We start from the raw sequence: 57,671 nt of genomic DNA, 5'->3' as shown, positions 1-57,671 counted from the left end.
TAAAATAAGCCGGTACTCCTTCATTCCCGACAAAAATATAGCGCCAAGCCATTGGTTACATAAGCTTACAAACGCCCCTAATATTATTATTTTAGTCACAACAGGTAGCGGTAGTATTGGCCATACAGCTAAGCCAATCAGTAATGCGGCAAGGGTGGTAACAAGCTGCGCGCCAAGTAAATTAGGCAGTACCTGCTCGTCCTTTTTTTGAAAAAACAGATCGGCAACAAAACGCGTTAATAATAGCTGCAGACCGCCGGTTAATATAAGGGACGCTGCCATCATATACGTAATAAGCGTTAAAAACTGAATAATTAATACTTTTGGCAGCACGACACCTAGGCTTAAAATACCAATTAGCATGAGCGCAATGATAGAAAGCAGCCAAGGGCCTGAGCCTATTAATCCCGCATAACCGTATGCTTCAAAAACAGAGAGTAGGGTGTTTTTTTTGAGAATTTTACGTATCTCAAAACCTATTCCGGCCATGCGATTGTATCCTTGTAAAGTTTATCGTAGCGGGCAAACATATGGCTCTCGTCGTAGTATGTTTTAACGCGATTAAGGCCGTTTTGTTGGTACTGATACCATGTTTTCTCATTTTCCAATAGGGTAATTATTTGCTGTGCGGTTTCGCTGGGTGAGGCAATAGAAACTACTTCGCCAGCTTTACCAAGGGCCCTATCTTCCTCGCTTGCCCCTTCTATTATTTCTCGGCACGAGCCCACGTCACTTGCAAGTACAGGTACGCCTGCTGCCATTGCTTCAAGCAGCACTAATGGTTGAGCTTCAGAAATTGAAGTCAACGCAACAATACCTAGCTTAGGGAGTATTTCGACGATGTTTTTCATGCCGGTAAACGTAATGTTTTTGTCTAAATCTAGGCTGCTTACTAGTAGCTGGCACTCTTTATAATACTGTGGGTCTTCCTCAAAAGGGCCTATGATCCAGCCTTCTATCTCTGGCAGCTCGGCTTGGACCTCTTTAATGGCACGAATAAAGGTTTTAATATCTTTAATTGGCACTACACGGCCAATTAACCCAACCACCATAGGGACCGATTTAGGTCTTGCGTTAAGCGCATCAGCAAAGCGTTTTGTTTTTATACCATTAGGCACTACCGAGGCTTTACTTTCGCAGGCGCCATCTTTAATTTGCCTTTGTCTATTCCCTTCATAAAGCGAGATGATTTTGTCGGCTTGATGATAAGTAGTGCGGCCAATTTGCTCAAAAAAGCTGATCCACATTCGGCGAATAAAGCCCATTTCAGTATTTAGGTTTTTACCTAGGCTTTGTTCAGACTCTTTTATCCAGCTGGCCTGTATTAAATCTATTTTACGCTCTTTAGTGTAAATACCGTGCTCGGTAAGCAAAAATGGCGTGTTGTGTATAACGCTTGCACCTGCGCCCAATATGCCAGCATAGCCTGTCGAAATAGAATGAATAAGTTTAACATCGGGGAGTGAACGGGCTATTTCGGCTATTTTAAACAGTGGTTTATACAAATTTCTGTACGACCAAAAAAAGTCGATAAATGACGATTCATCGCAATAGGTTAAATAATAGTTTGCCAGCACCTGCCACGACGACTCGCTGTATAAAAAATCGGCTTCGTTGATGCCGTCTTTTTTAGCTAGATTTTCAAAGGCAAACTTTACCAACTCCGTCGGTATTGGGTCTTTACAGTCACGGAAATACCCTTGTAATTGCTGCCAAAAATCAAACAGTTCTTTTTTATATTTAACGCCATGTTTCGCTTTTATTTTTGTACTGTGTTGCGTAACTAAATAATGCACATGCAGCTTAGTTACATTACTCGGTAGCGTGTACTGAATGTCGCCGTAGTGTTCGGGTGCGCCACCGACAAACACTAATTCAAAGTTATAGTGAGGCAGGCCTTCTATAATTTGGTGTACCCAACTCGATACGCCGCCCCGTACATAAGGGTAAGTGCCTTCAAGTAAGAGTAAAATATCGGCTTTTTTTTCACTCATGCCAATACTCCTGTAAATGGCGTAACTCAGAGCCTTTAGGCTGTAGTGCTAGCTCTTCAAGATAGCGCTGACAGTCTGTGTAATTGTGTAATCCAAAGGCGACTTCGGCTTTATAAGGTAGTACGTGGCGCCTAGCCATGCCTAATTGCGTGGCTAAATTTAAGCTTTGCTGCGCCTCATTTAATTTACCGAGCGCAAGTTGAATTCGCCCTAAAAACACATAGCTAGCTGGCTGAGGGTTAAACTTTATACTTGTTAAGGTTAGTGCTTCTGCTTTTTCTAGTACGTACTTTTTTAGTGCGCCTTGTGCTAAGCCTAAGTAACTAAGCTCCCAATAAAGCTCGGCTTGTTGGCGTTGCAGATTGCTCAATTTAGGTTGTTGCGTGGTATTGGCTATAGCGTGCTGGCATTGGCTTATTTTTTCGTTCAGTTTAGTTTCTTTGCTATCAAGAGTTGAATAGGCAAGTAAGCGAATATCATCTTCTAAGTCTTTTAAAGCCAGTTTGAGTATAGGAATAGCTTGGGCATCGCTCATGTGCCGTGCAGCCATTACTGCACTTAGGCGTTTATTTGGCTCACTGGCGTGTTTTAAAATAGCTTTTAGTCCACCCATTGAGTAAATAGGCGTTGCTGAGACACTTCTTGCTTCAAAGGGCAGGGCAGGAACCTTGTGCTCTACAATATCAATGTCGTTGTTTTTAAGCGGTTTACTAAGGGCAAAAGTAATGGCAAATACCACCCCTAAAATACCAAATACAGGCAAGGTAAATAGCAGTAAAAATAACAGCGCTGAGCCACTTTTTAAGGTGGTTTTGTATTTGTTAGGAATAAAAGCATGGCTTACAAAGGTAAAGCACAGGCTAGCAATGCCATGTAATAAAACAATTAACAGCCAGTTAGGCGCATCTAAAATATGCGCAAAAGCAAAGTATTCACATAAACAGCCAATAAAAGCGGCAACGATAATTTTAATCATGGGATGCAACTAACTTAGCGATGTGTTCGCTGCTTATAGGCAATGCCATTTGTTCTTCTATTTTAATTTGCAGTTGCTCAACGGTTTTACCAAAGTGCTCGATACACCAAGTATTAATTCGCGATATAAAGCCACTTTTGTCCAGTTCACTTGCCATTGGCATAAGCAGTAAAAGTGTGTGGTTTTGACTATCGTAAAGATAAATATCTAAACCTCTGCGAGCTTCACTTAAATACTCTAATAATTGGCGCGACTCTTCACTTGTTTGCATTGCTTTGAGTTTAAGCAGCTGCGAGGGAATATTATAGCGTTTAGCTTCTTTATTCGCCCTGCGTAGTTGCCTTACAAAATAAGGGGTTTCTTGTGGGGTCATTACCGGGTTGGTAATTTCATGACGCAGCAAATCGCCAATGTTACCGGCCATAACGGCTAGCAAAGTAAGTGTGGTGTTTTTAAGGGCAAAAAATTGAATGCTTTGTACTAAAATCACCCCGTAAATAGTGTTATTAATATCAACTAATGGGATAGCAATATGGTATTGGCTAAATTTATTTTTAACCTCTTTAACAGAAACCAGCTCGCGCTCTTCAAACATGGCTTTAATAAGGGGGTCTTCTATATTTAGCTCGCCCATAGCACCTATGCTTGCTAATGGCTGCTCTATTATGGTGTTGTTTTCTACTTTATAAAGCGCTGCTTTTTCAAGTGAGCCATATTCAACAAATAAGTTTAAAATGCTATTTGCCGCACTGTCTAAGCGTCTTTGTGTTAGTTGCCCTATAACGGCCCGTACCGCTTGGAGCGATTCGCGCAGGCTAAGAGTATGACCTGCTAACATTTGCTCAATCCGGTCGTGGGATGAGTTTATTAAATGGTATTGGCGGGTAAAGGTTTCTAATCGGTTAGTTACATATTCAAGCTCAATACTTTGCTGCTGATTAGTGCGCTCCCATACATCTCTGAATTCGCCAGCAATCATAATTACAATTAAATAACCAATCATGGCGTTAATATTAAATTCGTTAGGTTGCGCTAATACTTCGCTTTTGCTTAACAGCAATTGCCCGGCTAATAAACATAATATGCTTATAAAGCCTTTTGAAAAACCATAGCGCAAAGCCACTAACAGCGGCCCAAGTACCGGCCACGAAAACCCATTTTCCGTCCAAAAGGGGTCTTCGGCGTTAAATATAACCGGCAGCACAATTGCAAGCGCGGTAAATACAATTACCTCAGCCCAAATTTGTAGCTCAGGGACCTCTCTTGGTCGAAAAAAATGTGTTTTCACTCACTAACCTCAATGTACGAAATTAAATCGGCGATGACATCTTGTGCTGTCGCGGCAATACTGTCGCGACCCCAACCACTTTTTGCGATAGTGCCTGTCCAAAGTGGGGTTGTTTGACCTTTAGCCGTTAAGCTAAGTGTAAGTGCGACTACCGGCTCGCCATCTAGGCCCGCTTTATAACGCCATTCTTCTATGCTACCTGATAACACATAGTCTGTTTGCTGTGTGCTTAACCACTGCATGGCGTTATCAAGACGGTATTGATCGTCAAGTGGCGGAAGGTCTTTAGAGTTACTGCGCGGTGCACGTAATAACGTAGGAAGCTTATTTTGCTGCCAAATACTTGCAAGTATATCTTCTGCACGTTCACCGGCTAAGGGGGTTTGCGCATGATTTACCAAAGGCATTAAAGCCACGGTAGTTGATGGACCTAGCTCTACATCATCAGCCACACGGCTGGTGGTACATGCACTGAGCACTAATACCAAACACGGTATGATTAAACGAAACATATTCTCTCCTAACATTAAAAATGTACGTAATAGCCTAATTGTAATTGTGTATCTGAGTTACCCACTTTATTGCTACTTTGATAACCCAGCTGTAATTTAAATAAATCATCCCCTAGCACTGACCAGCCCGCACCACTTGATACTGAAATGTCGAGGGTGTCGTTTAACGTTTGATAACCCGTACTGATGTCGAATAACCACGAGGGGCTTTCGCCTAAATAAGGGGGAGCTAAGTTTGAGTTTGACGAAAGCGAAGTGCCCAGAGCAAAGCGCCTAAAAGGTTGTATATCAATAAGCAGCGGTCGCGCTCTTTGATCTATGCCTAAAGGGGCTAATGTGCGTTCAAAGTCTTGCCATTGAGCACTAAAATAAGTACTCCAAATAGGGCGGTCTTTTAAAATAGTGTATTGATAGCGGGCGTTATATTCTTGCCCGCTGACAAGCGTTGAGCTATCACTGCGGCGCTTAAATGCCATGGCGGCTGCCGAGAACTGCATGTTTTGACGCCCATCAATAGCGTAATTTATATAAGCCGTGGTTTTATTTAATTTGGCAAAGCTAAGTAAGGTTTCTGATTGGCGGTTTTCAACGTTGTGCTCAAGTTTTACGCCTACCTGCGTGCGCGAGTCCCACTGGTAACGCGCATCTATGCTCAAGCCTTGGCGGCTCATTAAATTGCCCTGATGAGAGTCTACTTTTGCATCAAAGTACCAACGACCCCACGTCATTTTATCTTCTACGGCAAACAGTAACCCATTGTTATTTAAGTTTTGTTGATTGCTAATGCTAAGTTTCCATTGCCCTTTAGCATACGGAAAATAAACATTTATATCGTGCTGGCTGGTATTTAAACCGGCCTCGGGGGATAGGTTAATCTCTAATGCTCTAAAGTAGCTGGTGCGGGCATTACGTAATAAAGACGTTTCGGCTTGTGTTGGCTCGTGTGTTAACTCCTCATACCAACGCTGCATAGTTGCATAAGGCTGCCTTAAATAGAGTAAAGCACTTAGCTCATCTATTTTGCCTAACGTTTGCGTATTTACCAGTGCCTTTACTTTATTAAACTCGCCGTTGCTCATAGCCAATTGTAGCTTTTGCCATGGCTCAAGTTTTTGTGCTGCGCGTCTGGCTAACCACCAGTTGGCGGTTGCGTTGTTTATAGCCTCAGGCGCTATGTCATCTAAACTGCTAAATTGGCGTAAGTGGGGCACGGCCATTGCGCCGGCCCATTGGATCATTAAACCTCGGTATGCGTATTTGTCTTTTGGTAAATGGTTTAATAAATAATGTTTAAGTTCGCTGGCATTAGCGTAGTAGCCTAACTGGTTCATAACATCGGCTAAATTTACTAAAGTAGTTAAATCTCGAGGGTTACTAATGGCTAATTGGCGCAGATAAAAATAAGCACTATTAAAGGCTTTTTGATGAATAGATAAACTCGCCAGTAATTGTGCCCACTCTCGGCTGGGTTCATTGCTTGAGTAGTTAGCTAAAATACGCTTAATCATAATGGTGTCGTGCATTTGCAATGCAAGCCAGCCTTGCGCTAGTACCACATCGGGATTGTATTCACTTAGTTTTGCTGCGCGGTTAAGTGTTGTGTATGCGTAATTTAAGTCACTTTGATTTTGGTACCAGTTTGATAATATTAACCATGCAGGGTAAAGCGCTTTATTATAACGTTGTTTTTCAAGAGCCTGATGAGCACGAGTAACGTGTTCTTCATCGCCAATTTGCGTGCTTAATAAGGTAATTTGGATTAACTGTCTATCAGTGAGTGCGGTTTGTTGCCATAGGTAATTTAATAACCCTTGTGGGTTGTCGGCAAATTTTAGCTGCTGATAATGCAGCATATCACCTACACTCAGTGGGCTAATGTTTTTTAATTGCTCTAAAGCATACAGCTCTTCTTTTTTATCATTTACACGCAAAGCCATATCAACGCGGGCACCCCAAAACTCATCATCGTTACTATGTGCTTTTTGCTTTAAAATGGCCAAAGCGGTTGTAAAGTCATCGTTTAACCAATGCGCTCTTGCAAGCCAGAGTAAGTCTTCTTCGTTTTTTGGCCCTGCGTAGTGAGGCCACAAGGCTCTCAGCCCAGCTAAATTACCGGTATCGTGTAACACCTTGGCTTTCCAATATTGTGAAAGAGGTGTTTTTCCATTTATTTGCTCATAGCGCTCAATATGATTAAGCTCTTGTTTTGCGTTACCAATAAATTCGTTGGTTTGCATCCAATTTGCAAATCCGTTGCCTTTAAGCTGTCGGTTTTGCGCTTTATATTCGTAAATGTCGTTGGCATCTTGATATAAGTACAAGGCATTCGCATCATTAATGCTGTCGGTCAGCATAGCTACATCAACGGCTTTATGGGCCATTAACCATTTAAATTCTTTAAGCGCCTGTTTAGGCTTATTTTGCCAGCGCATAATTTTCCAATTTAAAAGCCTCAGCGCTTTATCATTGGGTGTTTTAAGTAATAACTTTGCGATTAATTGTTCAGCTGCGTTTGCATTGCCATTGGCTAAATTTAAATGCATGGCTTTGGTTAAATATTCGCTGTTATTAGGCTGAGTTTTTAATAATTTTTCTACTGCTTTTAAGGCTTCTTTATTATCACCCGCTAAGCTTGCAAAATATAATGTACGCTCGGTATTAGCGGTATCACCGTATTTTTTCCACCATGTGTAAGCTTGTTTTGGATTGTTAGCACCCAGTGCGGTTTCAATGGCTTTTTGGGCTACATCGGCATTAATGTGGGTTTTATAAATAGCGAGCGCTTTACCAGGCTCACCTGCGCCTAACCAAAAATCAGCGGCTAATAATGGCTGTGCGTGTTGCTCATAATATTGCGCTACGTTTGCATTGAGCCCCGTGGCTTTAGCTATATTTAATAACTGGTTATCCCAGTGTTTAAATGCCGCAAGTTTAAGTGTTAGTTCTTCAAAACGGTCATCTTTATTTGCGCCACTATCAACCCACAATGCGTATAAAAGTTTTATTTCTAATTCAGTTTTTGTATCGCTCTTAGGGAGTTTTTCAAGCTCGTTAGTCGCTTGCGAATACTCATTTAAGCCCAGGTGAATGGCTATTTTTTTGGCGCGTAGTTTTTCATTATTAGGGTCGCTACTTAATGCGGCATTTAAGTAGGTTTTTTCAAAGGTATAATCTTGCGATAGCGAGTCGTCTTCAAAAAATAAGGTGTGCGGAAACAGCGCGTAAAGTGAAAAACAACTAACCGCTAATATAATTAAAATGGTTTTAACTGATACTAAGTGAGGGCGCTTTTTGTTATTCATTATTGAGCCCTTGTTGCGCAGTTTAAATAGCCATAAAATTCGCCAGCAGGTAATGTAAACTGCGTTGTATTGCCAAAGGTTTTTCCGCTAAAGCGCTTTCCCATATGCGAAATGAATTGACAATTGCGAGCATTTTTAAGCTCAATTTTAGCCTCAATCCACGCTTTAAAGCTGACAGGGCCGTTTACCTGCCAATTACTAAACGCGACATTAGCAGAGAGCAAATAAGGTTGGTTATCTGGCGTTGTATGATCAAAGTTAATTGTGGCTATTTCATCGCGTACGTGAATATAGTTTCCTTGCGCGGTTACCCCTAAAATACCGTGGCTGTTAGTCATATTGGGCACATCAAAAATAGCAGGCAAGCGCAGCGTTTTTATATATTTAGAACTAAATAGCCATTCGCCACGCGTATTTTTAGCAAGCGCAGAAAAATAAAAGTCTTTGGCAATGCGTGCATATTGACTTAAATGCACCGGGGTATTTTCTCTGGCTAATACGTAATCAATATTGTAATGCAGCGCATCAAGCCCTGCTGGCACTTCGCCAGAGTAAAAGTGAAAGTAAATTGTGTAAGGCTTTAACCTGTATGGTTTTTCGGTTATTTCAAATGTTTCTACTAAGCGTTTAAAACCATAGTAAGGGCCGTGCCATAAATTGGTGTAAACATTTTCGTTTAAAATGGGCGCGTATATTTGATACAGCAAATCTCGCTCAGGACGGCCAATAGGTGATATATGCGACAAGCTTGGATTGTCGGCATTTACGTCGGTATTTCCTCCATTAACGTTAATTACACCGGCATCTCGCGCAATTTCGAGGGCTTTTGGGCCTGGGGTTGCATCACCCGACCATAGCATCATCACTGTTTTTTTATTTTTTGGTGCGAGTCGCTCATTAATGTAATTTATTGAGCCCGTTATTTCTTTATTTAAATCGATGGCGTCATATCCGGGTACATCTAAATGAAACCCGTAGTCGGTGTCGTCTTTATTTATTTCTTTTCTACCTGATAAGGCTGTCCAAAAATAGGGGTGGCTGTAAGTGTGTGATGCCACTTCGACATAAGGAAGCGCAAAAATTTCTTTGGCTATTTTTTCAAGCTTTGGGCTGTCAGCGCCATGCAATCCGTTAGGCTCAATATCTGCTTGGATAATTGAGGAGGTAAGTGGTAGCTTGTATTTTTTTATAACTTCATCGCGCACAACTTCTGCTGCGTAAGGTTTACCTGCAAAGTGCGCAATGCTCGTAAAGCCGTCGCCATCAAGATGAAGGGTTAGCATACGCCGACCGCTTAATGTAGTTGTATCTGGGGCAAGTATAGGCGCAAGCCCCATTGCCTTAGTTAACACGGCTTTGGGGTCTACAACCCAGTTACTGCCCTCCATAGGCAATGTATCTATAAGCCAAGGTGCAGCGATAAGTGCGCCGTACTTAGTTTTACTTCCTTGGGTTAGGGTGGTGCCATCTTCAGCGTGTATTGATATTAATGATTGCGCATTCTCTGCAAGTGTTAATAAATAGGGCTTTACAATAGCGGGCGCAGTGGTTGACTCACCTTTGAGCCAAGATGCCATAGCCGCGAGTTTATAAGGCCCATTTGAAGGCAAATTAAAAGGCTCGACTCCTAAGCTTTTAAGTAACTTATTAGAAGGAGGGAGCTCGCCAAGTACCAGTTGCGGTACCACGCCTAAGTTACTTTCGAGCCACTCAATAACCTGTGCATTATAAAATTGATCGCTCGTCGTCCAAGAGATAATGCCAGCATGGAGGCTGGTATCTACTTTAGGTAAAGGCGTGTTAGCCATGTCTATGTAATCAGGTATGTAGCCTAAATACTCAATCATTGTGGCAAGCTTTAAGTGAACCGTGGTGTATATAAGTGGCTTTACATTACTGTTGTATGGAATAAGTATGCGCCTAGGCACTGGCTGTATATTTGATGTCCCCCAAGTTTGAAGGTGCCCATCAGTAACCCAAGGAGCATAACCTTGGGCAATAATTTGTTTAGCCATCGCAAGGCGCTGCTGTGGTTTAGCGTAATCAATTACCTGTACGTTAAAGCCCAGTGATTGTGCTTTATGGAGCTTTTCATTTAACCAAGCTTGATCGTTCTCAGTGGTAAGCTTGTAGCTGTTATCTACTGGATTAAAGTGGCTAAATAGCCCCTCGGCAACTAAATCAGAGGCGTAATCGTTAAGCTGTGGCAGTAGCTCAAACCCTCTATTTAAAATTAAATGTTTATTAAATGTACTCGACAAACCTTTAATTATATTCACAAGCCCCACTTGTTGAGCCGCTTTATCGTAATCGGGTTTTAATAATTGGTAGCTGTCGAGCGTATCTAAAAATAAACCGTTAAAGCCTCGTTGTTGTAATTCACGTGCTTGTTTTTGCAGGTGTTGTTGCCAGTGCTCAGCGGTTAAATCAGCAATATGGCTATTCCAGTGTGGATTTTTTGCTACTGAGGATTCATTTTCAGTAAACGATTCTCCCACACTTAAATAAGCGTATACGCTAATGTTGCGCTCTTTAAGCCAATTAAGTTCGTGTTGAGTGATGCTTTGCGGCTGCACAACAACCCGTGAGTAAAAGGTCATTTCAGCCAGCGGCATGGGGGATGAGTAATAAAAGGCAATGCTCTTGTTAGCAGGTTGAGCGCACACGTTTAAACAAATCAACAACGTTAGATATAAGAAGTACTTCATTATTATTTTTAAAAACCACAGCCTAAGTTAACGTTGAACATTGTCCCGCTTTTTGTATAAGTATTTATTATTAGAATTGTGATGATTATATGTTAAATAAAAATGCCTGGCTACCTTAATGTGAGATGAATAGTGGTGGAATTGCTTGAGTGACAACTAAGTAAAAGGTAATGAAAACGCCTTACTGCACAGTGTTTTCGATAAAAAATTGCGACTAATGTCGAGTAATAATGTATATCTAAAGCGCTGTAATCTAATTATAATGCGCCCACCTTGCCAGCCCTTGGCAACCCCCTGCGCTATTTATAAATTGATATAAATAGTGACATATTAAATGCTTACTTTATTGCGTTGATTACTGCAAAGCAGACAGTGATAACGTGCATACCCTATTTGTGGAGATTTAATGAGTAACTTAAGCTTGAGAAATAAACTTTTACTACTGGCTATTTTACCGTTGAGCTTGTTATTAATTAGCTTAATGGCCAGCTCGTACTATTTAGAATCACAAAACCAGCAACAAAATTTTGAAACAATTAAATCTAAACTCATTAAAGACAAACACACGCTACTTGCCACTGAAGTGGAAATAGCAAGCAAGATGGTACGCCATCAGTTAGATAACGGATCAACACAAAGTGTTAAAAATGTTCTTAGGGAGCTTACTTTTGGTGACGACGGTTACTTTTTTATTTACGACACACGTGGCGTTAGCGTGTTCCATGCCCTGTTAGGAAGTGCTATTGAGGGGCAAAATAAAATAGGGATGACAGACCCAAATGGTAAAAGAATAATTGTTGGATTATTAGAGCAAGCACGTAAAGGTGGCGGGGCATTTAATTACCATTTTCAAAAGCCAAATACCAACGGGTTAGTAGAGAAAATAGGCTATGCCGTAATGATACCAGGTACCGATTGGATGATTGGTACGGGTGCCTATATGGATGATATACAAACAGAGCTTGCAAATTATAAACAAACTATGCAATCGCATACTCGCGAAAAAATAACTACCTTGTTATTGATTGCCTTATTTTGGGTTGTGGTTAGCGTAGTGGGCGCACTTTTAGCGGCTAACGCTATGGTTAAACCTATCCAAATAATGGGCCAAAGCTTAGATGATATTGCTAAAGGTGAAGGCGACTTAACAAAACGCCTAGCTATACATACGCACGATGAAATAGGGCAGTTGGGCGAATCGTTTAATGTGTTTGTTAGCAAGCTGCAAAGCATTATAAGTAATGTGGCTGATGTTACTCACGATGTAAAAAACGCCTCAAGCGATATTAATTCGCAAACAAAACTGTTTGAAAATAAACTGCTTAATCATAACCACGAAACAGATTTAGTTGCCACAGCGATTACCGAAATGTCGGCTACTTCTCACGAAGTGGCTAAAAATACCACGCAAGTTGCTGAGTCTACTCATACGGCAACGCTAGAAGTGGCAAAAGCGCAAGAGTGCGTAGATATTTCACTAAGTGAAGTTTCCAACCTTATGGGCGAAATTAACCTAGCTGCTGATCAGGTAAACTCTTTAAGTGAGCAATCTAAAAAAATAGACAGTGTACTTAGTGTAATAGGTGGCATTGCCGAGCAAACTAACTTGCTTGCACTTAACGCCGCCATAGAAGCCGCACGTGCCGGCGAGCAGGGTAGGGGTTTTGCCGTGGTGGCTGATGAAGTAAGGAGCTTAGCGAGTCGTACACAACTTAGTACCCATGAAATTAGTGAAATGCTAAGTGAATTACATAACTTAGTGGGCGCCGCGGTAAATGCCATGCAGGCGAGCCAAGCAAGTTGTAATCGCTCAGTTGAGTCATCGCGCGATATATCGCAAAGTTTAGGTGCTGTGACTACGTCGGTTACCACCATTAACGACATGAGTACGCAAATTGCAACCGCTGCAACAGAGCAAAGCTCAGTGACAGAAGAGATAAACCGTAATGTGTTTGCCATTCAAGAAATTGTTAATGAACTAACCCAAGCAAGTAAGGCCACCTCTGAGGTTAGCCAGCATTTAGCAGGACGCGGCGAGAACTTAGGACAATTAATAGGGCAGTTTAAGGTTTAAAATTTAAAACTGCATTGTATAAACCACTACTAGCCGCAACTTATGTTGCGGCTTTTTATTTTAAATACAAAATGGTTTAGGGGCTGTTTGCTTTTTAAGGTTGAATTTTTAGTAAGGTACTTTTATTTGGTAAAGCTGTGCTTATATTTTAAGGTTGCTGCAAAGGCATAGGCGATAACGCAGTATTAACGCCAAACATGCCAGACCCTAGCTAGAACAAATTTTTATTTTTGAAAGTACGCTAACCCTAGGGAATTTTATTAATTATGTGTAGTCTATTACACGCATTTTGAATAAACAGAGTAACCCTTATATGCAACAAAGTATGCCTTCAGTACAAAACGCCGACCCCGAAACGCTCGTAGCAGAGCAAGACCTAGGCCGGTTGATATCGTTTTTACGTTCAAAAATTGCCACACACATTGATGCCCAACTCGATTGTATGGACTTAACCTCTGCGCAATATATTGTGGTAGTGCTATTAGCGCGTGGCTCAGTAAACACATTAGCGGGGCTGAGCGATCATATGGTGTACGATAAAGGGGCGATGAGCCGTTTGTTAAAGCGTTTAGAAGAAAAAGACTTAATTGAAAAAACACAATGTGAGTTTGATAAACGCTCTACACTTTTAAGTTTAAGTGATAAAGGCAAAGCGCTTTATCCGCAAATAATGCCCTTAGTAAATCAAGTGTACGAAAAAGCACTTAGCGGCTTTTCTGAAAATGAAAAACACAGCGTTATGGACTTACTAAACCGAGCAATAAACAACCTAGATACACCCTCATAAATCTCTAAAAAAGATTATCAACATTTTAGCGATACTGTTTCAATAAAAACTTAGCCTGCTAAGTACTAGATCTAATTGTGCGGCAAATCCAACTTTGCTAATATAGTTGCCTAGGCAATTAAGGTTATCATCTTGTTAGGTTTGTTATGATTGAAAATAAGTTGTTATCACAATTACAGCAGCAGTTTCCTGAACATGTATTTATGCAACAGTATTTAAGTGTTGTTCATAAAGGGCGTTTTGCGAACGCAATTGTATACAGGTACAAAGATGATACGTTTGACTTAATAGTAAAAGACTTTAGCCAAAGCCCGTGGTTTATTCGTAAAACCTTTGCCAAGCTTTCTGTAAATCAAGAATTTAAAGGGTTGAGCCGCTTAGCACAGCTTGATGCAGTTGCTAATCGGTTTAGCCGTTTATCGCCGATAGCGGTGGCGTATGACTACATAGAAGGCACGCCGCTTAGAAGCTTAATACACCAGGGTGAGACGTTGCCTGTTGAATTTTTTATTGAGCTTGAACGCCAAGTTGCAAAAATGCACCGCCTAGGCATTGTGCATTTAGATTTACGTAATATGGGCAATATATTATGTGGTAGCGATGGCAAGCCTTATATCATTGATTTTCAGTCAACCATTAGCTTTTCGCGCTTTTCGCGCTTTGCGCGTTGGTTGCAACGTTTTATGCGCGGCTCTGACATGTCGGGCGTATATAAAGCGTGGGATAAGCTAAGTAGTACACCTTTGCCGCGTGCTAAGCAGCAGTATTTGCAGCGTTTTAACCATGTTCGTAAACGCTGGATATTTAAAGGCTACCCAATACAACGTGCATATGCATGGGGTACTGCAATGGTCACGCAGTTTGTAGACTCTGACCTAATACGTAACTTAACCGATAGATTTTAATCCCCCTTTTTCATTGTGTGACTTTGCCCATAACAGCTTAGCGTTATGGGCTTTTTTTTGGCTAAAAATAAGGCCAAAAATTTCTTTTTTAATTTTTAAAATAAACAGTAGTATCGCTGGTGTTTTTACCCCTACAATGCGCAAAAATAATGAGCGCAGTTTCAACCATCAAAGCTTAAAGCGTCTTAATAAGTTTAGGTTTTTTCTGCAATTTTTTATTGTTCAAGTAAACTATAAGCAATGTGCATTTTTAAATTTAAGGTTTCAAGATGATTGAGTATCCAGTCGACCAACTACCGCAGCTAATAAACGATTTATTACAATGCGAAACACACACGCAAAAAAGCCAGCTTTTAGCCGATGCACAGCTTAATTTATCTACTGAGCACCTATCGCTACTTTTTGAAGCCATCCCAAAAGAACAGCGTCTAGAAATTTGGCAGCTATTAGATAAAGACACGCAGCATGAAATATTCGTCACCCTGAGCGATGACAGCTGCTTATGGTTACTACAAACCTTAGATGATAGCGAGGCATACGCGCTATTAGATGAAGTGAATGTTGAAGAATTACTTGAGCTTGAAGAGGTTATTCCTGAGCGCTTTGTTGATTATGCTAAAAAGCAACTCGATGAAGCACAAACGAAACAATACGATCTTGCTCAGCAGTATCCGCCTGAGCAATTAGGTCACTGGGTTGGTTTCGACTTTCTAAAAATAACTGAAAAAGCAACAATTGCAGGCGTTAAAAAATTACTGCACAAAGGTTTGCCGCAATACAGCGAAGTTGTGTATTTAGTTAGCCGCCAAGGCAGCCTAATAGGTGAACTTGCAGTAAATGATTTAATAAAAGCCGATGAAGGCGATAACCTATTGGCGCTGGCAAACTATGATTTTTCATCATTGCATGCTGATGATGATTTATACGAAGCGGCAGAAGTGGTTATTCACAGTGAAAAAATGGCCATGCCGGTGGTTAATACCGATAATAAATTAGTCGGGCGTTTAACCATTAGCTCGGCCTACGAACTACGCCAAGAAATTGCCGACGAAGCTGCGGCCAAAGCTGGTGGTTTACGCGAAGACGAAGACCTGTTTGCCAGTGTAAGAAAAAGTGCTAAAAACCGGGGAATTTGGCTGGGTATAAATTTAGCCACTGCGTTTTTAGCATCTTGGTTTATTGGCTTATTTGGCGCAACAATAGAGCAGGTTGTGGCACTGGCGGTACTTATGCCTGTGGTGGCCTCTATGGGCGGAATCGCCGGGAGTCAAACTTTAACGGTAATAGTGCGCGGTTTAGCGCTTGGCCAGGTAACCGACTCTAACCGCAATGCACTTTTAAAAAAGGAGCTACGGGTGGGGGCGGTGAACGGCTTAGTGTGGGCATTAGTGATTGGCGCGCTCACCTTTGTTTGGTTTAGCGACATAATGCTAAGCATTACAATTACCGTTGCTATATTGCTTAATTTAGTTGCTGCGTCGTTAGCTGGGGTTGTTATACCGTCTATTTTAGACAAAATGAAAATAGACCCTGCGCTTTCTGGCTCGGTAATATTAACCACGGTTACTGATATAGTTGGGTTTGTGACCTTTTTAGGGTTAGGCAGTTTATTACTGCTTTAAGCTAAAAAACAACAAAGCCGCATTAAGCGGCTTTGTTTTTTATTAAGAAAGGTCGCGCTCTTTAATAGTTACCACCCGCTGCGGAAAGGGTATTTCTATCTCAGCGCTATTAATGGCTTTATAAACGCCTGCGTTAATAGCAAGTTTGGTTTCTATTATTTTGGTTGTTGGCACCCAATAGCGATAACTAATGGTTACGCCGCTATCGGCAAAGCGCTCTATGCCTACTTGAAAAATAGGGTTTTGAGCCACCTGATCATGAGCCTTTAACACTTCTTCAATAAGGCTAACAGCGGTATCAGCGCAGGCAGTATAGGCTATGTCTATTTCTCCTTTAACTAACGAGTAGCTAAATGAGTTGTGAATAATTTCACCCACTATGTGCTTGTTAGGAATAGTGATTTCTACTTTTTCTTCATCAATTAAAATGGTGTAACCCAGCTCAATTGTTTTTACTTGGCCGCTGACCCCTTTTACTTCAATGGTATCGCCTACCACAAAAGGGCGCGTGGCAATAATAGCAAGGCCAGCGCCATAGTTTGAAAGCATCCCTTGTAAGGCCAAACCCGCACCTAGAGAGGCTGCACCTATAGCCGCTACAAAGGGGGTAACACTAATGCCTATTTTGCCAAGCGCTATCACTACAACCATCACAATAAGCAATACTTTTACCACGTTACTGACAAAGCTGGTAAGCGTGATATCGACATTATGACGAGCCATCAATTTAGCGACTAAATTTGAGAGTTTTTTAGCCACCCACAAACCCAGTATAAGAATAAAAACGGCACCCACAATTTGCATGCTGTAGGTAACTAAATACTCAGTGAGCATGGTGTAGTATTTTTCAAATTGTTCTATTTCAGAACTGATCATAGTGGGCTCTTTATATTGCGTAATTATTTTTTGCTAACTATAGCAAAGTGTTGACTAAAAAAGGATATAGCACGGGGACTATTATGGCGGTTAATAATGCGCTTAAAGCCATAGCAACCGAGGAAAACGCGCCTATTTTTGGGTGCTCGTCTAGTGCTGCTGCGGTGCCTATAGCATGGCACGCAGTTCCCATTGCTATTCCTTGAGCTTGGTGGTTATTAACACCTACCCACTTAATGAGCATTAACCCAAAGAGTGCACCTAGTAAGCCAATAAATATAACTAATGCTGCGGCAAGAGAGCTAATCCCCCCTAAGGACTCAGTAACTATTAACGAAATAGGCGTAGTTACACTTAACGCAGCTACGGAGGCGCTTAAATTGGCGGGTACATCAAATAAAATACTTAAAATAAAAGCCACCACAGTGGCGTTAATAATACCTAAGCTACACGTGCTTACTATTAACAGTAGATTTTTTCTGACATGTATAAACTGCTGATACAAAGGTAAGGCCAGTGCCACTATAGCAGGCTCTAATAGCCAACTAAGTAGTTGGCTATGCGTGGAAAAATCAGCATAAGGTAATTTTAAATTAACAAGCACTAAGGCAATAATCGCAATACTTAAAAACACCGGGTTGGTGAGCGACTTTACTATGCTGTGCTGCCAGTGTTTATTAAACGCTCTTAATAGTAAAAACAGCAAAATAATAGCGGGAGTTGTTAAGTACCATAGTGTAAGGTGCAGCTCAGTCATTGTTATTTTTACCTTTAACATAGCCAACAACGCTGCTTACCAGTAAAAGCGTACTGGCAGGGACGAGCAAAATAACCAAAACCAAATAGGGCCAATGCAGCTTAATAAGTGCAATGTGCTCGATAAATCCTACCCCCGCGGGTATAAAAAATATTGGCATAATATTTAAAATAGGGGAGGCCGAGGGCTTAATATGTTGCTCTTTCACTACACCTAACAGTAATAAACTCAGTAAAATAACCATGCCAAGGAGCGGTGCAGGGAAGCTGCCACCAATTAAGTGCATTATTAATTTAGCACACCCTAAGCACAGTAAAATAATTGCACTGCTAAGCAAGTACTTCATGATAATGGCTCATTAATATAGAAAGAAATTAACGTTAGCAAATACACACTATTATTAAATGCTAATTTAGTCTTACCAGCGCTTTGAATTTGCATAGCTTATATCTGTTTTCCCTTTTGCTTTGGCAATTGCTTTTTTAGTATTAGGATTGAGTAACAAGCGAATTTGGCTAAACGTTTCTTTAGCTAAAATTTGTCGTTGGTTTGTTGTGTAGCTTTGCTGAGTAACGCGCTTTATCGCTGCCAGTGTATCGGGGGAGCGTTCACGTAATATATTTAACATGCGCTGCGTGGCCTGTTCGGTATTGTCTGTAAGCTCTGTGACTAACCCCAGCTCGTAGGCCGTGTGTGCACTAATAGGGTTGGCGTGGCTTGCCAGCCAAAGCGCTTGGTCGCGCTTTAATAAACCAGCAAGCACTACATTAGCGCCCATATCGGGGCATAGCCCCCAACGCGCTTCCATAATGGCCAGTTTTGCTTGGGTATCAACAATTCTGTAGTCGGCGCCCAATGCTATTTGTAGCCCACCCCCTAAACAATTTCCGTTTATTTGCGCAATCACAGGTACGCTTAACGATTGCCAGCCCAGTACCACTTTTTGCGCTAGGTTTTGATTGCCAGGTAGCCATTTTAGCAACAGCCGAACAATGTTTAATGGTGAGGCCATCACTGCAGCCACATCAAGCCCAGAGCAAAAATGCTCACCATCACCTTTTATCACTACGGCGCGAACACTTTTATCTTTTTTTATACGTTTAATAGTGCTGTTTAATTGCATGAACATATCAAAGCTAAGTGCATTTTGTTTTTCTGCGCGGCTTAAAATAACGTTAGCAATGCCTTGTTGTATTTCTAGTTTTATCATTGCGCTCTCCTATTATTATGTGTTTGAGCTTATGATGTACGCCTTACTAAGTAAAGTAACGGTTTGTTTTATAATAAAAAATAAATTGAATTATTTTTAACTTTTTTAGTCAAAGCACTTTGAATCTTATTTAAGCTTAACTGCGCATGAGCTGGTAACAAAAAAGTCATTATTTTTAGCTGTTTTTTCTCAAAACACAGATGAGTTTTGATATTATGTGTGCACTTAAAATGCATTGAGGTTTTACCCATGTCAGGCCCACGTTTATATAGCGAAGAAGAAGTTACCCATCAAGCGTACGATATTTTTTTAGAGCTGGCGCCAAATAATCTTAGCGAACAAGATGTTGAAGACTTTAACGAATACCGAGAAGAACTTGGGTTTATTGAAGAGGGCGAGCCTGATGAGCAATGGCAAGACTTTGTAGCACTTGAAATAGAGTCGGAGTTATTTGTGCAAGTGCTAGTGGGGTTAGAGTTTGAAAACGAAGATGTGTTATTTGCAAAAATTTTAATTAGCCGTGATAAAGACGCGCCGTTTTGTCATATTTTGTGGAAAGAAACAGAGCACGCTGAGTAAGCAGTTTTGTTTGTATGTGCAAGAGAGTTTACCGTGCATAAGTATTTACTATTCGTGTTTTTAATAATGAGCAGCCGCTGTTGGGCTGTTGATCCATTTGAAGACTTTCATGAATATGGACAACTCTCTGATGAAGAAATTCACGAGCTACATAAAGGCGAAATGCTCTATGGCGATACTGAATTTGGCTTGATTTTAAGTAAGGGTAATACTAACTCTACCAGCTTTAAGTTTAGAGGGAATTTATACCAAGACTTCGAAAATTGGCGTAACCAATTTAAATTAGACACCTTGTATAAACGAGATCAAAACGAAGATACAGGGCAAACCGATGTAACGGCAGACCGTATTTTTGTCTCTGCACAGGGCAACTACAAAGTGGGCGTTAAAAACTCTTCATTTTTTATTTACGGTGACTACGAAGAAGATAAATTTAGCGGCCTAGATTACAAAAGCACGGTGGCTACAGGCTATGGTGCCAGAGTTTACCAAGGTGTAAAAAATAAAGTAGATATTGATATTGGCCCAGGTTTATATCGCTCTGTCGCTGATGATGAGTCAGAGGTAAGCGAAGAAGATGAAAATAAAACTGGTTATTTAGTACGTATTGCAATGCAGTGGGAGCGTTTGGTATCTAAGCGCACGCGCTTTAATCAAGATGTGAGTATTGAGCAGTCTTTGTCGGGGTTAAATTCGCGTTTGAAGTCAGAAACCGCTTTGATTAGCCAAGTTATAGGTGCGGTATCGTTAAAGTTTGCCTATATGTATCGTTATAATTCAAAACCTGAAGACGATAACCTTAAATACGACTCAGAATTAAGCGCCACGTTGGTGTACAGTTTTTAATAATAAAGAGAGCGTTATGTATCAGCATAAACAATATGCGATGTTTATATTTTTTGTTTTAGCATGGATAGGCGGCTTTGTAGTCCTAGCCTGGAACTTAATGGGCGCTGATGTGCCATTAATGGTATTTGCCGGTGTATTGGTTTTAGTCGGTTTTTTGTTTCATGGTTTAACCGTAAAAGTTGACGAGCAAACAATTAGTTGGGCTTTTGGCCCTGGCGTTGCGGGGCAACGTTTAGCACTTGCGGACATAGTAGAGGCTAAAGCGGTGCAAAACTCTTACCGCCATGGTATTGGTATTCGTATTACGCATGATGGGTGGGTGTATTCTGTATCCGGGTTTAGTGCGCTACAGTTAACCTTAAAAGACGGTACTAAGTACCGAGTGGGGACAAACGATCAGCAAGGCTTATTACGTGCGCTTGAGGGTAAAATAACACCCAGTGAAACCCCTTTAGAGGAACCGGCGCCAATAAAAACCGCAACCTACAACAATATGTTATAAAAAAAGCGCCTTAGGCGCTTTTTTTATAAACGGCGGTATGATTAGTGATCGTGACCACAACCGCCTTCACCGTGCACGTGGCCGTGCGCAAGCTCTTCTTCGGTTGCTTCGCGCACCTCTAAAATTTCTACATCAAAATTAAGGGTAATACCCGAAAGCGGGTGGTTGCCATCAACTATAACGTCTTCATCTTGAATCTCGATAATCATCACAGATTGATCACCATCATCAGTTGACGCTCTAAATTGCATACCCACTTCAATCTCCATGCCATCAAACATCGACTTAGGCACCGCTTGCATTAGGTTATCGTGACGTTCGCCGTAGCCTTCTTCAGGTTCTACTTTTACATTTAATGTATCACCGGCTTGCTTGCCTTGGAGTGCATTTTCAAGCCCTGGGATTAAGTAGCCTGTGCCAATAATAAAAACCAGTGGCTCGCCATCAAAAGAGTTATCAATGGTATTGCCATCGTTATCCAGTACTGAATAATGCATTTTTACTACTGTGTTTGGTGCAACGATCATAGTCATTCCTATTTATTCATCTTCAAGAGAGTAAGGTAGAGGCAGAATGCTTAGCTCTACCTGAGGGGTGTGCTTTGCACGAAGTACGTGTGTACTTGGTGTATCGTTTGGCAGCACAACAAGGCCAAATATGGTTTGGCTATTTTCGTTATAGCTTTGGGCAATTAGTTTACCAGCACGGCGCCAGTTTTCGCCCACTTGGGTTTCAAGCTCAGGCTCTTCAAGTAGGCCATCGCTTTTACCTGTAACAATATACATAGCGCGTTTGTTTTTACCTAGGTACTTCATACGGGCAACCGTTTCTTGGCCGGTGTAACAGCCTTTTTTAAAACTAATGCCGTTAATCGCTTGAAGGTTTACCATTTGTGGTACGTATTCGCCAATGGCGTCACTATTTAATTGTGGCTCGCCCGCTTTTATAGCGGCTTCTTGCCATAGTGCGCAGTTATCTAATGTAGAGACATCATCTGGCATACTAAATTGGCTATCAACCATTACTAAAACGCGATTTGGCGCTAACTTAAGGGCTTTACCACTTGGGAAATCACAGGCCGTTTGGTCATCAGAAAAACGAATATCAAGTTTTTCTAGTACTGGGGTTAAATCGTCACTGATCAACCCGATTAATCTGTTCGTAGAAACATCAATATCTACTTTGGCAAACACAGCGTATTTTTTTAGCTCACTGAGCGACTTCTCTACCTCAGGCTGTGAACCTGCTAAGTAGTAGCTATCTTGGTGAGAAAATAATTTAAACACACCCCACAACTTGCCTTTGGCACTGCAGTGACCAGCCCATAAATAATTGCTGTTAGATAGTTTATTGAGATCTTGAGTGATTTGTCCGTGAAGATAAGACAATTTATCCGCACCGGTTAGGCTAATAAGTTGGTGAGATAACGGACATGCATAAACGCTCGACATAAAAACCTTCTGTGCAATACAAATGAGTAGACATAATAACGCAGTTATAACCTAGGGTACAGCAACGAAGGCGGGCAGTTTTTTATTATTTGAACACAGATTAATAGCTGCTAATTAGGCGGGTATTTGTTAAACTCGGGACAATTAAGTATGAGGTTTAAAATGACTGAAATTCATAGTAAAGCACGTATACGCTGGGCTTGTCGCCGCGGCATGTTAGAGTTAGATGTTTTGTTTATGCCATTTGTAGAGCAGGCGTATGATTCGTTAAATGCACAGCAACAGGCTGTATTTCAGCGTTTGCTAACCCAAGAAGACCCTGATTTATTTGCATGGTTTATGGGCCATGAAGAATGTAAAGATGCTGAGCTTAATACCATGGTATCGCTAATTTTAGACCGAGTTCGTGTATAGGTTTACAGTAGTAAATAATAAAGCAGAACAGCGGCCAGTGGTGCTGTTTTTCTGCTTATTAAGTGTGGTATTAGGGCTTTATTTAAGCTCTTTTTTTAGCATTGTTGTTTGTATAACTGTAAATACAATTGCGTTTTACTGGGTATGGCAAAAAATAGTGGCTATTCACCCTGAAAGTGGCGTTATTATTTTAGAGCCTAAGCAAATACGCTTCGAAAACGAAAATTTAAAGGTTCAGGGGCAAATAACCCCTAAAACAAAAATATTAAATACTACTGTTTGGTTACACATTAAAGGTTTTAATAAACGCCAATGGCTTATTATTTCAGCTAATGGCGTAAATAAGCAAAGCTACGCACGTTTAAAGCGCGCAGCATTGATTGCCATTAATGGCGAGGTGGAATCAAAATAGTGGGTGTTGGGTTTTCATTTTGCTCAGGGTAGTCAATCGTATAGTGAAGGCCGCGGCTTTCTTTACGCTGCATTGCACTTCTAATTATCAGCTCGGCTACTTGCACTAAATTACGAAGCTCCAATAAGTTATTACTTACTCTAAAGTTTGCGTAATAATCATGTATTTCTTGTTGTAATAACTCAACACGGTGCAGTGCTCGTTCTAGGCGTTTAGTTGAGCGCACAATGCCTACATAATCCCACATAAATAACCGCAGTTCGTGCCAGTTATGGGTAATAACAATTTCTTCATCAGAATTACTGACTCGGCTTTCATCCCAACTTGGCAGCGCAAGTGGTGCTGGCGCATGCTCAAGTTTACTTAAAATATCTTTAGCGGCAGCGTGAGCAAATACAATGCACTCTAATAATGAATTGCTCGCCATACGGTTAGCGCCGTGCAAACCTGTGTAGGCTACTTCGCCTACAGCGTATAAGTTATCTAAATCGGTTTTACCGTTAAAGTCGCTCATTACACCGCCACACGTATAATGCGCGGCAGGAACAACCGGGATGGCTTCTTTGGTTATATCAAGCCCTACACTTAAACACTTTGCGTAAATAGTAGGGAAGTGCTCAATAATAAAGTCTTTATCTTTGTGGCTAATATCTAGGTATACACAATTTGCACCTAAACGCTTCATTTCAAAGTCGATAGCACGGGCTACTATGTCGCGCGGTGCCAGCTCTTCTCTATCGTCAAAGTCTTTCATAAAGCGAGTGCCGTCGGGGCGCTTTAAATACGCTCCTTCACCGCGCATAGCTTCGGTAATTAAGAAGTTTTGTAGCTCGGGATGATAAAGGCTAGTGGGGTGAAATTGGTTAAACTCCATATTGGCTACCCTACAGCCTGCACGCCACGCCATGGCAATACCGTCACCGCTAGATACATCAGGGTTTGAAGTGTACAAATACACCTTGCTTGCCCCCCCTGTTGCGAGCGCTACAAATTTAGCTGAAATAGTTTCTACTTTTTTTGCTTTTTTATTCCACACGTACATGCCATGAATATGCGAACCCGGCTTACCTAAGCTTTTATCACTAATCAAATCGATGGCATTGTATTGCTCGAGCAAGGTAATGTTTTTATGCGCTTTAACTTGGCTAATTAACGTGGTTTGTACGGCCTTACCAGTGGCATCGGCTGCATGTAAAATACGGCGATGGCTGTGTCCGCCTTCGCGGGTTAAATGAAAGCGCTCTTTTCCTTTGCTATCAAACTCCATATCAAAAGGAACGCCTTGCTCAATGAGCCATTGTAAACACTGATGCGCATTACTTGCAGTATAATGCACAGCTTCTCGGTCACATAAACCACCGCCGGCATCAAGGGTATCTTCAACATGTGATTCTATGCTGTCGTTTTTTTTATCAAATACTGCGGCAATCCCGCCTTGTGCATACAGTGTAGAGCCTTCGGTGAGGGCACCTTTACTGATCACAGTAACATTACAATAGTTAGCTAAAGACAATGCAAGAGATAAGCCCGCCGCGCCGCTACCGATAATAGCGACATCAGCAATATGATGTTTATTTTGGTTCATGTCAGAGGTACTTTGCGGTTACAATGCTCAAATTAGAGCAATATTTGTTTTTAATAGTGTAGTTGTATCATATTTGTCATATTACTACGTAGTGATTTTAATGGCTTAGCGCCGTTATTTACGACTATTTTATAAAAAAATAATATTAAGCAGAACTTTTTATTCATAAAGAGGTCAGAGTATTTGTGAACAATGGCGACACTATGAATAACCAGCAAGAATCAAACAGAGGAGTACCGGCTCGAATGAGCGAGCAGGAATTAGATTTAGCGCTTGTAAAAAGGGTCCAGCAAGGAGATAAAAACGCCTTCAACCTATTAGTAAAGAAGTATCAGAACAAAATTGCAGGGTTAATTTCACGTTATGTGTCTAACCAAGGCGATATTGCAGATGTAGCACAAGAGGCATTTATTAAGGCCTACCGTGCACTTCCAAACTTTAGAGGTGATAGTGCCTTTTATACGTGGTTATACCGTATTGCCGTTAATTGTGCTAAAAATTATTTAGTAGCTCAGGGCCGTAAACCGCCAGCAAACGATATAGACGCTGAAGATGCCGAGTTTTATGACGGTGCGGATTCGATGCGTTCAAACGCATCGCCTGAAAACTTACTGTTAAGCGACGAAGTACGCGCTGTTATTTTTAATACGATTGATAGTTTGCCTGAAGACCTTAAAACCGCGATTACCCTAAGAGAAATCGAAGGGATGAGCTATGAAGAAATAGCCGTGGTAATGGATTGCCCTGTTGGGACAGTACGTTCGCGTATTTTTAGAGCCCGAGAAGCAATAGATAATAAATTAAACCCATTAATAGGCGAGTCTTAGTATGACAAAAGCACACGTTAACAAGTTGGATAGCGAAACGTTATCAGCATTACTTGACGGCGAACAACACCTTGCAGAGGGTAAAATTTCTGATCAGGATGTTGCTACGTTTGGTCGATATGCGCTAATTGGTGATGCGATGCGTGCTCAAAAAAATAACAACGACATACACATCGATATAAGCGATAACATCGCCTTAGCACTTGAAAGTGAGCCTGTGTATGCCGATTTCACCCAATCGACAGCAAACAAAGCTCCAGATACCGAGCACAGTGAAGCGCAGCAAGACAACAAAGTAGTGGCGTTTAATTGGCGTAAGCCGGTTGCACAACTTGCTATTGCTGCAAGCGTAGCTATGTTTGCCATTGTTGGCGTAAATACCTTGCCGCAAGGTGCGGGCGAGCAAGAAAGCGAAATTCCGCTTTTACAAACTACCCCATTAACAGGTATGGCGTCGCCGGTGAGTTATTCATCAGAACCTGCTCTTGAAAACGCTGAGCAAGGTTTACGCGAATTACAGCAACAACGCATTGGCGCGTTAGTTTTAGAGCATCAACGTCAAGCACGTGTTGCACACTCTTTGCAAACAGCGCAAAATAGTGACAAAGCGCAAGAGGAAAAAAACTAATTAAATGAAAGTAATCACTTTTGTTCTGTCGTTGGTATTAAGCTTTAATGTTTTTGCTAACGACACAAATCCCGCCAAAGATTTATTACTAAACATGGCGAACGCAGTGCATACCCGTAATTTTGACGCCTCTTTTGTGGTGGTAAAGGGTAAAGCCATGGAACCTTACCGTTGGGTTCATGCAAAGCAAGGTGAAACAGAGCTTGAGCATTTAAGTTTACTTAATGGCGCGGGCTTAGAAATGGTGAGAATTAACGACCAAGTAACCTACTTTGAACCGCAATCGCAGCCATATTCTATAAATACAGACTCCATTGCTGGGCCAATACCTGAAGTATTATTTAAAGATATTGAAGCATTAAGCAGCCAATATGATTTTGTGCTAGGTGGTAAAGGCCGTATTGCAGGGCGAGCGGCGCAACTGGTGAGAATAGAATCAAAAGATGAATACAAATATAACTATTGGATTTGGCTTGATACAGAGTCATCGCTGTTATTAAAAGCCGCTTATGTTAACCACCAAGGTGAAGCATTAGAGCAGCTACAGTTAACCCATATTAGCGTAACAGAGCAACCAGCACCGATGATTTTAGAAGTGCTCAACCGTAATTTTCCAACGCCGTTACCAGGTAACGCACTGGAAGGTGAAAAAAGCAATGCCACAAACTGGCGCATTGGTTGGTTACCTAATGGCTTTAAATTACTAAAATCAGACCGCCATAAACTCGATTTAAACAACGAACTTACTGACTATTATTTATATTCTGATGGGTTTGTGGAAATTTCAGTTTTTGTACAGCGCCCCTTACCAGGTCGCCGCTTAAGCGGATCATTAACTTCTGGCGCAACGACAATTTATGTGCATAATGGCGGAAACTTTGATGTATCCGTTGTTGGTAATGTGCCAAGCCAAACCGCAAAGGCAATTGCTGAGTCAGTGACTCGCGCATTATAAACAATTCGTAAGGGTTGTTATGATTGAACAAACACTTACAGTGGTTGCCCTAGATGGCACCACTGCCCACTTAGAAGCCCAGCAAAAAAAAGCCTGCGAAGGGTGTAATGGTCGCTGTGGCTCGCAAGTCTTTGCCAAACTCTTTGGTAGCGATAAAAAAACCTTTCCCTATCAATTTGATACTCCTGTAGAAGTGGGCCAAAAAGTAACGCTTTCATTAGATGATTCGCATTTAGTCAAACATGCTTTTGCTGTATACATGCTGCCTTTATTTTTAGGATTAACGCTTGCATTTATTAGTGCCGAATTACTACTTTTAGCGCAGGGATGGCAAATATTATTCGCCGCTTTGGGCGGTGTAGGTGGTTACTTTTTAGCTAAAAGCAAAGTAAAAACACTCAGGCATGATGTAAAAGTGATAAAAATTCATCCAATTAGCCTTCCTTTAACGCAAATAGATGGTGATTAAGGCCAATTAAATGTAAAATTGCCGTTTTATACCAGAGTAACTTGGAAATACAGGGTAAAAAGGCAATCAAAAATTTGATTATCTAAAGCGCATTTAGCCACTTATATAGCACTTATACCCAATAAGTATTTTCAAGTCACTCAGGTGTTCGTACTTAGCCTATTAAAATAGAAGTTTAGAATCCAGTTTATGAAGCATATCCGTAATTTTTCGATCATCGCCCATATTGACCATGGTAAATCGACCCTTTCAGATCGTTTGATCCAGGTTTGTGGTGGCTTAACAGACCGCGAAATGCAAAAGCAAGTGTTAGATTCAATGGACATCGAGCGTGAGCGCGGTATTACCATTAAAGCGCAAAGTGTAACGCTTAACTACACTGCTAACGATGGCGAAACCTACCAACTTAACTTTATCGATACACCAGGGCACGTTGACTTTACTTATGAAGTTTCTCGCTCTTTAGCGGCATGTGAAGGTGCGCTTTTAGTTGTTGATGCCGGACAAGGTGTTGAAGCACAAACGCTGGCAAACTGTTATACCGCCATTGAAATGGATTTAGAAGTAATCCCTGTTTTAAATAAAATAGATTTACCGCAAGCCGATCCGCTTCGTGTAGCAGAAGAAATTGAAGACATTATTGGTATTGATGCCCTAGACGCTGTGCAATGTAGTGCAAAAACAGGTGTTGGTATTGCTGAAGTACTTGAAATGATTGTAAAGGATATCCCACCACCGGTAGGTGAAAAAGATCAACCTTTACAGGCGCTTATTATTGACTCGTGGTTTGACCCATACCAAGGTGTTGTATCACTAGTGCGTATTAAGCACGGTGAACTACGTGCCGGCGACAAAATAAAAATAATGTCGAACGAGCAAGTACATACAGCTGATCACGTGGGTATTTTTACCCCTAAACAAACCAACACGGGTATTTTACGTACCGGCGAAGTAGGGTTTGTTATTGCCGGTATTAAAGAAATACACGGCGCCCCAGTGGGCGATACGATTACGCATCAAAAAAATGCGGCACCAGTGCGTTTACCAGGCTTTCAAAAAATTAAGCCGCAAGTATATGCAGGTATGTTCCCAATTGCCTCTGATGATTATGAATCGTTCCGCGATGCACTTAATAAACTAAGCTTAAATGATGCGTCGTTATTTTTTGAACCTGAAAATTCAACAGCACTGGGTTTTGGTTTCCGCTGTGGCTTTTTAGGTATGCTACACATGGAAATTATTCAAGAACGTTTAGAGCGTGAATACGATATTGATTTAATTACCACGGCACCTACTGTAATCTACGAAGTAGTAACCAAAGAAGGTACGAGTCAAATTGATAACCCGTCTGACTTACCGGCGGTAAATGATATTGTTGAAATACGCGAACCAGTAGTAGAGGCAAACATACTTGTACCGCAAGAGTTTTTAGGTAGCGTTATTACTCTGTGTGTAGAAAAGCGTGGTATGCAAACTAAAATGAGTTATCACGGCAAGCAAGTCGCTGTAACTTATGAGCTACCTATGGCTGAAGTGGTTATGGACTTTTTTGATAAATTAAAGTCAACCAGTCGTGGTTTTGCATCGCTTGATTACAACTTTAAGCACTTTCAAACATCAGACATGGTACGTGTTGATATACTTATCAATGGTGAACGTGTTGATGCGCTCGCTATAATTGTTCACCGCGACAGTGCACAATCACGCGGCCGCCAACTTGCTGATGCGTTAAAAGAGCTTATTCCGCGTCAAATGTTTGATATTGCGATTCAAGCTGCAATAGGACAACATGTTATTGCCCGCACCACAGTTAAGCAATTACGTAAAAATGTAATCGCTAAGTGTTACGGTGGTGACGTGAGTCGTAAGAAAAAGCTATTGCAAAAGCAAAAAGATGGTAAAAAACGAATGAAGCAATTGGGTAACGTAGAAGTACCGCAAGAAGCGTTTCTAGCTATTTTGAAAGTTGGTAAATAAAAACAAAGGATTATAGATGGCTGGTTATTTCTCAGTTTTATTGGTGTTATTAACGTTAGGCTCAGGTTTAATATGGTTAATTGACCACCTAATGTATGCGCCAAAAAGGCAAGAGCGTTTGGCGCTTGCCCAAACATCTGCCGGTGGCCAGCTTGATGAGGAAACAGCGGCGTTAATAGCACCTGAGCCGGCAATTACAGAAACTGCAAAATCGATTTTTCCGATGATTGCAGCTATTACTATTTTTAGGTCGTTTATTTTTGAGCCTTTTCAAATACCGTCAGGTTCAATGATGCCAACCCTGTTGGTGGGCGACTTTATTTTAGTACAAAAGTACTCGTACGGGATTAAAGACCCAGTATGGCGTAGCCAGCTTGTAGATGTAGGCGAGCCTGAACGCGGCGATATTGTTGTTTTTAAATACCCGTTAGATGAGCGAGTAGATTATATAAAACGTGCTATTGGTTTACCGGGCGATAAAATTGTTTATCGTGATAAACGTTTATATATTCAACCTAATTGTAAAGAAGGCGAGACCCAGCAGGGTGACCTACTTTGTAATGAGTTTAATAAAATTGATTTTAAATTAATTAACGATAATGAGTTTAAACAAGGCCAAATGTCGCTTGCCCGAGTAAATGAAGATTTAACGACACTCAAGCACGACATTTTAATCAACCCACGCGCACCTGAACGTAAAGGGCGTTACTATCAGCAACCAGGTACTCCTTCGGATGAATGGACTGTACCAGCTGATCATTATTTTATGATGGGTGATAACCGCGACAACAGCCAAGATAGTCGCTTTTGGGGCTTTGTACCAAAAGAAAACTTGGTGGGTAAAGCTGTCTTTATATGGATGAGTTTTGAATTTGAGAATGGCCCAGATGATGTTTTACCAGGATGGGTTCCAACTGGTGTTCGTTTTGAACGCCTAGGTAATATTCAGTAACAATGAAAAAAAATGTAACAGAATTATATAAACGAATTGGCTACGAATTTGCTGATCAAGGTTTACTTGAACAGGCAATGACGCACCGCAGTCATAAAGGTCAACACAACGAACGCTTAGAGTTTTTAGGCGATTCAATTTTGAGCTTTGTTATTGCCAATGCTTTGTACGACAAATTTCCAAAAGCGCGTGAAGGCGATTTAAGCCGTATGCGCTCTACGCTTGTGCGTGGCCAAACACTTGCTGAATTTGGGCTAGAGTTTGGTTTAGGTGACTACTTGCGCCTTGGGCCGGGTGAGTTAAAAAGCGGTGGTTTTCGTCGTGAATCAACATTAGCTGATGCTGTAGAAGCCATTATAGGGGCTGTGTTTTTAGACTCAAACATAGACCGCTGTGGCGAGCTGATTTTAGCGTGGTACGAATCTCGACTTGATGCTATTTCACCAGGGCTTAATCAAAAAGATCCTAAGACCTTGCTGCAAGAGTATCTACAAGCGCGTAAGTTATCTTTACCGGGCTACACCGTTGTTGATACCAAAGGTCAAGCGCACAATCAAACGTTCACGGTTGAATGTATAGTTGAAGGTATGGATAGCATTATTTCTGTTGGTAGCTCGCGTCGTAAAGCCGAACAAAAAGCTGCCGAAAAAGCATTGAAGATACTAAAAAATGAATCTTGATACCTTAATACAGCCTCATGAAGGTGATATTGATACGTTTTGTGGCATGGTTGCCATTGTTGGCCGCCCTAATGTAGGTAAATCAACATTGCTTAATGAAATCATTGAGCAAAAAGTAAGTATTACCTCGCGCAAGCCACAAACAACTCGCCACCGTATTATGGGTATTCATACCGAAGGGCAACACCAAGCTGTTTATATTGATACGCCGGGCTTACACGTTGAAGAAAAGCGCGCTATTAACCGCTTGATGAACCGTGCTGCATCGAGTTCAATTGGTGATGTCGAGCTTATTATTTTTGTTGTTGAGGGCACTCACTGGAATGCCGATGACGAAATGGTACTTAATAAAGTATCGCAAAGTGGTAAGCCTGTTTTACTTGTTATTAATAAAATTGACCAAGTAAAAGACCGCGATTTAGTATTACCGCATATGAAGATGCTTGGCGACAAATTTGATTTTGTGGGCATAATGCCGGTATCGGCAACACAAGGTAAAAACGTTGATTTAATTAAAGCCGAAGTAACTAAACGCTTACCACCGTGCGAATTTTACTTTCCTGATGACTATGTAACCGACCGCTCAATGCGTTTTATGGCGGCAGAAGTTATTCGTGAAAAGCTAATGCGCTTTATGGGCGAAGAGCTGCCGTATTCTGTTACTGTAGAAATTGAGCAGTTTAAATGGCAAGAAAACGGTGTGTGGCATATCAATGGGTTAATTCTTGTTGAGCGTGAAACCCAAAAACGCATGGTAATAGGTAACAAAGGCGAAAAGCTTAAAGTGATTGGCCGTGAAGCCCGTAAAGACCTTGAAGAAATGCTCGATAACAAAGTGTTTTTAGAGCTTTGGGTTAAAGTTAAATCGGGTTGGGCAGATGATGAACGTGCCTTAAGAAGTTTAGGCTATGGCGAAGATTAACCTGCATTTAACCAACTAATATGGATAGCGACTTCTACACAGCGTACCTATTACATCGGCGTCCTTATAGCGACTCCCAAGTAATGCTCGATATGCTGGTAGAAGGCGTAGGCCAGCTAAGAATGCTAGCCAGAGTGAGTGGTCGCCAGGCCACTAAACACAAAGCACAATTGCAGCCTTTTCAGGCACTGCTTGTTCATTACAGTGGCAAGTACGATTTAAAATACATTAATAAATTTGAGCTACATGGTAATCCTTTATATTTAACAAAGGATAAGCTTTACTGTGGCTTTTATTTAAATGAGCTGACTAACCGCATTGTGCCGGTAAACGAGCCACTTGAACAAGTGTTTGAGCTCTACAAAACTCACCTAGAGAACTTAAATAGCGATGTCGATTTACAATCGGTGCTGCGCTCATACGAATTTCAACTATTAGAGTTGTTGGGTTATGGCGTCGACTTTAGCTTTGATGCCAGTGGTGAGCCAATTGATGAAAGGCAAACGTATAGTTACTTTCCTGAGTTGGGTTTTTTGATGCAACAAGATACGCGCTCAGGGTTTAGCGGCGCGCAGCTCAAAGCGATTGCTAATCATGATTTTAGCCAAAGCGATGTACTCTATATGGCAAAACAATTAAGCCGTTATTTACTAAAACCTTTACTGGGTAATAAACCATTAAAAAGCCGTGAATTATTTATGGCCTCTCAATAAACATATTTTACAGGTAACAAAATGAAAGACATTCTTTTAGGCGTAAACGTTGATCATATTGCAACGCTTCGCCAAGCGCGTGGTACATCATACCCAGACCCAGCACATGCGGCCAGTGTGGCAGAGCACGCCGGTGCAGATGGTATTACTATTCACTTGCGTGAAGACCGTCGCCATATTCAAGACCGCGATGTATACGTAATGGCTAAAACGATTCAAACGCGTATGAATCTTGAAACAGCGGTTACAGATGAAATGATTAACATTGCCCTTGAAGTAAAGCCTGAGTACGTATGTTTAGTACCTGAAAAACGTGAAGAGCTTACGACCGAAGGCGGCCTAGATGTGGCTGGTAACGTAGATAAAATTAAAGCGGCCACTAAAACACTGACTGATGCGGGTATTAAAGTGTCATTATTTATTGATGCCGATAAAGCACAGTTAGATGCAGCTAAAGCGTGTGGTGCACCGTACGTAGAAATTCATACCGGCGCGTATGCAGATGCCACTAATGATGAAGATTTACACAAAGAGCTTGAGCACATACGAGAGGGTGTAAAATACGCGGCGAGCTTAGGCTTAATTGTAAATGCAGGACATGGCCTTCATTATCATAACGTAAAACCAATTGCTGCAATGCCTGAAATTTATGAGCTTAACATTGGCCACGCTATTATTGCGCGCGCAGCTATTGATGGCCTTGAAAAAGCAGTACGCGACATGAAACGCCTCATGATTGAGGCAAGGTTATAAATTTAACCCCACGGTGGCACCATTTCATAGCAATACTTAATTAAGTAAAATGGTATTAAAACCTGTTAAAAGCGCATTTACTGCGCTTTTTTATTACGTGTTTTTTAGCGTTGATGCTCGGTAGCACTTGCATCTGCCATGAGGTTTTCCAGCTCATCCTGAAGCTCAAATAGTTCAGGCTCAACGTTATCTAGCACGCAATCACTTTTAAGTGAGGTTTCTATGGTTTCTGCCAGTGATTTAAGCTTAGGCACACCGGTATAACAGCACGCGCCATGGAATTTGTGGATAACACTTAATACCGTTTGGCAATCGTTTTGCTCAATAGCTTCGTTGAGCTGCGAGAGCGTCTCTGGCACACTTTGTAATAGCATATTGAGCATTTCCAGCGCCAGCTCACCTTTACCCCCTGCACGTTGTAGCGCAAGCGACCAATCTAAGCAGTTACTTTCAAATGGAGCTGGGCTTTGTGACGTTACACTTTTAATTTTGTCGCGGCTTACGGGCGATTGCGGACTATGATCGCATATAATTTGGCTCAGCATGTCCTCATCAATAGGCTTAGTTAGATAGCCTTTAAAGCCATCTTTTAATAGCTGCTCTTTTTCACTGTGCAGTGCATGCGCGGTTACCGCAATAATAGGTGTGTCTTCGTTTAAAGAAGACTCCTTAATAAGTTTACACGCGGTAATGCCATCCATAATCGGCATTTGTATGTCCATAAATATAACATCGTACTTATGGCTTTTACTTAAGCTGTATGCTTGTGAGCCATTGTAGGCCGTATCTATAAATTCAACTTGCTCTTTTAACAAGGTGCAAATAAGTTTTAAGTTTGCATCATTGTCATCTACCACCAGTACTTTTAATGGCAATAATGTTTGGTCGCTTGGCTCAATATTTAAGGTTGGATGATCAAGGCGATAAGGCGCAGCCAGTACTTCACATAATTTACGATGATTAAGCGGCTTACTTAAGCACGCATCGGCGCCGCTGCCAATAAACGCTTCGCGCATATTATGCGATACCGTATTGAGCATAAGGTATAAATAATCGCACGACTCGCGAACCATATTCACATAGCTCTTAAGTCGCTGCATATCATCTACCGATGCCATATCACCAATAATACAAATATCGTACTTAAACATTTTATGTTTGATGGCGTCTAAAAACGCTGCTTCATTAAAACAGGCGGTTACAACCGCTTCCCACTCGTTTAATACAGAAAGCACAGAGTGGTGCGTATGCTCGTGTGGCTCTAGGTATAATATGCGTTTACCAATAAGTGATTTAGAAGGTAAGTCGTTACTAAAGGTATGATCAGGCAACCTAAACACACCATTAAAGGTAAAACAGGTGCCGCTTCCCGGGGCTGAATTTAGCGTTATTCGGCCATTCATAGCCTCTACAATATGTTTGGTAATAATGAGACCTAAACCAGTGCCGCCAAATTTTCGGGTGATGGAGGAATCTGCTTGGCCAAATGCAGTAAATAACGCATCTTGCTTATCCATTGGAATACCCACACCGGTATCGGTTACTGATACTAAAATAGAAGCGCGGTCTTCATCTAATAAGCGGTAGCTTATATCAACTTTTATAGAGCCTTTTTCAGTAAACTTAATGGCATTACTTAACAAGTTAATAAGGACTTGTTTAAGGCGAGTGGGGTCACCGGTTAAATCATCAGGCACTTGTGGGTTGATATAAATAGATAGCTCAAGTTGTTTTTCATGCGCCGAGGGAGCTAATAATGTCATAACCTCGTTTACGCTATCGCGCAGTTGAAACTGGATTGATTCAAGCTCCATTGCGCCTGCTTCAAGTTTAGAAAAATCTAAAATGTCGCTAATAATTGTCAATAAACTATTGGCAGAAAGCTCTATGGTATCGAGGTAATCTTTTTGATGTTTATTTAAAGGTGTTTTATACAATTGGCGCGTAAAGCCAATAACCCCATTAAGCGGGGTGCGTAACTCGTGACTCATTTTAGCTAAAAAGTCGGACTTAACGCGGTTAGCATCTTGCGCCTCTTTTTTGGCCATGGTTAGCTGAATATTTGAAGTTTCGTATTGCTCTAGGGTTTCGCGGTAATCACTCGTGGCCTGATCAATATTTTTCTGCATTTCGTCTTTTTGCATAACCATAGTGTGGGCAATGGTATTAAGCCCTTCACGCAAAAGTTCAAATTCGCCCATCATGGTGTCGTTTAAACCCGTGTCTCTTTTACCCTCAACTAGTTTGTCGGTGGCAAGTACTAACTTATTAAGCGGGTTCATAAACATACGGCTAAGCTTAAGCGCTAAAATAGATGCCAATATTATTGAAAATAAAATAACAATGCCGCTAATTAAAACCGCTCGCTGCTGGCCTATAATCGCTTGGTCTTTGTTAAGTTGTAAAATAACGGTGCCAAGCGGGGTTTGAAAATCATTAATATCCCATTTTGATACCGGCGCAGAATGATTAAAAATAGGGGTGTAGAACGTGATTAACTCTTCTGATTTATTAATTTTTGTTGTGTGAAGATTTTCAATTTGTTCTTTTTGAGTTAGTTCATCAAACGAGCGATGATAGTTACTGGTCATAATAAGCTGATTGCTGGTATCAAAAATAGCAATCGATTTAATGGTTGGGGAGTGCTTATTGTGTGTGTAACTAATCAGACGGTTAAGCAGCTTTTTATTTTTTTCAAGTAAAGGCTGCTCTAAAGCAATTGCTAAGGGTTCAGATATTGAGCTGCCTTGTTGATATAAAATTTCATCAAGCTCAATGTAACGATTTATTGTAAAATAGCCGCCAAGTAACAAACCAATGATCACTGTGGGGATCAAGGTTAAGGTTAAAACAGAATCACGTAAGCCTAATTTGGTCATAATGGAAGCGTTATTATCATTATTAGTATGGATCGAGTATATACGGTTCATCGGCTATTCTCAAAGCATCTGATTTGCTTATACGTAATACAAAATTTAAGGTAATGCCGCATGGCGCAAATTTTTAAAGCAAAGAAAAAACCACTTAAACAGCAAACACTCACACTTAATATTACGGCCATGGATCATCAAGGGCGGGGCGTTGCCAAACACAATAACAAAGTGTGCTTTGTAAGCGGCGCTTTAATGAATGAAAAAGTAACGGCAAGCCTAATTGAAGATAAAGCCAAGTACAGTAGTGCAAAGCTGGTTAAGGTTATTAATCCAAGCGGTGCGCGCACGCAGCCTTTTTGTCAGCATTATAATCACTGTGGTGGTTGCCAGTTGCAGCACCTAGAAATAAATCAGCAAGTGGTTGAAAAGCAAAATGCAGTGACGCAACTGTTTCAAAAATTTGCCAAATTAAGCGACTTAAATTGGCAAGCGCCTCTTTTAAGTAAGCCCACTCATTACAGACGCAGTGCGCGTATTGCCGTAATGTATGATAAAGCCGCTAAAAAAATGCGAGTTGGGTATCGTGCGCCTAGCTCTAAAAATGTGATTAGTATTGAGCAATGTGATGTGCTTAGTAAGGCATTTACTAACGTATTTAGTATTTTTGAAACGCTTATTAATCAATACAAAGCGCTACACAGTATAAGTCATTTGCAGTTGTGCCAAAACGAAGCTGGGAACTTTATTGTTATTCGCCATACTAAAGCGATACCAGATGAAGCCAAAAGCTACGTACAAGAAGCAGCAAACGCACAGCAGTGGTTAATTACCTGGCAAGACAACAGCGATGTTATAGAGCAGGCTCATTTGCCTACGCCGTATTATTTTTTAGAAAAGTTTAAATTAAAATTTGAATTTGGCCTTGGTAATTTTATTCAAGTAAATGATGATGTTAACCAAGCTATGTTAGCTCAGTCAGTAAATTGGCTTAACTTGCAAGGAAACGAGCAAGTATTGGATTTATTTTGTGGTATTGGTAACTTTTCATTAGTGCTAGCCCAGCATGCTAAATCGGTTATTGGAGTAGAAGGGGTTGCATCGGCGGTTGCAATGGCGACGCAAAATGCGCAAACTAACTCTATCACTAATGCGCACTTTCATTGTTTTGATTTAACGCAAAAAATTGAAACAGCACAATGGTTTAATAAGGCGCTAGACGTATTAGTATTAGACCCTTCTCGCACAGGTGCTATGGCTGTTTTAGAGCAACTACCTTTAAAGCAGTTTAAAACCATTTTATATGTCTCTTGCGATCCTGTTACTTTAGCCCGTGACAGTGCAATTATTTCGCAAGCAGGCTTTGAAGTTACTAAAACTGGGCTAATGAATATGTTTCCACATACAGGACACATAGAAACAATGGCGTTATTTCAACGGAGGTAAAGCGTTTTATGGTCGCTACACGTCAATCACATCAGCAGGACGACAAAGGTGACTTTGCTACTAGCCTAAAACAGTTAGCGTTATCGCAAGAGAAAATAACGCTACTAAACAAAGCGCAAGCATTGTGTGTTACATGTGACAACCAAGCACGGCAAAACACGGCCATAGAAATGGTCGAGATTTTAGCCGAGCTAAATTTAGATGCAGAATCTCTCGCAACCGCGTATCTCACGCATTACTACTTAAATGACTTAGTAGACCTTGAAACCGTAGAAGCACAACTTGGCAAAAATGTAGCCATGCTTTTAACAGGGGTTGCGCAAATGGCTGCTATTAGTACTTTATCGCACCAAGGTAAAGGCACTATGCAGGTAGATAACATTCGTAAAATGTTACTTACCATGGTTGAAGATGTGCGCGCTGTAGTGATTAAACTTGCTGAGCAAGTGTGCCATTTACGCAATGTAAAAAATGGCGATGAAGAAGAGCGTGTTATTGCCGCTAAAGAAACCGCCGATATTTTTGCCCCGTTAGCAAACAGGTTAGGTATAGGCCAGCTTAAGTGGGAACTAGAAGATTTATCGTTTAGGTATTTACACCCCGACACCTATAAAAGCATTGCTAAACAACTTGATGACAAACGCCTTGCTCGTGAAGCCTATATGGAAGATATGGTTGCGCAAGTAAAAGCTCGCCTAAGCGAAGCCGGTATTGAGGCGCAAGTGTATGGCCGCCCTAAGCACATTTACAGCATTTATAAAAAAATGCAGCAAAAAAACTACGAGTTTGATCAGCTGTTTGATATTAGAGCAATGCGAATTGTTGTAGAGCGCCTGCAAGATTGTTACGGCGCGCTAGGTATTGTGCACACTAATTGGCGCCACCTAAATAAAGAGTTTGACGACTACGTTGCTACACCCAAACAAAATGGCTATCAATCAATTCATACCGTGGTATTTGGCCCTGAAGGGAAAACCGTTGAAATACAAATACGCACCAGCGAAATGCACCAAGATGCAGAGCTAGGCGTAGCCGCGCACTGGATGTATAAAGAAGGCGCTTTACCTGGGCGTGACTCAGGCTACGAGCAAAAAATTAGCTGGTTGCGCAAATTATTGCAATGGCAAGAAGAAGTGGTTGATGGGGGCGATTTAGCCGAAGAGCTTAAAAACCAAGTTGTAGAAGACCGCGTCTATATATTTACCCCAAGCGGCGATATTATCGATTTACCTGTTGGCGCTACACCGCTTGATTTTGCTTACTACATTCACTCAAATGTAGGGCACCGCTGTATAGGGGCTAAAGTATTTGGCAAAATAGTGCCGTTTACACATCAGCTATCAACGGGCGATCAGGTAGAAATTCTCACGCAAAAGCAGCCTAATCCAAGCCGCGATTGGCTAAATCCATCGCTTGGTTATATTAAATCGTCGCGTGCAAGGGCTAAAATCCATCATTGGTTTAAACAGCTCGACCGCGATAAAAACTTAAGCGCCGGTAAAGAGATTCTAGATAACGAACTGCAAAAGCTAGATTTAACCTACAAAGATTTAGACCCAGCTATTAAGCGCTTTAATTTTAAAGAACTAGATGACTTAATGGTTGCCATAGGTGCCGGCGATGTTCGCTTAAACCAAATGCTTAACTTTGTCAGTGATCGTACCGAAGAAGAACCCGTAATTCGTTTTAAAGCGCCAAGTAAAGTAACTGGCGATAAAAACGGCATTGTGGTGGATGGCGTGGGCAGCTTAATGAGCCACGTTGCTAAGTGTTGTCGCCCAGTACCTGGCGATAAAATAATTGGCTATATTACACAAGGCCGTGGCATTGGGGTACACCGCGAAGATTGCGATTCATTTAACAACTTAAAAGAGCAACACCCAGAGCGTGTTATATCGGTTAGTTGGTCAGATGAAATAAATGGCTCTTATGCGCTAAGTATAAAAATAGAAGCAAGCGATCGCTCAGGTTTAATTCGCGATATTAGCTCTGTACTGGCTAACGAAAAAGTAAATGTGATCAACATGAACGTTAATACTGTTGGGGCCGATCAGTTAGCGGTATTTACTATGCAAATAGAAGTGCATGACCTATCGGGCACAAACCGGGTTTTGTCTAAATTGCATCAAATTGAAGGTGTTCACAGTGCCAAGCGAAACCAATAAAATGGCAAACGTTAACGCACTTGAGCAACTACTCGATATTATGGCGTTGCTTCGCGATCCTACCGACGGTTGCCCGTGGGATCGCAAGCAAAACTTTAAATCGATTGTTCCGCACACGCTAGAAGAAGCCTTTGAAGTGGCCGACTGCATAGAGTCGGGTAATTTAAACGAGCTTAAAAATGAGCTGGGTGATTTACTGTTTCAAATCGTTTTTTACGCACAACTTGCTAAAGAGCAGGACATGTTTGATTTTAACGACGTGGTTAGTGAGCTAAATAGTAAACTTACCCGCCGTCACCCTCATGTTTTTAACACTAAGCAAGCGTTAACCGACGAGCAATTAGCAAAGCAATGGCAAGCAATTAAAGCACAAGAGCGTGCAGCAAAAGTACAGCCAAGCAAAGCCTCACTTTGGCAAGATATACCCACCAATATGCCAAGCCTAACTAAAGCTAAAAAAATTCAGCAGCGTGTTGCCGCACTTGGTTTTGATTGGCCAAGCTACCACGGGGCACTTGATAAAGTAAGTGAAGAAGTACTTGAAGTAAAAGAAGCGCTTGAGCACGACCCTTCATCCGATCATACAGCAGAAGAAATAGGCGACTTATTATTTGCCACGGTAAATGTGGCTCGCCATGTTAAACGCGACCCAGAGCAACTACTCAGACAAGCCAACGATAAGTTCTCGGCGCGCTTTGAAAAAGTGCAAGGTTATTTAATTGCAAAAGGTAAAAGTTTAGAGCGCGCAACGCTTGACGAAATGGAAGAAGCATGGGAAGCCATTAAAAAAGCGAAATAAGATTAGCTCAGTACAACCTAATGTTAATCACCGAACATTTTTTGTGCGTCTAAACGCTATTTTTAGCTGGATTGCTCAACGCTGTTTTGGTACAATTTCGCCCCGTCTTGATGATATACCCAGAGTCTCTTTCTCGGGTGTTATATTCCTTTTAATTCCTGATATTCTAGGGTTCGCATGAGTACAAAATTTATCTTCGTTACTGGCGGGGTTGTTTCTTCGTTGGGTAAAGGTATTGCAGCAGCGTCATTGGCAGCTATTTTAGAGGCCCGCGGTTTAGATGTTACCATTTTAAAGCTGGATCCTTACATAAACGTTGACCCAGGCACAATGAGCCCAATTCAACACGGTGAAGTATACGTTACAGAAGACGGCGCCGAAACGGATCTTGATTTAGGTCACTACGAGCGTTTTATTCGCACCAAAATGACCAGCCGCAACAACTTCACACAAGGGCGAGTGTACGAAGATGTACTACGTCGTGAGCGCCGTGGTGAATACTTAGGTGCAACCATTCAGGTTATTCCACACATCACAAACGACATTAAGCAACGTGTATACGACGGTGCTGAAGGTCATGATATTGCGATTGTAGAAATTGGTGGCACAGTAGGTGATATTGAATCACAACCATTTATTGAAGCAATTCGTCAGTTAGGTACAGAAATTGGCCGCGAACGCGCGCTATTTATTCACCTAACACTAGTGCCATTCTTAGGCCCTGCAGGCGAAGTGAAAACAAAACCAACACAGCACTCGGTTAAAGAGTTACGCTCTGTAGGTATTCAGCCAGATATTCTTATTTGTCGCTCAGACCGTAAATTGCCTAACAATGAACGTGCAAAAATTGCATTGTTCACAAACGTTGAAGAAAAAGCGGTTATTTCGCTTCCTGACGTAGACAGCATTTACAAAATTCCTGCGCTATTAAAATCACAAGAGCTAGATAACTTTGTGTGTCGTCGTTTCCACCTTGACGCACCAGAAGCTGATTTAGTTGAATGGGAACAAGTACTTTATCAAGAGTCTAACCCGACTGGCGAAGTAACGATTGGTATGGTTGGTAAGTACATTGAACTACCAGATGCATACAAATCAGTTAACGAAGCACTAAAGCATGCAGGTCTTAAAAACCGTTTAACCATTAATATTGAATACGTTGACTCGCAAGACTTAGAAAGCAAAGGGGTAGAACTGCTTTCTCATCTAGACGCTATTTTAGTACCAGGTGGTTTTGGCGGCCGTGGTGTTGAAGGTAAAATTTTAGCGGCTAAGTATGCCCGTGAAAACAAAGTACCTTACCTAGGCATTTGTTTAGGTATGCAAGTAGCGCTTATTGAATACGCACGTAATGTTGCAGGTTTAACCGACGCTAACTCAACTGAGTTTAATATTCACTCAAAAGCGCCAGTGGTGGGCTTAATCACAGAGTGGTTAGATGCTGAAGGTAACATTGAAATACGTGATGAAAAATCTGATTTAGGTGGCACCATGCGTTTAGGCGCACAAAAATGTCACTTAACGCCGGGTTCTAAGGTGCACGAAGTGTACGGCAATACAGAAATTATTGAACGTCACCGTCATCGCTACGAAGTAAACAACAACTTTGTAGAGCAATTAGAGCAAGCAGGCTTAAGCTTTACCGGTTTATCAGAAGATAAAAAACTAGTAGAGATCATCGAAAACAAAGATCACCCATGGTTTATTGCCGCGCAATTCCACCCGGAATTTACGTCAACACCACGTGATGGTCACCCGTTATTTGAAGGGTTTGTAGCAGCCGCTCATACTCATCAAAAAACGTCTTCGTAATTAATAAAAGCCGTGCATATTGCACGGCTTTTTTGTCTAAAGGGCTGACTAAAAGATATAAAACGTAGTAAAGTTAGCTGAACTCACCATTTTGGGAATATAGAGGAATCAAGATGTCAGAAATCGTAAAAGTAATTGGTCGCGAAATTATGGACTCGCGTGGTAACCCTACTGTTGAAGCTGATGTATATTTAGCTGATGGTTCTTGGGGCCGCGCTGCCGCTCCTTCAGGTGCATCAACAGGTACTCGCGAAGCACTAGAGCTACGTGATGGTGACAAAGCCCGTTACTTAGGTAAAGGCGTATTAAACGCAGTTGGTTTTATTAACAACGAAATTGCGGATGCGCTTAAAGGCCAAAATGCATTAGAGCAAAGTGCTGTAGATAAAGTAATGCTAGATTTAGATGGCACCGAAAATAAAGAAAAACTAGGTGCAAATGCTATCTTAGCGGTATCACTAGCAACTGCAAAAGCCGCTGCACAATTTAAAAAAGTTGAGCTTTACGAGCACATCGCAGACTTAAACGGTACACCAGGTGTTTACTCAATGCCGTTACCTATGATGAACATCATCAACGGTGGTGAGCACGCAGATAACTCTGTAGATATTCAAGAATTTATGATCCAACCTGTTGGCGCTGAAAACTTCCGCGAAGGCCTACGTATGGGCGCTGAAGTATTCCACAGCCTTGCTAAAGTATTAAAAGCAGACGGCCACTCTACAGCGGTAGGTGATGAAGGTGGTTTTGCACCAAACCTTGCATCAAACGAAGCGGCACTTGCTGCTATTAAAACAGCTGTAGCAAACGCAGGTTACGAGCTAGGTAAAGATATTACACTGGCTATGGACTGTGCAGCATCTGAGTTTTACGACAAAGAAGCAAACATTTACGATCTAAAAGGTGAAGGCAAAAAGTTCACTTCAGAAGAGTTTAACTACTTCTTAAAAGATTTAACTGAGCAATACCCAATTGTATCTATTGAAGATGGCTTAGATGAGTCAGATTGGGATGGCTTTGCGCACCAAACTAAATTAATGGGCGATAAAATCCAATTAGTTGGCGATGATTTATTCGTAACTAACACTAAGATTTTAAAACGCGGTATTGATAACGGTATTGCTAACTCAATCCTAATTAAATTTAACCAAATTGGTTCACTAACTGAAACGTTAGCAGCAATCAAAATGGCTAAAGATGCAGGCTTTACAGTTGTTATTTCACACCGTTCTGGCGAAACAGAAGATGCAACTATTGCTGATTTAGCGGTAGGTACTGCTGCTGGTCAAATTAAAACAGGTTCATTGAGCCGCTCTGACCGTGTTGCTAAGTACAACCAACTTCTTCGCATTGAAGAAGCGCTAGGTTCTAAAGCACCTTACAACGGTCTTAAAGAAGTTAAAGGTCAGTAATTCTATTCTATATAGAATCTTATTTTTAATTTTAGATGATAAAATCCTCGCTAATGCGGGGATTTTTTATGCCTGATAATTTATCAAAGAGATGAGAATGCTTTGTAGGCGTTAAGCTTGCTGACGCGCGCACGCAGTGCGAAAAAGGACATAATATTTTCTGCACAGCTCAGAGCTGAAATTGCTGCTTTAAAATAGCCCCTGTAAAACTGGTTTTTAAATAAAAACCACGCGGTAAGGTTTTTATTGTTTGCCCATTTGGACCAATAGCATCGGTAACTACTTTGCTATTAGCGGCTTTAGGCCTAATTTGTATAGCATCCCCTAAATGGCCCGATATTTCATCAACTCGCCCAAGCGCTATTAACTCCATTTGTTCTTCCCAGTCTCGTTGTAGCAACGCATCTTGCTCAGGCGTAGGCTGCCATAAAAAGCCACTGCCTATGGTTCTATCAAAAGGCGCAATATCGCGCTCACTCAATATAGGCAGCCATAAAACATGATTGAGTTTTTTACGCACAGCGCTTGTATGCCACGTCATGCCGGTTACGTTTATAAGGGGGGTAACCGACACAAAAGTGGTTTCTAAGGGTTTTCCTTTATACGAAATAGGCAGTGTTTTTAATTCAATGCCTAAATCTTCAAAGTCGGGGAGGGGTTTTGAGCCTGCAGTAGCGCCTAACACGTATTCAATAAGTTGCCCGGTCCAGCCTTTTTCGCGTAATAGGTCGTCAGGGGTTTTAAAGCTGTATTGAGAGGCTAATTGCCCTAATGTTAAACCGGCAATAGCGTTTACGCGTTGCATTAAGTCATTAATTGAATGGGGTTTTGTTGGTCGCATTCTACTCATTTACCTTGAATAATTAACAGCGCCATGATAGCAAAACCCCCGTAAGGTGGATATCTTTGCTTTTGGTTGTTTTTTATACGCACTGTGTTTGGCGTAATTTTGCTCACCCCAAAAGGTCACAGTTTAACTGTAAGTGACTGACTAGCTTCAATATTTTCAATTAACTCATTCAGCTTTAATTAAGTTAGCAAATTCTATATGGGATAAATACAACTATATAAACATGTTTATCCACAGAATCTGTGGAGAAAGCGAGTTTTTAGATCTGCTATTGTGGACTTGTTTGCAAAATAGCCTTGTTTATCAAAAGTTATACACAAGCTGTGAGTAAATAGCACTAAACATAATAATCAAGGCATAGCTTAGCTTTTTTTGCTAAAAGTTGCGTCAATTAGGGGTTATTTTATCCTTGTAATTACTCAGTGCTCATTTAAGGTTAAGTCGTTATGCACAGTGTAAATAGTAAACGTGCGATTAGGGCGTGATGACTTTGGGGATAATAGTGTTTGCCGAATTGCAGCTAATGTGGAACAATCATTAAAAATCGACTTACAAATGAGGCACTAAGGTGATTGATGCCGAAGGTTTTCGTGCCAATGTCGGAATTGTAATTTGCAATAATCAGGGGCAGGTTTTTTGGGCTAGACGTTACGGTCAACATTCTTGGCAATTTCCCCAAGGCGGTGTTGATGACGGAGAAACACCCGAACAAACCATGTACCGTGAATTACACGAAGAAGTAGGTTTGCGACCAGAAGATGTAGAAATAGTTGCAAGCTCAAAACATTGGTTACGCTATAAATTACCCAAGCGATTAATTCGCCGCGACTCTAGTCCGGTGTGTATTGGGCAAAAACAAAAATGGTTTTTATTAAAACTGCGTTGCAAAGATGAAGATGTAAACTTGCTTAAAACACATCATCCCGAGTTTGATGATTGGCGCTGGGTGAGTTATTGGTACCCAGTAAGGCAAGTGGTGTCGTTTAAACGCGATGTATACAGACGGGTGATGAAAGAGTTTGCACCGTTTGCAATGCCTTTTAATAAAAGAGAACATCATAAAGAACAGTGGCGACACAAAAGGTAGTAGCATAATTATAAAATAAGGAGCAGGTAATGCTGGCAACACTTAGAACCATTGCTGAGTCTGTTTCGCAACAAGCGAATTTAGACAGTGCCTTAGTGTGCTTTGTGAAAATGGTTAAAGAGGCCATGAAAACCCAGTGCTGCTCTATTTATTTTGCCGACTACAGCCAAGATAACTTTGTACTTATGGCAACCGAAGGCCTTAACCCCGACGCCGTAGGTAAGTTTAGAATTGGTTTTACCGAAGGGCTTGTAGGTTTAGTAGCCCAGCGTGAAGAACCCATTAATATTGCTTTTGCAAAATCTCATCCGCGTTTTAAGCTCTCCCCCGAAGTAAACGAAGAAGGTTACAATGCCTTTTTGTCTGTACCTGTTGTGCATCAAAAAAAGGTATTGGGCGTTATTGTTGTACAACAAAAAATGGCGCGGGTTTTTAGCCAAGACGAAGAGTCGTTTTTAATTACCCTTTCAGCGCAGCTAGCCTCGCAACTTGCGCATGCTGAAATAAAAGAGCTTTTACGCCAAGACGAATCATCACACCAAACCTCAGTGCTCAAAGGGGTATCGAGTGCACCAGGTATTGGGATTGGCCAAGCCTTTGTGGTACTGCCTAAGCTTGATTTTAAATCTATAGAGCTAAAAAAAGATCCCGATAGCGCCGAGCAGCGCCGTTTGTTTACACAAGCCGTTGCTGCCACCCGCAAAGAATTTAATACCCTGTCTATGACCTTGAGTGACTCAATTCCGCGAGAAGCACTCGCGGTATTTGATGTATACCAACAATTACTTGATGCCAAAAGTTTAGGCCACAATGTTGAGGTACAGTTACAAGAGGGCTGGTGTGCAAAAAGCGCCTTAAAAATTGTTATTGAGCGGCTTATCTCGCAGTTTAATGCCATGCAAGACCCCTACATTAAAGAGCGCGCAGTTGATGTAAAAGACATTGGTTTAAGGGTATTACACCACCTTGTAAACACAGAGCACGCAGTAAAAGATTACCCACCCAATACCATATTAATTGCTAATACCTTAACGCCCGCCATGCTGGCTGAAGTACCCAACGGGCATTTAGCGGGTGTAGTGAGTGTGAATGGCTCAGCCAATAGCCATGCCTCTATATTAACCCGAGCGATGGGAATACCGGCTATTTGGGGTATTGAAGATTTACCCTTATTGCAATTTGATGCCAAACCAATGATTTTAGATGCCTTTGCTGGGCGTTTATATATTTCTCCTTCGCAAGTGTTACTCGATGAATACGCACAGTTAAAGCACCAAGATAAACTACTCAATAACCGCTTTTTAGCAGAGCAAAGTGCGCAGTCGGTTACCTTAGATGGTGAGCAAATAAATTTAATGCTAAATGCAGGGCTTGAGCTTAATACAGAGCAAAGCAGTGCGCATATTTGCGATGGGGTAGGGCTTTATCGTACCGAAGCATGGTTTATGCAAAAGGGGCAATTTCCATCGCAAGCTGAGCAAGAAAACTGGTATAGGGAGGTGCTAAAAAGTTACCACCCAGCGCCTGTGGTTATGCGAACCCTAGATATTGGTGGCGATAAAGTTTTAGATTACTTTAATATCACCGAAGAAAATCCCTTTTTAGGGTGGCGCGGCATACGCATAAGCCTTGACCATCCAGAGCTGTTTTTAGATCAGCTCAAAGCTATGTTAAAAGCAAACATGGGCTTAGGTAATTTAAAAATAATGCTGCCTATGATCAGCGGTACAGAAGAGGTAGACGAAGCGCTCGCGTTATTTGAACAAGCTTATTTTGAACTGGCAGAAAAACACCCAGAGCAAAACTTGGAGCGCCCAGAAGTGGGCATTATGCTTGAAGTACCCTCAAGTATATTTATGCTCGACGAGTGGGCTAAAAAAGTAGATTTTTGCTCAGTAGGCAGTAACGATTTAACGCAATACTTACTTGCTGTCGATAGAGCAAATGCGCGTGTGGCTCAGTTATTTAACCCATATCACCCCGGTGTGTTAAGGGTATTAAATAAAGTAGCGAATGAATGTAATAAACACCGTTTACCCTTTAGTTTATGTGGCGAGCTAGGCGGCGAGCCAGAGGGCGCTATTTTACTCATTGCCATGGGTTATAGGCATTTAAGTATGAACATGTCGTCGTTAACTAAAGTAAAGTGGATTTTAAGGCGCTTAAATATTAACGATATGCAGCAATTACTCGCAGAGTGCTTAGTGCAATCGAACGCTAAACAGGTACTGCGCTTAACGCGCAATTTTATGATTGAACACCAATTAGGCGATCTGTTTTATACCGCCAAATAATGCAGCGCTTAAAGATGCTATTAACTTTATAATCCTTTAATATAGGCGCACGAAAAGGTATTTGAGAACACTATGTATGACTTAGCTTTACTCGTGGCCAGTTGTGCGCTACTTGGCTGTGTAGTTGGCTTTTTAGCTGGGCTATTAGGGATAGGCGGCGGTTTAATTATTGTGCCTGTTTTAAGTAGCTTATTACTGATGTTTGACGTTACTTCACCTGATCACGTATTAGTTATTTCTATTGCAACATCGCTTGCCTCTATTTTATTCACTTCTACTTCTTCAGTCTTGGCTCATCATAAAAATGATAATGTGCCGTGGCAAATTGCACCGTGGGTTATGTCGGGTGTAGGCTTAGGCGCGTTAATAAGTGGCTTTGCCGCAAGTTTAATACCCGAACAAGCATTACGCAGCGTGTTTGCAATAAGTGTTGTATTTATTGCAGGCAGAATGGTGTTGGCATCACGTAGTAAATCGCTTAAAGAAAAACCGCTACCAAAAGGGATTATTTTAGGGAGCATTTCTGCTCTTATGGGCGCGCTTTCTGGTTTAATAGGTATTGGTGGCGGCGCACTTATTGCCCCTATGCTTAATTACTTTTCAGTTGATATGAAAAAAGCGATAGGCTGTGCATCAGCGAGCGGCATTGTTATCGCACTATTTGGCTCTATTGGTTATATAAGCGCAGGCTGGCAGGTAACCGATTTAGCCCATGGGTTCGCAGGGTTTGTATACTTACCTGCATTATTTGGTATTGTAATAACATCGTGGTTTGTGGCGCCCTTAGGGGCTAAAGCAACTCATTATTTACCTGTTAATATAATAAAGAAAATTTTCGCGGTGTTGCTTGTGCTCATCGCACTTAAAATGGTTTTTAGCTAAAGGTTTATTTATGGCACTTGAGTTTCCTCAAATCGATCCAATAATTTTTTCTGTTGGACCGCTAAGCGTACGTTGGTACGGTTTAATGTATTTAATTGGTTTTGCATTTGCGATGTGGTTTGCTAATCGTCAAGCCGAAAAACCAAACTCTGGTTGGACTAAAGAGCAAGTTAGCGACTTGCTTTTTTACGGCATGCTAGGGGTTATTTTAGGCGGCAGAATTGGCTATGTATTGTTTTATCAGTTTAGCTACTTTTTAGAAAATCCATTATATTTATTTAGAATTGACCAAGGCGGTATGTCTTTCCACGGCGGAACATTAGGGGTTATTACCGCTATTATACTATTTGCCAAAACCCGCAAAAAATCACTATTTGCAGTGGGAGATTTTGTGGTGCCGCTGGTTCCGGTAGGCTTATTAGCAGGGCGTATTGGTAACTTTATAAATGGCGAATTATGGGGCCGCGTAAGCGATGTGCCATGGGCAATGGTATTTCCAACGGGTGGGCCGCTTGCACGTCACCCATCGCAGTTATACGAAGCCTTTTTTGAAGGGCTAGTCCTGTTTTTAATTTTATTATGGTTTATTAAAAAGCCTCGCCCTGCAGGCAGTGTAGCTGGTGTATTTTTATTAGGGTACGGCGTATTTAGATTTTGTATTGAATATTTCCGCCAACCAGATGCGCAGCTTGGCCTATTTGCCGATTTTATCTCAATGGGTCAAATACTCTCGTTACCTATGATAATTGGTGGCCTAGGGCTATTAATTTGGGCGTACAAAAAACCGCAACCTGTAACCGCAGCAAAGGCATAGTAAGAACAGATCATGAAACAATATTTAAAATTATGTCAGCGCATCGTTGACGAAGGTGTATGGGTAGAAAACAAACGCACAGGCACGCGCTGCTTAACCGTTATTAATGCCGACTTAGAATACGATGTAGGTAATAATAAATTTCCTATGATCACCACTCGTAAAAGTTACTACAAAGCCGCTATAGCAGAGCTTTTAGGTTACTTACGAGGGTACGATAGTGCAGCGCAATTTCGCGATATAGGCTGTAAAACGTGGGATGCAAACGCAAACGATAATAACGCATGGCTAAATAACCCTAACCGCAAAGGCGAGGACGACATGGGCCGCGTTTATGGCGTGCAAGGGCGTAATTGGCAGCGCCCAGATGGCTCAACGCTCGATCAGCTTGCTAAAGTAATAAATAACTTAAAAAACGGGATTGATGACAGAGGTGAAATAATTACCTTTTATAATCCTGGTGAGTTTGAGCTTGGTTGCTTGCGCCCATGTATGCACACGCATACGTTTTCGCTGCTTGGCGACACGCTGTATTTAACATCGTATCAGCGCAGTTGCGATGTGCCTCTAGGGCTTAATTTTAATCAAATTCAGTGCTTTGTATTACTGGCATTGGTAGCGCAAATTACCGGCCATAAAGCAGGTAAGGCGTATCATAAAATTGCTAACGCGCATATTTACGAAAACCAGTTACCGTTAATGCGCGATGTACAGCTAACACGTGAGCCGTTTGACTCACCGCAATTAAATATTAACCCAAACATAAAATCACTAGAAGATATAGAAACATGGGTAACACGAGACGATTTTGAAGTAGTAGGCTATCAATGCCACGAACCAATCCAATATCCGTTTTCAGTATAATAAGATTAAGGAGAACAAGATGAAAGCAGTGATCCCCGTAGCAGGCCTTGGAACGCGTATGTTACCTGCCACAAAAGCTATTCCTAAAGAGATGCTCCCAGTGGTAGACCGCCCGCTTATTCAATATGTAGTAAATGAAGCGGTAGCAGCAGGTGTTAAAGAGATTGTACTTGTAACACACTCAAGTAAAAACTCTATCGAAAACCATTTTGATACCAGCTTTGAGCTAGAAGCCACGCTTGAAAAACGCGTAAAGCGGCAATTACTTGCCGAAGTACAGGCAATTTGCCCTAAAGATGTGACCATTATTCACGTACGCCAAGGCGAAGCCAAAGGCTTAGGCCACGCAATTAACTGTGCAGCGCCAATTATTGGCAACGAACCCTTTGTGGTTATTTTGCCAGATGTAATTGTTGATGACGTAGAGAGCGACCTTAAAAAAGACAACCTAGCAGAGATGATCGCCCGTTTTGAAGAAACTAAGCACAGCCAAATTATGGTTGAGCCAGTACCAATGGACGAAGTAGACAAATTTGGTGTTGTTGATTTAGGTGACGTAGAGCTTCACCAAGGTGAAAGCTCGCCAATTATTAACATGGTAGAAAAGCCGCCAGTAGATGAAGCACCTTCAAACCTATCGGTAGTAGGGCGTTATGTATTAAGCGAAAACATCTGGCCACTGCTTGCTAAAACGCCGCAAGGGGCTGGCAACGAAATTCAACTTACAGATGCAATTGCCATGCTAATGCAGCAAGAAAAAGTAGACGCGTACGCAATGAAAGGGCGCAGCCACGATTGCGGTAGCAAAATAGGCTACTTAAAAGCAACGATAGAGTTTGCTCTGCGCCGCGACGAGTTTGCAGATGATTTAAAAACATTTATTAAATCGTTAATTTAGTTTTTATTAAATTACCCACCAAGGCGCCTGTTTAGGCGCCTTTTTTAGTGCTAAATTATTAATACAAAAATAGGTATGGGTTTACTTAATTTTAACGCCGCCAGTAATAAAGATGGTCTACGCTTAATTATGTTCTGAATTTGACTTGCGTTATATAGCAACATAACGTAATTTATATTGTAAAGTTTATGTTAATTGGCATCAAAGTTGTATTAAAAGCCAAACTCACGGAAGGGTCATGTTAATTTTATCTATGCAGGTAAATTAGCGTGCGGGAGCAAAAATCGCTCATTGTTTAAATTGCTAAGTTAAACGCTTTCTTGTGAGAATGTTTAACTGAAATGTAAGTGCACAGGCACTGCTTTCAGGATAACGGGTACATGCTTAAATTAAAAAAATACTATAAACACTTTTTTGTATGCCTTTTTACGCTTACGTTTGGCACGGCGTGCTCTATTACGCCTACCGCTAAACCTGCTGTTGATAATGAAATACCTAACACCACGCCCGATTACGTATCGATAACTGCACTAGAGCTTGCGCAATTAAAAGATGCCGCAATGCAATGGCAGCAAGCACGCGCCGGTATAGAGCGTATTTTAAAGCTTGAAAAAGAAATTACTTACCTGGTTAATCATATAGATATAATAAACTCTAAAGCTATTGCACAATCTAATTCAAGCCCTGCCTACAGCAGCCGTTACACTCGCACGCCTTCGCGTACAACCATCAACGAGCCGCGTCGTCAGCAAACTTACAAAGCTGCTAACAATAACCAAAAGCAAACTATAAAGCTTAATACCCCTAAACATGTATTTGCATTACAAGTTGCCTCGGTTGATTCTAAGCAGGATGTAGCCAAGGCCTGGCAAGAACTAAATACCAAAGCAGCGCCACTATTTAGAGATAAAATATTAACCAACGTAGAAACCGCAAAAATAAATGATAAAACCTTTTATCGCTTAAAGCTTGGCTCCTATAAAAACCTTAAAAATGCCAAAGCCGACTGTGAAGTATTTAAAATGTATAAGCTCGACTGCATTGTAAGTAACTACACCGATAAGCCAATTAAACTTTAATAGTGATACCAACCCGCAATAATAAATAATCATTTTATGGGCCTAATCGTGTTGCGTTCTGCGTTAATAAATCTCGTTTAGAACAACTAAATAGCAATTTTTTTTGCCTAGCTATCAATACGTTTTACTATCCTCATAATAGATTACTTAATTAAGTTAATTGGTATAAAAGCGCAATAGGCCGTAGCACGCGTGACTTGCTAAGCGTTGATTGGCTGTTAAAATAGCGTCCACTCTTACCCAAATTAACCACATACTTATGCTGCACTACAAGGATTTTTTAGCCACATTAGTTTTAGGCTTTGCATTAGCAAACAGTGCTCACGCACTCGCAACGGCCCAAAAGCAGGCGGTGCTCATTAAAAAAGATGATTTAGCCGTATTAAAAGAGTCAGCGCAGCAGTGGCAACAAACCAAGCCTCAACTAGAAAGACTGTTAAAGCTAGAAAGTGAATTACAGCGCACAGTAGATAAATTAAAACAACTTAACGCGCAGCCAAAACCACAGCAAACTAACCACTTAGCTGTTGTAAATACAAATGCGCTGTTTGCTGTGCAAGTGGGGGCATATAAAAATAAAGCGGTACTTGAAGCGGCTATAAAGCAATTTCAATCGGCCTCAAATAAGCTTGAAGTAAATACCGAGCAAGTACTGATTGACCAGCACACCTTTTATAGATTAAAGCTTGGTGCGTTTAAAACAAAAGAAGCAGCAAAGGATGCATGTAAGTTATTAATAAACAATAATACTTGCTTTGTAACCTACTACGTCAAAACGCCTCAAAGTTAATTAACCTGAACTCTGGTTAAGAGCCTTACTAGCATATTGAACTATCTTGATACTTAAATTTATTATCTCTGGCTAGAGATAGGTTTATTATCCAGAGTTTAGGTTAATTAGGCATAATAATTGCTTTATCCTCGGTATGTTTTGAAGAGGACGGCAACTATGCGCCTTTTACTGCCTTTAGTATTGTTAAATTTAACTGCTTGCAACTTGGTTCCGCCCCCAGAGCCGAGTGTGCCTACTGACGCGCCAAAAGCAGCAATGGCACCCTATACCGTTAACGAGTATGTAGCAAATCTAACCTCGCAGCTTAACCATGTAAATGGCGCTTTAAATGCCAATGCTCGCATTGGTGTGAGTAGCTTTTTTTATGCGGATGCTTTAGATACTAAGCTAGTAGCAGGGCAGGCCTCGGGTTTGAGCTTACAAATTCAAGAAAGCTTATTAACGCAATTTACCCAGCTTGGCTATCATACCGTTGAGTACCGCCTTGGCAATAACCTTATATTAGCGCAAAACGCAGACAGCATATTAAGCCGCGACTTAAGTAAATTACGCAATCGCCAAAATATTGACTTAGTCATCACCGGCACTGTAACGCGCCAACAGCATGCTTATATAGTTAATGCACGACTCGTTAATATTGAAAACAAGCAAGTACTGTCGGCAGGCAGCACAGAGATCCCTATAAATGTAATGTGGGGAAATGAAAAAATTCAGCAGCGTGACGGCTCTTTGTACCGCAGCGAATATTAATTAGGAGCACACCATGAGAAACCTATTAATTACCCTATGTTTGCCATTAGGCTTTGGCTGTTCGCAAATGTTAAATTCGCTACATTCAGAGCCGGAGAAAGTTGAGCAAGATAATGCAGCCCAGCTTGTTTCAGAGCAACGTGCGGTAAAAGCACCTGCACCAAATGAAGCGTTATTTCAGTCTAATTTAAACAAGCAAAGTAACTACACCAAAAGTGCCCCTGCAAAACGCAAAAATATAAACCATTATGTGCGCGGTATAATGCAAGACATGGTCGAAAACCTGCAATACGTAAACGACAAAACGCCACTTGCCGTTTCTAGCTTTGTATTTTTAGATGATGACTACAGCGATGGAAGCCTGTTAGGTAACCAAATAGCCGAAAGCTTTATGCACGAGCTGCATAGTTTTGGAGTACCGGTTATCGATTTTAAAACCACCGATTATATGCGAGTAACCCCCGCAGGCGACTTTGTATTTAGCCGCGACTACCTAGAGCTAAACCAAGATCAAAACTTTAATTACGTATTAGCAGGAACTCTTGTGAGCCACCAAGGTGGCGTACTGGTAAATGCACGAATAGTGGGCATTAAAAGTAAAGCGGTAGTGGGCAGTGCGCAAGGGTTTATCCCTCAATCAGTGGTTGATGCGCTAAACAGTAGCTATCGCACCGACGGAATTATGCTTAAACAAGCCAGCGAGTGAGGTTAACCATGTTTTACAAACTATCTGCTATAGCGGGGCTAACGGCAACGTTAGTATTAACTGGCTGTTCAATAACGCAAAATAATGAGCATAACGAAAGCATAAACACACGCTCAGACTACACCGTGGTAACGCAAAGTAGCCAACCAACGCCAGTGTATGCCAACCAATCTGTGCAGCAGCAAAGTGAGTACGACACAGCAAGGCAGTTTACACCGCTTAAACACCACAAAACGCTGGCAAACTATGTAGAGCAAATGGCGCTGGATTTAGTCGATACGCTTGAAGCCGATAACAACAGCATCAACATAGCGGTTACCACCATTGTAGATTTAGACGCATCGCTTAATAAAAGTAATCAGTTGGGTAATCAACTAGCAGAGACGTTTATTCATCAGCTGCAAAAATTTGGCTACGGCGTGGTAGATTTTAAAACCATGGACAACATTGATGTATCAAACAGAGGCGACTTCGTGTTATCGCGCGATATAGAAAAGCTAAGCGAAAGCAGCATGGCTAACTATGTATTAGCAGGTACGTTAATTTACCGCCCAAATGGCGTAGCAGTAAACACCCGCGTTATAAATGTTCACAGCAAACATATTGTAGCAAGCAGCCGAAAACTCATACCGCTGTACGTGTTAAACAAAGAAGATATATATTTATCAAGCAATTAAGTTAATTTTAGCTTGATATGAAAAACAAGATGCCGTTATAATTTTTGTAAGCTGTAAGCTAAGCTGTAAGCTGTAAGCTGTAAGCTGTAAGCTGTAAGCTGTAAGCTCGGTGTGGCCTCTTAGTTAAATGGATATAACGGCCCCCTCCTAAGGGGCAGTTGCAGGTTCGATTCCTGCAGGGGCTACCAACCAAAAACCTAATGCAATATTAGTAACTCTTTTGTGCCTGCGTAGGTCGGATAAGCGAAGCGCCATCCGACACAGTAAAATACCTTACCAATTATTATCAATATTTTATGTTGCCGAGTGGCTGGGTAGTACCATTTGCGGACAGTGGCATCATAGTCATTTGTTAGTTGTTTTTTAAACCTAAAGATGAAACCATATTTACATACATTTTCATTGCAGCACCATAATTTATGATGGTTTTAGGTGATACTTGCTTAGCCTCTGCTAATCTATTAGATAGCTCGAACACATCATTTTCATTAGATAAAATACTGGGAGAAATTGTGATGTTTAGATGTTTAGAAACACCGTTTAAATAAGAGATATAAGACTTACGTGAATCTGCAACCACATCATTATCACCAACACCGCATTTTTTTATATATTCTTTATACTTACTCAAGTGTTGGATCATACTCAACTCCTTTGAAACAGCTTACTTTTCAATAGCGAAGCAGCCCTAATTGTATGCGTCCCAGCGAAAGACGTTAATTGACGAGTTCATTCAGCTCTTGGCCTAATTTAACGCAATGTGATCTAATTGAATTAATAAACTCTACTAGTTTTTCATCTCGAATTGATTCGAAGTCCTCACCTTTAAAAGTGAACGAATCAAATACTACCCCATGATAATTATGAGTATCAAAGCCAACACTATATTTTGGTTTGACAAGGCTAATATGTTTTACGGTATTTGTAAAAGCGTGAACATACTTATATTCGAAACTTTCCTGAAAGGCCTCTAGCTTTGATTTGTATTCTGGATTCATCATCCTTTTGACAACACCATTGAATGAGATAGAGTGAACGTTTCTAACTTCTGGGTCAGTCGATACTGCTATAATTTGAGCTAATATTTCCGGAAGAGTATGGACAGTTGTTGCCGCTGCGACCAAAGAAAACTCTCTTATACAACGAGCTTTTTCAAACTCTATATCGCTATCCTCTGAAAATAACCGATTCATCATTTCTATAACATCTTTATCTTTTCTACCTGAATATTTTGAAAAGACCTCATTAGCTGTATAAACATGATAAAGTGCTGCTTTACTTTTCCAGTCGAATGAGTCCATGCATTTGACTGCTCGCTCAATACTGTCTTTATCATGAGTAGCTTTTAACTTTTCTCTGAGAGCTTTTAAATTCCAAGATGCCAAATTTTCTCCTAGGTGCTAACAGCTTTATCAAAGACAATTTCCCTATTTTAGTGCGAAAACGTCCTTATTTTATGAACATACATTAATAACAAATAGTGTAAGTTATTGCTAGTTATAAATATCATGCTTTCTGTGGTCTATATAAACATGTAAAAAAGAGGAAAATTTCCTCTTATTCTTACTAAGTTAATAACGACTCACCTGTATGACTGCTTCTCGCTCAAAGCCGCCCTTAAAAAACCTAAGATACCAATAACTAATGAGTTAAAACGTTAGCGAAAAAGTAATTTTAATGCCTAAGTATTTTATAACTAAAAACAAAAAAGCGAGTAAATATAAATCTACTCGCTTTAAAATTTTGACAGCTTACTGATCTGACTCCATAAAAGTAGACACCTATTTAGGAGTC

Annotated in this window: 53 protein-coding genes and 1 tRNA gene (1 of these 54 running past the window's edge); 36 read left to right on the top strand and 18 right to left on the bottom strand. The window is 41.1% G+C overall.

What is annotated here, in order from left to right; genetic code table 11:
- The 7 genes in view from pelG to AN395_RS08445 are tightly spaced (at most 14 nt apart) and all read right to left on the bottom strand, a layout consistent with a single transcriptional unit that may run on beyond the window.
- Positions 1-489, bottom strand: partial view of an exopolysaccharide Pel transporter PelG gene (pelG, locus tag AN395_RS08475; protein ID WP_024033100.1) — the 5' end (the start) only. The gene continues 876 nt to the left of window position 1, outside the view; 489 of the gene's 1,365 nt are visible here — the first part of the coding sequence; it begins with the start codon at positions 487-489; its stop codon lies beyond the left edge, outside the window.
- Positions 477-1,994 (bottom strand): GT4 family glycosyltransferase PelF, encoded by a 1,518-nt coding sequence (gene pelF, locus AN395_RS08470; protein WP_054982711.1) that lies wholly within the window; start codon positions 1,992-1,994, stop codon positions 477-479. Before pelF ends, pelG begins: the two co-directional genes overlap by 13 nt.
- A complete protein-coding gene (locus tag AN395_RS08465; RefSeq protein WP_054982710.1) occupies positions 1,987-2,970 on the bottom strand; it encodes a lipopolysaccharide assembly protein LapB in 984 nt (327 codons plus the stop codon). Before AN395_RS08465 ends, pelF begins: the two co-directional genes overlap by 8 nt.
- Positions 2,963-4,258, bottom strand: a complete 1,296-nt coding sequence (locus tag AN395_RS08460) for a PelD GGDEF domain-containing protein (protein ID WP_054982709.1) — start codon at positions 4,256-4,258, stop codon at positions 2,963-2,965. Before AN395_RS08460 ends, AN395_RS08465 begins: the two co-directional genes overlap by 8 nt.
- The gene (locus tag AN395_RS08455) at positions 4,255-4,770 is read right to left on the bottom strand and encodes a hypothetical protein (RefSeq protein ID WP_024033096.1); all 516 of its coding nucleotides are present in this window, start codon (positions 4,768-4,770) and stop codon (positions 4,255-4,257) included. The genes AN395_RS08460 and AN395_RS08455 overlap by 4 nt, the downstream gene beginning before the upstream one ends.
- A gap of 14 nt (positions 4,771-4,784) precedes the next feature.
- On the bottom strand, positions 4,785-8,072 hold the full coding sequence (locus tag AN395_RS08450; protein WP_054982708.1) for a tetratricopeptide repeat protein: 3,288 nt from the start codon (positions 8,070-8,072) through the stop codon (positions 4,785-4,787).
- A complete protein-coding gene (locus AN395_RS08445) occupies positions 8,072-10,780 on the bottom strand; it encodes an endo alpha-1,4 polygalactosaminidase (protein WP_054982707.1) in 2,709 nt (902 codons plus the stop codon). The genes AN395_RS08450 and AN395_RS08445 overlap by 1 nt, the downstream gene beginning before the upstream one ends.
- Before the next feature lie 406 nt (positions 10,781-11,186).
- Between AN395_RS08445 and AN395_RS08440 the strand changes: the two genes are divergently transcribed.
- The 4 genes from AN395_RS08440 to AN395_RS08420 all read left to right on the top strand — a co-directional run bounded on the left by AN395_RS08440 (position 11,187) and on the right by AN395_RS08420 (position 16,168).
- Positions 11,187-12,854 (top strand): methyl-accepting chemotaxis protein, encoded by a 1,668-nt coding sequence (locus AN395_RS08440; protein WP_054982706.1) that lies wholly within the window; start codon positions 11,187-11,189, stop codon positions 12,852-12,854.
- A 313-nt stretch (positions 12,855-13,167) separates the two neighbouring features.
- A complete protein-coding gene (locus AN395_RS08435) occupies positions 13,168-13,641 on the top strand; it encodes a MarR family winged helix-turn-helix transcriptional regulator (RefSeq protein WP_052026274.1) in 474 nt (157 codons plus the stop codon).
- 146 nt (positions 13,642-13,787) lie between these two features.
- A complete protein-coding gene (locus AN395_RS08430) occupies positions 13,788-14,546 on the top strand; it encodes a serine/threonine protein kinase (RefSeq protein ID WP_054982705.1) in 759 nt (252 codons plus the stop codon).
- A 269-nt stretch (positions 14,547-14,815) separates the two neighbouring features.
- Positions 14,816-16,168 (top strand): magnesium transporter, encoded by a 1,353-nt coding sequence (locus AN395_RS08420; protein ID WP_024033089.1) that lies wholly within the window; start codon positions 14,816-14,818, stop codon positions 16,166-16,168.
- 42 nt (positions 16,169-16,210) lie between these two features.
- Here AN395_RS08420 and AN395_RS08415 read toward each other — a convergent pair whose 3' ends face one another.
- The 4 genes from AN395_RS08415 to AN395_RS08400 all read right to left on the bottom strand — a co-directional run bounded on the left by AN395_RS08415 (position 16,211) and on the right by AN395_RS08400 (position 19,011).
- The gene (locus AN395_RS08415; protein WP_054982703.1) at positions 16,211-17,044 is read right to left on the bottom strand and encodes a mechanosensitive ion channel family protein; all 834 of its coding nucleotides are present in this window, start codon (positions 17,042-17,044) and stop codon (positions 16,211-16,213) included.
- Positions 17,045-17,081: 37 nt separating this feature from the next.
- Entirely contained in the window at positions 17,082-17,801 is a 720-nt protein-coding gene (locus AN395_RS08410; RefSeq protein ID WP_095206634.1) for an LrgB family protein, read from the bottom strand.
- Positions 17,794-18,147: a CidA/LrgA family protein gene (locus tag AN395_RS08405; protein WP_054982834.1), complete on the bottom strand. Its 354-nt coding sequence runs from the start codon at positions 18,145-18,147 to the stop codon at positions 17,794-17,796. Before AN395_RS08405 ends, AN395_RS08410 begins: the two co-directional genes overlap by 8 nt.
- 72 nt (positions 18,148-18,219) lie before the next feature.
- Complete coding sequence (locus tag AN395_RS08400) at positions 18,220-19,011, bottom strand: crotonase/enoyl-CoA hydratase family protein (protein ID WP_054982702.1); 792 nt, start codon at positions 19,009-19,011, stop codon at positions 18,220-18,222.
- A 249-nt stretch (positions 19,012-19,260) separates the two neighbouring features.
- Between AN395_RS08400 and AN395_RS08390 the strand changes: the two genes are divergently transcribed.
- The 3 genes from AN395_RS08390 (at position 19,261) to AN395_RS08380 (ending at position 20,941) form a co-directional block, all read left to right on the top strand.
- Positions 19,261-19,590: an HI1450 family dsDNA-mimic protein gene (locus tag AN395_RS08390; protein WP_054982700.1), complete on the top strand. Its 330-nt coding sequence runs from the start codon at positions 19,261-19,263 to the stop codon at positions 19,588-19,590.
- Between the two features lie 66 nt (positions 19,591-19,656).
- Positions 19,657-20,436 (top strand): DUF481 domain-containing protein, encoded by a 780-nt coding sequence (locus tag AN395_RS08385; RefSeq protein ID WP_276537847.1) that lies wholly within the window; start codon positions 19,657-19,659, stop codon positions 20,434-20,436.
- Between the two features lie 16 nt (positions 20,437-20,452).
- A complete protein-coding gene (locus AN395_RS08380; RefSeq protein ID WP_054982699.1) occupies positions 20,453-20,941 on the top strand; it encodes a hypothetical protein in 489 nt (162 codons plus the stop codon).
- 41 nt (positions 20,942-20,982) lie between these two features.
- Here the strand turns inward: AN395_RS08380 and AN395_RS08375 are convergent, their stop codons facing one another.
- Together AN395_RS08375 and AN395_RS08370 are read right to left on the bottom strand one after the other, a co-directional pair.
- Positions 20,983-21,468 (bottom strand): peptidylprolyl isomerase, encoded by a 486-nt coding sequence (locus AN395_RS08375; RefSeq protein WP_004586217.1) that lies wholly within the window; start codon positions 21,466-21,468, stop codon positions 20,983-20,985.
- 12 nt (positions 21,469-21,480) lie between these two features.
- A complete protein-coding gene (locus AN395_RS08370) occupies positions 21,481-22,392 on the bottom strand; it encodes a folate-binding protein YgfZ (protein WP_054982698.1) in 912 nt (303 codons plus the stop codon).
- Positions 22,393-22,554: 162 nt separating this feature from the next.
- Here AN395_RS08370 and AN395_RS08365 point away from each other — a divergent pair, with 162 nt between their 5' ends.
- Positions 22,555-22,806: a succinate dehydrogenase assembly factor 2 gene (locus tag AN395_RS08365; RefSeq protein ID WP_004586219.1), complete on the top strand. Its 252-nt coding sequence runs from the start codon at positions 22,555-22,557 to the stop codon at positions 22,804-22,806.
- Complete coding sequence (locus tag AN395_RS08360) at positions 22,799-23,218, top strand: hypothetical protein (protein ID WP_004586220.1); 420 nt, start codon at positions 22,799-22,801, stop codon at positions 23,216-23,218. The genes AN395_RS08365 and AN395_RS08360 overlap by 8 nt, the downstream gene beginning before the upstream one ends.
- On the opposite strand, the gene nadB is transcribed toward AN395_RS08360, so the two are convergent.
- On the bottom strand, positions 23,193-24,803 hold the full coding sequence (nadB, locus tag AN395_RS08355) for an L-aspartate oxidase (RefSeq protein WP_024033085.1): 1,611 nt from the start codon (positions 24,801-24,803) through the stop codon (positions 23,193-23,195). The genes AN395_RS08360 and nadB overlap by 26 nt on opposite strands.
- A gap of 245 nt (positions 24,804-25,048) precedes the next feature.
- Between nadB and rpoE the strand changes: the two genes are divergently transcribed.
- From rpoE to pdxJ, 10 genes are all read left to right on the top strand, one after another.
- On the top strand, positions 25,049-25,630 hold the full coding sequence (rpoE, locus tag AN395_RS08350) for an RNA polymerase sigma factor RpoE (protein WP_004586222.1): 582 nt from the start codon (positions 25,049-25,051) through the stop codon (positions 25,628-25,630).
- A 1-nt stretch (position 25,631) separates the two neighbouring features.
- Positions 25,632-26,258 (top strand): sigma-E factor negative regulatory protein, encoded by a 627-nt coding sequence (locus AN395_RS08345; RefSeq protein WP_024033083.1) that lies wholly within the window; start codon positions 25,632-25,634, stop codon positions 26,256-26,258.
- 4 nt (positions 26,259-26,262) lie between these two features.
- The gene (locus tag AN395_RS08340; protein ID WP_054982697.1) at positions 26,263-27,213 is read left to right on the top strand and encodes a MucB/RseB C-terminal domain-containing protein; all 951 of its coding nucleotides are present in this window, start codon (positions 26,263-26,265) and stop codon (positions 27,211-27,213) included.
- 19 nt (positions 27,214-27,232) lie between these two features.
- Complete coding sequence (locus tag AN395_RS08335; RefSeq protein WP_004586225.1) at positions 27,233-27,682, top strand: SoxR reducing system RseC family protein; 450 nt, start codon at positions 27,233-27,235, stop codon at positions 27,680-27,682.
- A 189-nt stretch (positions 27,683-27,871) separates the two neighbouring features.
- Entirely contained in the window at positions 27,872-29,659 is a 1,788-nt protein-coding gene (gene lepA, locus AN395_RS08330) for a translation elongation factor 4 (RefSeq protein ID WP_029771928.1), read from the top strand.
- 16 nt (positions 29,660-29,675) lie between these two features.
- On the top strand, positions 29,676-30,611 hold the full coding sequence (gene lepB, locus AN395_RS08325) for a signal peptidase I (protein WP_004586227.1): 936 nt from the start codon (positions 29,676-29,678) through the stop codon (positions 30,609-30,611).
- Positions 30,612-30,613: 2 nt separating this feature from the next.
- Positions 30,614-31,291 carry a ribonuclease III gene (rnc, locus tag AN395_RS08320; RefSeq protein ID WP_004586228.1) on the top strand — a complete coding sequence of 226 codons (678 nt, stop codon included), beginning with the start codon at positions 30,614-30,616 and terminating at the stop codon, positions 31,289-31,291.
- Positions 31,281-32,213, top strand: coding sequence for a GTPase Era (gene era, locus AN395_RS08315; RefSeq protein WP_004586229.1), 933 nt, complete (start codon positions 31,281-31,283; stop codon positions 32,211-32,213). Before rnc ends, era begins: the two co-directional genes overlap by 11 nt.
- Before the next feature lie 20 nt (positions 32,214-32,233).
- A complete protein-coding gene (recO, locus tag AN395_RS08310) occupies positions 32,234-32,926 on the top strand; it encodes a DNA repair protein RecO (protein WP_024033080.1) in 693 nt (230 codons plus the stop codon).
- 21 nt (positions 32,927-32,947) lie between these two features.
- Entirely contained in the window at positions 32,948-33,679 is a 732-nt protein-coding gene (gene pdxJ, locus AN395_RS08305; protein WP_004586231.1) for a pyridoxine 5'-phosphate synthase, read from the top strand.
- A 104-nt stretch (positions 33,680-33,783) separates the two neighbouring features.
- Here the strand turns inward: pdxJ and barA are convergent, their stop codons facing one another.
- Entirely contained in the window at positions 33,784-36,558 is a 2,775-nt protein-coding gene (gene barA, locus AN395_RS08300; protein ID WP_024033078.1) for a two-component sensor histidine kinase BarA, read from the bottom strand.
- 111 nt (positions 36,559-36,669) lie between these two features.
- Here barA and rlmD point away from each other — a divergent pair, with 111 nt between their 5' ends.
- The 5 genes from rlmD (at position 36,670) to eno (ending at position 44,183) form a co-directional block, all read left to right on the top strand.
- Complete coding sequence (gene rlmD, locus AN395_RS08295) at positions 36,670-37,995, top strand: 23S rRNA (uracil(1939)-C(5))-methyltransferase RlmD (RefSeq protein ID WP_054982696.1); 1,326 nt, start codon at positions 36,670-36,672, stop codon at positions 37,993-37,995.
- A gap of 8 nt (positions 37,996-38,003) precedes the next feature.
- A complete protein-coding gene (relA, locus tag AN395_RS08290; RefSeq protein WP_054982695.1) occupies positions 38,004-40,160 on the top strand; it encodes a GTP diphosphokinase in 2,157 nt (718 codons plus the stop codon).
- 1 nt (position 40,161) lies between these two features.
- Entirely contained in the window at positions 40,162-40,959 is a 798-nt protein-coding gene (gene mazG, locus AN395_RS08285) for a nucleoside triphosphate pyrophosphohydrolase (protein WP_054982833.1), read from the top strand.
- A 177-nt stretch (positions 40,960-41,136) separates the two neighbouring features.
- On the top strand, positions 41,137-42,771 hold the full coding sequence (locus tag AN395_RS08280) for a CTP synthase (RefSeq protein ID WP_004586236.1): 1,635 nt from the start codon (positions 41,137-41,139) through the stop codon (positions 42,769-42,771).
- Between the two features lie 113 nt (positions 42,772-42,884).
- A complete protein-coding gene (gene eno / locus AN395_RS08275; RefSeq protein ID WP_029771921.1) occupies positions 42,885-44,183 on the top strand; it encodes a phosphopyruvate hydratase in 1,299 nt (432 codons plus the stop codon).
- A gap of 169 nt (positions 44,184-44,352) precedes the next feature.
- Here the strand turns inward: eno and mutH are convergent, their stop codons facing one another.
- A complete protein-coding gene (gene mutH, locus AN395_RS08270; protein ID WP_004586238.1) occupies positions 44,353-45,024 on the bottom strand; it encodes a DNA mismatch repair endonuclease MutH in 672 nt (223 codons plus the stop codon).
- A 577-nt stretch (positions 45,025-45,601) separates the two neighbouring features.
- Here mutH and rppH point away from each other — a divergent pair.
- The 12 genes from rppH (at position 45,602) to AN395_RS08210 (ending at position 56,065) form a co-directional block, all read left to right on the top strand.
- The gene (gene rppH, locus AN395_RS08265; RefSeq protein ID WP_004586239.1) at positions 45,602-46,120 is read left to right on the top strand and encodes an RNA pyrophosphohydrolase; all 519 of its coding nucleotides are present in this window, start codon (positions 45,602-45,604) and stop codon (positions 46,118-46,120) included.
- Positions 46,121-46,149: 29 nt separating this feature from the next.
- Positions 46,150-48,414 carry a phosphoenolpyruvate--protein phosphotransferase gene (ptsP, locus tag AN395_RS08260; protein ID WP_004586240.1) on the top strand — a complete coding sequence of 755 codons (2,265 nt, stop codon included), beginning with the start codon at positions 46,150-46,152 and terminating at the stop codon, positions 48,412-48,414.
- Between the two features lie 72 nt (positions 48,415-48,486).
- Positions 48,487-49,296, top strand: a complete 810-nt coding sequence (locus AN395_RS08255; RefSeq protein ID WP_054982694.1) for a sulfite exporter TauE/SafE family protein — start codon at positions 48,487-48,489, stop codon at positions 49,294-49,296.
- 10 nt (positions 49,297-49,306) lie between these two features.
- Positions 49,307-50,110, top strand: coding sequence for a prolipoprotein diacylglyceryl transferase (lgt, locus tag AN395_RS08250; RefSeq protein WP_004586242.1), 804 nt, complete (start codon positions 49,307-49,309; stop codon positions 50,108-50,110).
- Positions 50,111-50,122: 12 nt separating this feature from the next.
- Positions 50,123-50,974: a thymidylate synthase gene (locus AN395_RS08245; protein WP_004586243.1), complete on the top strand. Its 852-nt coding sequence runs from the start codon at positions 50,123-50,125 to the stop codon at positions 50,972-50,974.
- A 19-nt stretch (positions 50,975-50,993) separates the two neighbouring features.
- A complete protein-coding gene (galU, locus tag AN395_RS08240; RefSeq protein WP_004586244.1) occupies positions 50,994-51,872 on the top strand; it encodes a UTP--glucose-1-phosphate uridylyltransferase GalU in 879 nt (292 codons plus the stop codon).
- Between the two features lie 380 nt (positions 51,873-52,252).
- Positions 52,253-52,951, top strand: coding sequence for an SPOR domain-containing protein (locus AN395_RS08235; protein ID WP_054982693.1), 699 nt, complete (start codon positions 52,253-52,255; stop codon positions 52,949-52,951).
- 259 nt (positions 52,952-53,210) lie between these two features.
- The gene (locus tag AN395_RS08230) at positions 53,211-53,741 is read left to right on the top strand and encodes an SPOR domain-containing protein (RefSeq protein ID WP_054982692.1); all 531 of its coding nucleotides are present in this window, start codon (positions 53,211-53,213) and stop codon (positions 53,739-53,741) included.
- Between the two features lie 159 nt (positions 53,742-53,900).
- Entirely contained in the window at positions 53,901-54,494 is a 594-nt protein-coding gene (locus tag AN395_RS08225; protein ID WP_004586247.1) for a FlgO family outer membrane protein, read from the top strand.
- Positions 54,495-54,507: 13 nt separating this feature from the next.
- Positions 54,508-55,200 carry a FlgO family outer membrane protein gene (locus AN395_RS08220; RefSeq protein ID WP_054982691.1) on the top strand — a complete coding sequence of 231 codons (693 nt, stop codon included), beginning with the start codon at positions 54,508-54,510 and terminating at the stop codon, positions 55,198-55,200.
- 8 nt (positions 55,201-55,208) lie between these two features.
- On the top strand, positions 55,209-55,877 hold the full coding sequence (locus tag AN395_RS08215) for a FlgO family outer membrane protein (protein WP_054982690.1): 669 nt from the start codon (positions 55,209-55,211) through the stop codon (positions 55,875-55,877).
- A 113-nt stretch (positions 55,878-55,990) separates the two neighbouring features.
- Positions 55,991-56,065: transfer RNA gene (locus AN395_RS08210), tRNA-Arg, on the top strand.
- Between the two features lie 164 nt (positions 56,066-56,229).
- Here the strand turns inward: AN395_RS08210 and AN395_RS08205 are convergent.
- Both AN395_RS08205 and AN395_RS08200 read right to left on the bottom strand, forming a co-directional pair.
- On the bottom strand, positions 56,230-56,520 hold the full coding sequence (locus AN395_RS08205) for a hypothetical protein (protein ID WP_054982689.1): 291 nt from the start codon (positions 56,518-56,520) through the stop codon (positions 56,230-56,232).
- Positions 56,521-56,593: 73 nt separating this feature from the next.
- Positions 56,594-57,262: a hypothetical protein gene (locus AN395_RS08200; RefSeq protein WP_054982688.1), complete on the bottom strand. Its 669-nt coding sequence runs from the start codon at positions 57,260-57,262 to the stop codon at positions 56,594-56,596.
- Between the last annotated feature and the right edge of the window lie 409 nt (positions 57,263-57,671).

Source organism: Pseudoalteromonas sp. P1-30, from assembly GCF_001400005.1.
Classification (GTDB): Bacteria; Pseudomonadota; Gammaproteobacteria; order Enterobacterales; family Alteromonadaceae; genus Pseudoalteromonas; species Pseudoalteromonas atlantica.
Note: the sequence above shows the minus strand (reverse complement) of the source record. Positions and strands in the feature narration are given on the sequence as shown.

Excerpts from the sequence above, each read along its gene's own strand:
- era (WP_004586229.1), top strand. The coding sequence starts at position 31,281 with ATGAATCTTGATACCTTAATACAGCCTCATGAAGGTGATATTGATACG.
- relA (WP_054982695.1), top strand. The coding sequence starts at position 38,004 with ATGGTCGCTACACGTCAATCACATCAGCAGGACGACAAAGGTGACTTT.
- AN395_RS08415 (WP_054982703.1), bottom strand. The coding sequence starts at position 17,044 with ATGATCAGTTCTGAAATAGAACAATTTGAAAAATACTACACCATGCTC.
- AN395_RS08245 (WP_004586243.1), top strand. The coding sequence starts at position 50,123 with ATGAAACAATATTTAAAATTATGTCAGCGCATCGTTGACGAAGGTGTA.
- AN395_RS08400 (WP_054982702.1), bottom strand. The coding sequence starts at position 19,011 with ATGATAAAACTAGAAATACAACAAGGCATTGCTAACGTTATTTTAAGC.
- lgt (WP_004586242.1), top strand. The coding sequence starts at position 49,307 with ATGGCACTTGAGTTTCCTCAAATCGATCCAATAATTTTTTCTGTTGGA.
- AN395_RS08220 (WP_054982691.1), top strand. The coding sequence starts at position 54,508 with ATGAGAAACCTATTAATTACCCTATGTTTGCCATTAGGCTTTGGCTGT.
- galU (WP_004586244.1), top strand. The coding sequence starts at position 50,994 with ATGAAAGCAGTGATCCCCGTAGCAGGCCTTGGAACGCGTATGTTACCT.
- AN395_RS08370 (WP_054982698.1), bottom strand. The coding sequence starts at position 22,392 with ATGTCGAGCGTTTATGCATGTCCGTTATCTCACCAACTTATTAGCCTA.
- ptsP (WP_004586240.1), top strand. The coding sequence starts at position 46,150 with ATGCTGGCAACACTTAGAACCATTGCTGAGTCTGTTTCGCAACAAGCG.
- AN395_RS08450 (WP_054982708.1), bottom strand. The coding sequence starts at position 8,072 with ATGAATAACAAAAAGCGCCCTCACTTAGTATCAGTTAAAACCATTTTA.
- lepA (WP_029771928.1), top strand. The coding sequence starts at position 27,872 with ATGAAGCATATCCGTAATTTTTCGATCATCGCCCATATTGACCATGGT.
- AN395_RS08410 (WP_095206634.1), bottom strand. The coding sequence starts at position 17,801 with ATGACTGAGCTGCACCTTACACTATGGTACTTAACAACTCCCGCTATT.
- AN395_RS08255 (WP_054982694.1), top strand. The coding sequence starts at position 48,487 with ATGTATGACTTAGCTTTACTCGTGGCCAGTTGTGCGCTACTTGGCTGT.
- AN395_RS08345 (WP_024033083.1), top strand. The coding sequence starts at position 25,632 with ATGACAAAAGCACACGTTAACAAGTTGGATAGCGAAACGTTATCAGCA.
- barA (WP_024033078.1), bottom strand. The coding sequence starts at position 36,558 with ATGACCAAATTAGGCTTACGTGATTCTGTTTTAACCTTAACCTTGATC.
- AN395_RS08435 (WP_052026274.1), top strand. The coding sequence starts at position 13,168 with ATGCAACAAAGTATGCCTTCAGTACAAAACGCCGACCCCGAAACGCTC.
- rnc (WP_004586228.1), top strand. The coding sequence starts at position 30,614 with ATGAAAAAAAATGTAACAGAATTATATAAACGAATTGGCTACGAATTT.
- AN395_RS08335 (WP_004586225.1), top strand. The coding sequence starts at position 27,233 with ATGATTGAACAAACACTTACAGTGGTTGCCCTAGATGGCACCACTGCC.
- AN395_RS08340 (WP_054982697.1), top strand. The coding sequence starts at position 26,263 with ATGAAAGTAATCACTTTTGTTCTGTCGTTGGTATTAAGCTTTAATGTT.
- AN395_RS08380 (WP_054982699.1), top strand. The coding sequence starts at position 20,453 with ATGTATCAGCATAAACAATATGCGATGTTTATATTTTTTGTTTTAGCA.
- AN395_RS08420 (WP_024033089.1), top strand. The coding sequence starts at position 14,816 with ATGATTGAGTATCCAGTCGACCAACTACCGCAGCTAATAAACGATTTA.
- AN395_RS08430 (WP_054982705.1), top strand. The coding sequence starts at position 13,788 with ATGATTGAAAATAAGTTGTTATCACAATTACAGCAGCAGTTTCCTGAA.
- AN395_RS08455 (WP_024033096.1), bottom strand. The coding sequence starts at position 4,770 with ATGTTTCGTTTAATCATACCGTGTTTGGTATTAGTGCTCAGTGCATGT.
- lepB (WP_004586227.1), top strand. The coding sequence starts at position 29,676 with ATGGCTGGTTATTTCTCAGTTTTATTGGTGTTATTAACGTTAGGCTCA.
- mazG (WP_054982833.1), top strand. The coding sequence starts at position 40,162 with ATGGCAAACGTTAACGCACTTGAGCAACTACTCGATATTATGGCGTTG.
- AN395_RS08280 (WP_004586236.1), top strand. The coding sequence starts at position 41,137 with ATGAGTACAAAATTTATCTTCGTTACTGGCGGGGTTGTTTCTTCGTTG.
- rpoE (WP_004586222.1), top strand. The coding sequence starts at position 25,049 with ATGAGCGAGCAGGAATTAGATTTAGCGCTTGTAAAAAGGGTCCAGCAA.
- AN395_RS08375 (WP_004586217.1), bottom strand. The coding sequence starts at position 21,468 with ATGATCGTTGCACCAAACACAGTAGTAAAAATGCATTATTCAGTACTG.
- AN395_RS08445 (WP_054982707.1), bottom strand. The coding sequence starts at position 10,780 with ATGAAGTACTTCTTATATCTAACGTTGTTGATTTGTTTAAACGTGTGC.
- AN395_RS08440 (WP_054982706.1), top strand. The coding sequence starts at position 11,187 with ATGAGTAACTTAAGCTTGAGAAATAAACTTTTACTACTGGCTATTTTA.
- AN395_RS08215 (WP_054982690.1), top strand. The coding sequence starts at position 55,209 with ATGTTTTACAAACTATCTGCTATAGCGGGGCTAACGGCAACGTTAGTA.
- AN395_RS08205 (WP_054982689.1), bottom strand. The coding sequence starts at position 56,520 with ATGATCCAACACTTGAGTAAGTATAAAGAATATATAAAAAAATGCGGT.
- nadB (WP_024033085.1), bottom strand. The coding sequence starts at position 24,803 with ATGAACCAAAATAAACATCATATTGCTGATGTCGCTATTATCGGTAGC.
- AN395_RS08365 (WP_004586219.1), top strand. The coding sequence starts at position 22,555 with ATGACTGAAATTCATAGTAAAGCACGTATACGCTGGGCTTGTCGCCGC.
- rlmD (WP_054982696.1), top strand. The coding sequence starts at position 36,670 with ATGGCGCAAATTTTTAAAGCAAAGAAAAAACCACTTAAACAGCAAACA.
- AN395_RS08230 (WP_054982692.1), top strand. The coding sequence starts at position 53,211 with ATGCTGCACTACAAGGATTTTTTAGCCACATTAGTTTTAGGCTTTGCA.
- recO (WP_024033080.1), top strand. The coding sequence starts at position 32,234 with ATGGATAGCGACTTCTACACAGCGTACCTATTACATCGGCGTCCTTAT.
- AN395_RS08225 (WP_004586247.1), top strand. The coding sequence starts at position 53,901 with ATGCGCCTTTTACTGCCTTTAGTATTGTTAAATTTAACTGCTTGCAAC.
- AN395_RS08405 (WP_054982834.1), bottom strand. The coding sequence starts at position 18,147 with ATGAAGTACTTGCTTAGCAGTGCAATTATTTTACTGTGCTTAGGGTGT.
- pdxJ (WP_004586231.1), top strand. The coding sequence starts at position 32,948 with ATGAAAGACATTCTTTTAGGCGTAAACGTTGATCATATTGCAACGCTT.
- AN395_RS08385 (WP_276537847.1), top strand. The coding sequence starts at position 19,657 with ATGAGCAGCCGCTGTTGGGCTGTTGATCCATTTGAAGACTTTCATGAA.
- AN395_RS08235 (WP_054982693.1), top strand. The coding sequence starts at position 52,253 with ATGCTTAAATTAAAAAAATACTATAAACACTTTTTTGTATGCCTTTTT.
- AN395_RS08390 (WP_054982700.1), top strand. The coding sequence starts at position 19,261 with ATGTCAGGCCCACGTTTATATAGCGAAGAAGAAGTTACCCATCAAGCG.
- mutH (WP_004586238.1), bottom strand. The coding sequence starts at position 45,024 with ATGCGACCAACAAAACCCCATTCAATTAATGACTTAATGCAACGCGTA.
- AN395_RS08465 (WP_054982710.1), bottom strand. The coding sequence starts at position 2,970 with ATGATTAAAATTATCGTTGCCGCTTTTATTGGCTGTTTATGTGAATAC.
- pelF (WP_054982711.1), bottom strand. The coding sequence starts at position 1,994 with ATGAGTGAAAAAAAAGCCGATATTTTACTCTTACTTGAAGGCACTTAC.
- eno (WP_029771921.1), top strand. The coding sequence starts at position 42,885 with ATGTCAGAAATCGTAAAAGTAATTGGTCGCGAAATTATGGACTCGCGT.